The following is a 54,615-nucleotide window of genomic DNA, read 5'->3' on the forward strand; positions in this document are numbered from 1 at the left end:
CCCCCCGCAGGCGGCCCGCGGCCGCATCCCAGTTGATGCCTACGTCCACGACCACTTGGCCGGGGGAGACGTGTTCCTTCCCGATAACGCCTGCCTTGCCCGCCGCGGCCACCAGGATCTCCGCCTGACGGCACTGGCCCGGCAGGTCCGCCGTCCGGGTGTGGCAGATGGTGACGGTGGCGTGGCGGCCCAGCAGCATCATGGACACCGGCTTGCCCACCACCAGGCTCCGGCCCACCACCGTGACCCGTTTGCCCCGGAGCTCGCAGCCGAAGTGGTCCAGAATTTCCAACACGGCCTGGGCGGTGCAGGGGGGATACCCCGCCCCCTGGCCGGAAAAGACCGCCGCCAGGGAACCGCTGGTGATGCAGTCCACGTCCTTTTCGGGCCGCAGCGCTTCACATACCGCCCGCTCATCCAGATGCTTGGGCAGAGGGCGGAACAGCAGGCAGCCGTGGATGGCCGGGTCCTCGTTGATCTGCCGGATGACGGCCAGCAGCTCGTCCTGGCGCACGTCCGCGGGTAGGACGAAGGGACGTACCGAGACGCCGACCGTGCCGCACCGCTTCATGGCGCCCCGCTCATAGGACAGATCGTCCTCCCGCTCACCCACCCGGACGATGGCCAGGGTGGGAAGGACACCCTGCTCCGCCAGGGCGGCGGCCCGGGCCTGGAGCCGGCTGTTCAGGGCGGCGGCGACCTCTTTGCCGGATAAAATTTTTGCCATGGCGCACCTCACTGGAAGCGCGCGGCCACGTCGGCAAAAATGCCGTCAGCCAGCGCGCAGGAGGCGTCCAGCATGGCCCGGGCCTTTTCGTTGACAGCCTCGGCCTTGGCACGGTCGGCCATGGACTTGGTGTTGATGAATACGTTGAGACTGGCCCCCTGGAGGGCCGCCTTGCAGCAGGCAACCCCCACTCCCACGTCGGAGATGGCGATGGCGGTCCCCTTCTGGGCGTATTCCCGGTGCAGGTCGATGGCCTGACACAGCGCCTCCATCAGCGCCAGCGGGGCGGCGCAGGCCGCGTCCAGGGCCTGGGCCATGACGGCGGCCTTGCGGGCCTTCTCCTCTTCCGTAAAGGCGGGCAGGCCGTAGGCCCGGGACAGGGGCTCGAAGGCCCGGGCGTCCTCCTCCACCAGCTCCACCAGCCGGGCGCGCAGGGCCTCGGCCCTGGCGTTGAGGGCCAGAATGTCCTCCTGCACGTCGGCGTATTTCTTCTTGCCCACGGTGAGGGCTCCCACCATATGGCCCAGGGCCACCCCCACCGCGCCCACCAGGGCGGCGGCACCTCCGCCGCCCGGGACCGGCTCCTTGGAGGCCAGCACGTCCAGGAAATCCTCGCAGCTTTGCTTGGTCAGCTCCATATCGCGCCTCCTATTTTTAAAACAGTCCGGAAATTTTGCCGTTCTCGTCCACGTCGATCTTCTCCGCCGCCGGGACTCTGGGCAGGCCGGGCATGGTCATGATGTCGCCGGTGAGGGCCACAAGGAAGCCGGCTCCGGCGGAGACCTTCAGGTTTCGCACGGTGATTCGGAAGCCCTTGGGGGCGCCCAGCAGGTTCTGGTCATCCGAGAAGGAATACTGGGTCTTGGCCATGCAGATGGGCAGGCCGCCGAAGCCCAGCTCGGTGAGCTGCTTCATCTGCTTGCGGGCGTTGGGGGTGAGGTCCACCCCGTCGGCGTGATAGACCTTGGTGGCGATGGCGTGGAGCTTGTCCTCAATGGAGGCGTCGGCGTCATAGGAGAAGCGGAAGCTGCCCTCCTCTTCACACAGCCGGACCACCTCCCGGGCCAGGGCCATGCCTCCCTCGCCGCCCTTGCCCCAGACCTCGCTGAGAGCCACGTTGACGCCCAGAGCCCGGCACCGGTCCTCCACCAGCTTGAGCTCGGCCTCGGTGTCGGTGGGGAAGCGGTTGATGGCCACCACGCAGGGCAGGCCAAAGACGTTGGTAATGTTGCCCACGTGCTGAAGCAGGTTGGGCAGGCCTTTTTCCAGGGCCTCCAGGTTTTCCTGATTCAGGTCGGCCTTGGCCGCGCCGCCGTGGTGCTTGAGGGCGCGGACGGTGGCCACCACCACCACGGCGGAGGGGGTGAGCCCGGCCAGGCGGCACTTGATATCCAGAAACTTTTCCGCCCCCAGGTCGGCGCCGAAGCCGGCCTCGGTGATGGCGTAGTCCCCCAGACGCATGGCCATGCGGGTGGCGATGACGCTGTTGCAGCCGTGGGCGATGTTGGCAAAGGGCCCGCCGTGGATGAAGGCGGGGGTGCCCTCCAGGGTCTGGACCAGATTGGGCTTCATGGCGTCCTTGAGCAGGGCGGCCATGGCGCCCTGGGCCTTCAGGTCGGCGGCGGTCACGGGCTTGTCGTCGTAGGTGTAGGCCACCACCATCCGGCCCAGCCGGGCCTTCAGGTCCATCAGGTCGGAGGCCAGGCAGAGCACGGCCATGATCTCACTGGCCACGGTGATGTCGAAGCCGTCCTCCCGGGGCACGCCGTTCATCCGCCCGCCCAGACCGTCCACCACATTGCGCAGTTGCCGGTCGTTCATGTCCACACAGCGCCTCCAGGTGATCTTTTTTACGTCGATACCCAGGGCGTTGCCCTGCTGAATGTGGTTGTCCAGCAGGGCGGCCAGCAGGTTGTTGGCGGCGCCGATGGCGTGGAAGTCGCCGGTGAAGTGGAGGTTGATGTCCTCCATGGGCACCACCTGGGCGTAGCCGCCGCCGGCGGCGCCGCCCTTGACGCCGAACACGGGGCCCAGAGAGGGCTCCCGCAGGGCCACCAGGGCGTTTTTCCCAATGCGCCGCAGGCCGTCGGCCAGACCCACCGTGGTGGTGGTCTTGCCCTCGCCGGCCGGGGTGGGATTGATGGCGGTCACCAGGACCAGCTTGCCGTCGGGCCGCCGGCTCTCCCGCAGGAGGCGGGAGTCGATCTTGGCCTTGTAGTTGCCGTAGAGCTCCAGGTACGGCTCGTCCACGCCCGCCCGGGCGGCGATGGAGCGGATGTCCTCCATCCGGTACTCCTGCGCGATCTCAATGTCGCTTTTGAACCCCATGCTTTCTCCTCCTAAATATATGCGTCATATGCGTCCGAAGCGCCATGTTTGGATAGGTAAATTATACCTTGCTCCCCGGGGGAAGTCAACGCGGCGAAAAACACAGGAAAAATGGCTCTTCCCTTTTTGCCTCTGGCCGATTAGAATAGAAGAAACTACATCTGCGGCAGCAGGAAAGGAGAGCAAAGGTATGGAACGACCGGTTTTGGTGGTCATGGCGGCGGGCATGGGGAGCCGCTATGGCGGGCTCAAGCAGTTGGACCCGGTGGGGCCCCACGGCCAGCTCATCATCGACTATTCGATCTACGACGCCCGCCGGGCGGGCTTTGACACGGTGGTGTTCGTCATCAAGCGGGAGCACGAGGCGGAGTTCCGCGCCGCAATCGGAGACCGGCTCGGCGGCGCGATGACGGTCAAATACGCCTTTCAGGCGCTGGAGGATCTGCCGGAGGGGGAGCGGGTGCCGGAGGGGCGGGTAAAGCCCTGGGGCACCGCTCAGGCCGTTCTGGCGGCCCGGCACGTGGTGGACGGGCCCTTCGCGGTGGTGAACGCCGACGACTACTACGGTCCCGAGGGGTTCCGGGCCGTTTACGATTATCTCACCGCCCACCCCGACGGGGCGGCGGGCTACGAGTACGCCATGGTGGGCTACCGGCTGGAGAATACCGTCACCGAGCACGGCTCGGTGTCCCGGGGCGTGTGCCGGGAGGACGAGGACGGCTACCTGGAGCGGGTCACCGAGCGCACCCGCATCGAGAAGGATGGGACGGCCATCCGGTACACCGAGGACGGCGGAGCCACCTGGACCGTCCTGCCGGGGGATACGGTGGTTTCCATGAATCTGTGGGGCTTTACCCGGAGCTATCTGGAGGAGGCCTGGGCCCGGTTCCCGGCCTTTCTGGAGCGGACCCGTGCGGAGAATCCCCTGAAGGGGGAGTATTACCTCCCCGCAGTGGTCAGCGCCCTCATTGACGAGGGCAAGGCCCGGGTAAAGGTCCTGCGAAGCCGGGACAAGTGGTACGGAGTCACCTATCAGGAGGACAAACCCACTGTGGTGGCCGCCCTAGCGGACATGACGGCCCGGGGTCTGTATCCTGAGCGGCTGTGGGAGCAGTAGAAAAACAGCGGGCCCCGCTTTTGCGGGGCCCGCTGTCTTTACGCTCGGAGGAAGGGACCGGCCAGCCGCCGAAACAGCCCCTGGGGCATCTCCAGCACCAGCAGGATGCCCAATACGATGGCCACGGCGCTGCGCAGGGTGGTGCTCCCCTGCTGGGAAGCCAGAGCGGACCGGTCGGTGACCAGGTAGTAGGCCGTCCAGTAGATACCCACGCCGGGGACCAGGGGGAAGATGCCGGGGACCAGGAACAGGGTGACCGGGCACCGGCGGACCACCGCCGACAGGCGGGAGAGGAAGACCACCAGCACCGTGGCGCAGAAGACGGCGGGAATGGCGGTCAGGCCCGCCGCCATCAGCAGCCGGTAGCACAGCCAGCCGCAGCCGCCGATGACGCCGCAGCGGAGGTAGAAGGCGGCGGGCACGTGGAAGAGGACGGCGAAGGCGGCGGTACCGGCCCCGGCGGCGGCCACCTCCGGCAGAAGCGGAAGAAGGTTCACAGCAGCGCACCTCCCAGCAGCAGGTGATAGCCCGCCATGACCAGGCCCACGCCTGCGGCGATGCAGAAGGTGACCAGCAGAGCGTCCAGCATCCGGACCGCGCCGGCGATGTAATCCTGGTCGGCGATGTCCCGGATGGCGCTGGTGAAGGCCACGCCGGGAATGAGGGGGATGATGGCCCCGATGGTGATGATGTCCAGCCGTTCCCCCACCCCCGCCAGATAGACCAGCAGGGAGAAGAGGGTGACCAGAGCGCTGCCGCTGATGTTGGCGGCGATCTTGGACAGGCGGCCCCGCACCAGATAGAGCAGGTAGAGGTAGAGCAGCAGACCTGCCCCGCAAGAGACCAGGCAGTCGGCGGGGCCGCCCCCGAAGAGAAGGCAAAAGCAGCCGCTGCCCACGCCGGAGGCCAGAGTCTGGACCCACCGGGGGCGGCCGGGCAGGTCCCGGATGGCCAGCAGGCGCTGATAAGCCTGCCGGGGCGTACAGCGGCCCTGCTCGATCTCCCGGGAGAGCTGGTTGACGGCGGCCACCCGGTCCAGGCGGGCCCCGCTGAGGGGGATGTGCCGGACCCGGGCGAAGGCCCGTTCCGTCTCGTTCCCCGCCGTGAGGAAGATGCCGCTGCTGAGGACGAAGGCGTCGGCGGACGCCACGCCGTAGGCCCGGCAGATACGGTCGATGGTCTCCTCCACCCGGAAGATCTCCGCCCCGCTGGCCAGAAGGATCTCTCCGGCCAGGGCGGCGATGTCGGGCGCCGAGGCCCGCTGCTCCTGTTCCAATCGGTTCACCCCGCAAAACGTTTCCCTTCACTCCAGCATCATACACCAGAACGCCTCCGGCGGCAAGAGGGGAAAAACCGGGGAGGGGAGCGGATTCAGGCGACGGTGGCCACCAGGATGCGGATGCGCCCGCCCCCGGGACAGCCCAGCTCGTCGTACCAGCCCCTCAGGGAGTAGTCCTCGGCGTTGATGGCGGACAGGGTGGTGGCATAGCAGCCGCTGGAGCCCTGAAGCAGCACCTGGACGTTCTCATCCAGCAGGTATTTCTGATTCCCGGCCATGGCGTACCGGTCGGAAAGCTGGGTCAGGGCGACCTTTTGGAGCTGTCGGATGGTTTTGAGGCTGCCGTCGTCGTAGAGGAGCACCGCGCCGCCGGTGGAGACGCTGTAGGCGGTGGAGCCGCTGATGGTTCCGGCCGTCCCGCTGCGCAGGTACTGATAGGTGCCGGAGACGCTCATGCCCTCGGATGTGCTGTTGGCAGAGGTCAGATAGACGTAGTCCAGCGTGTCGCCGGTGGCCTCGTCCAGAATGAGCCGGTCGATGCAGCCGGAGGAATCCAGGGTGTAGTAGCGTACATGTTCGGACGGGAGCTTGACCCCAACCAGACGGGAGGGGTAGATGCGGGCATAGCCGCCGCTGCTGTCGGTGTCCAGGATCTCCACGCCGGCGGCGAAGGGGTAGCCGGCGAAGTGGGCGCCGTCGCTGCTGACCGTGCCCGACAGGCTCTTGGTGGACAGGTACTTTACCACGGTGCCGGAGCGGCTGACCCCGGCGCTCACCAGCCGCCCGGCGGTGAGCTGGCTGCCGCTGTGATAGAAGGTGCGGACCGTGCCGTCGGAGCAGGCCACCTGGGTGACGATCTGCACGGAGGTGGTGTCGGAGAGGGAGGTGGACGAGGAGGAGGCGGTCTTTTCGCTGGAGACCACCACGCCGTAATAGACGCTGTCGCTGGCCTGGGCGGTGATCACGTCCACCACCTCGCCGTTCATGCCCAGCAGGAGGGTGACGGTGTCGCCGTCGGCAAAGCCGCCCTGGCTGGAGAGCTTGTAGGCGGCGGAGGTGCCAATGTCGTAGGAGACGCCCGCCACCGTGACGGAGGAGGGGGCGGCCCGGTTGGGAGAGACGGCGGTGAGGGTGCCAGTGACCCGGCTGCTGTAGAGCCAGACGGTGCGCAGGTTGGCGTTATAGTAGTATACGTCGTACTGCTTCACCGCCGACAGGTCGGAGGCGGAGCCGTTGCGGTAGACGGCGACGTTGTCGGTGCAGAAGGGGAGCTCCAGGGAGCCGGAGGAGGCCACATAGGGGCCCTTGGTGTCGGCGGCGACCAGGGCGGAGTAATCCACTTCGCCGTTGGTGATGGTGTAGCCCAGGGTGGCGCCGTAGACCGAGCCGGAGCTGGTCTGGGTGGTGAGCAGGTTATAGAAGAGGGTCACGCAGTCCTGCCGGGTGAGGACCTGACCCTGCACGGCGGCCAGGTCGTCCAGCAGGCCGATGGCGCTGGATTTGGAGAGCTGCGCGGTGGGAAAGCTCCCGGCCAGGCTGCCCGAATCATAGCCCAGCAGCCGCAGGAGGGCGGTGCAGCCCTCCTCCAGGGTGATGGAGCTGTCCGGGCGAAAGGTGCCGTCCACATAGCCGTTAAACCAGCCCTGCTCCACGCCCAGCCTGATGTACTCGCCGGCCCAGTGGCTGCTCTTCACGTCCTTGAAAAGGGAGGAGCCGTAGCCGCTGCCCACGGTATCCTGGTAGGCGGAGGCCGCCGTCATCATCTTGACAAATTCTGCCCGGGTCACCGGGGAGGAGAGGTTCATGTTCCCGTTTTCATCTCCCACCATAATGCCCAGAACCTTCACGGTCTCCAGAGCGGTATCCGTGCTCTGGGCGGCCAGGGCCCCGGTCCCCAGAGGGAGGACCAGACACAGGGCGGCGCACAGGGCGATCAAGCGATTTTTCATTCTTCGTTCACTCCTATCAGTCGTAGTGCAGCGCGTCGATGGGGTTGAGGGCGGCGGCCTTTTTGGCGGGCAGGTAGCCGAAGAGAATGCCGATGCCCACCGAGATGCCGAAAGCCAGCGCCACCGCGCCCGCACTGGGCGAGACGGTGAGGGTGGCCTCCATCAGGCTGGTGACCACGCGGGTGGCCGCCGCCGATAGGCCGTAGCCGATGAGAATGCCGATGATGCCGCCCAGCGCGCTGGTACAGGCCGCCTCGATCACGAACTGCTGCATGATATACCGTTCCTTGGCGCCGAGGGATTTGCGGATGCCAATCTCCCGGGTGCGCTCGGTGACGGAGACCAGCATGATGTTCATAATGCCGATGCCACCCACCACCAGAGAAATGGCGGCAATGCCCGCCAGGACCAGCACCAGCAGGTTAATCATGCTGGTCATGGTCTCCAGCATCTCGGACATGCTGGTAACGGTGTAAAAGTCATCGCTCTCGAAGAACTCGTACAGGGCATCCTCCAGAGCGGCCTTGCTCTCAGACAGAAAGTCCTCGTCAGGAACGGTGACCACATAGCTGGAGACGCGCCCGGAGATGCGGGAGGCGGTGGAGTAGGGGAGGAAGAGGCAGTCGTCGGCGCCCCCTTCCTCCAGTTCGCCGGCCTGCTGCTCAAGAACGCCCACGATGGTCAGGCTCTGGCCGCCCACCCGCAGGGTCTGGCCCACGGCGTTCCCGCCGAAATAGGCCTGGTCCAGGTAGGCCCCCACCACGCAGACCTTGGTGCGGGTGGCGATGTCGCTGTACTGCAAGCCGCGGCCCTGGGAGACCTCATACCCTTGGATGGAGAAGTAATCCTCACTGACGCCGGTAACCGAGGAGCTGGTGGTGTCGGCGCCGACCTTTACTGAACCGGACAGGCTGGCGGTGGGGGAGCAGAGATCCAGGTACTGGCTGTTTTCGGCCACGATGCCGTAAACGTCCTCCACCTCCATGGTGCGGGTGGAGCCCCGGGACAGGACCATGACGGTGAGGGTGTTGGTGCCCATGCTGGAAAAGCTGTCGGAGACATAGCCCTCCAGGCCGTTGCCCAGGCCCACGATGACGATGACCGCCGCCACGCCGATGATGATGCCCAGCATGGTCAAAAGCGTGCGGGTCTTGCTGGAGACGATGTTCTTGACGGCCAGGGAGAGAGATTCCAGGATATTCAAGCCGATGCGCCTCCTCCCGTTCCGGCGGCCCTGGGGGTGACGACCGCCTCGGGCGCGTTGGAGGGCCCGTCGTAGACCACCCGGCCGTCCTCCAGCCGGATGATGCGCTGAGCCTGGACGGCGATGGAATTGTCATGCGTGATCAGGACCACGGTGTTGCCCGCGGCGTGGAGCTCCTGGAGGAGGGAGAGGACCTCGCGGCCCGTCTTGGAGTCCAGGGCGCCGGTAGGCTCGTCGGCCAGAATGACCGCCGGCTCGCCCACCAGGGCCCGGGCAATGGACACCCGCTGCTGCTGGCCGCCGGAGAGCTGGCTGGGCTTGTGCTGGAGCTTGTCACCCAGCCCCACCATCTCCAGGGCGATTCTGGCCCGCTCCCGGCGCTCTGCACGGGGCACGCCGGCGTATATCAGCGGGACCTCCACGTTTTCCAACAGATTCAGCTTGGGCAGCAGGTTGTACTGCTGGAAGATGAAGCCCAAAAGCGCGTTGCGGATTTCGGCCAGCTTGTTTTTGTTCATCTGGCCCACATCCCGGCCGTCCAGCAGATAGGTCCCCTCAGAGGGGACGTCCAGACAGCCGATGATGTTCATGCAGGTGGACTTGCCGGAGCCGGAGGAGCCCACGATGGCCACAAACTCACCCTTGCGGATCTGAAAGGAGATGTGGTCGGCGGCCACCACGGTGGTGTCTCCCATATGATAATATTTGCAGACGTCCTGAAATTCGATGAGCGCATTCATATCAGAACCCTCCCGGCGCGCCGCCCATGCCGCCGCCACCGCCGCCGGGCATGCCGCCTACGCCGGGGATGCCTCCGCCGGGCATCATGCCCATCTGGAAGGTGTTGCCGGAGGAGGTGGTGGGGATGTAGGCCACTGTGTCGCCCTCCTGCAGGCCGGAAGTGATCTCCAGGTAGTTGTCGTCACGGATGCCGACGGTGACCTGGACCGAGACGTAGCCGCCGCCCTGCTGACTGGCGGAGGCATCCGACTCACCGGAGGCGCCGTTGGCGGCGCTGGGGGAATCGGCGGTGACCAGCACCAGGCTGCCCCGCATGAGAGCGGCGGAGGGAATGGTCAGCACGCCCTCGGCGCTTCCCAGAACGATGGTGGCGTCGGCGCTCATGCCGGGAAGAAGGCCGTCGGTCTCGTCGATGCGGATGGTGACGGGGTAGGTCGTGACGCCGCTGGAGGAGGTGCCCGCCACGCTGACCTTGGTGACCACGCCCTTGTAGGTCTGATCGTCCACGGCGTCGGCCGTGATGGAGACGGTCTGACCCACGGCGATGTCGGCAATGTCCAGCTCATCCACGCTGAGGGTCATGGTCAGATAGGACAGATCGTAGATGGAGCACAGGACCTGGTTGGACTCGGAGGTCTCTCCGGCCTTGTAGTTCTTGTCGATGATGGTGCCGGAGATGGGAGAGGTGATGGTGTAGTCGGCCAACTGGTCGTACTGGGATTCCAGAGAGAGCTGGGCGCTGCGCAGGGATTCAGAGGCGCTTTGGATCTCATCGGCCAGGGTGTCGCTGGACAGGACGAGCAAAAGCTGGTCCTTGTCCACCCAGTCTCCCTCGGAGACGCGGAGGGAGGCCACCTCGCCGGAGATTTTGGCCGTGACCGCAGCCTCGTCCGCGTACGCGAAGGTGCCGCCGGAGCTGCTGCCCACGCCGGCGATCTCGGCGGAGGCGCTCTGGCTGGTGGAGATGCCGCCGGGGTTGGACACGTCGATGGTCACCTCGCGCACGATCCGGTTGCCGCTGAGCACGGTGTCGACGGCGGAGATCTTGCTCACCGTGCCGTTCAGGGTCTCAAAGGTGCTGTCCAGGGTGACGGAGGCGGTCTGGCCCAGGGAGAAGCCGGCGGCGTCGTCGGCGGGGAAGGGGACGGTGAGGCCCATCACGTCGGAGTTGCGGATGGTGGCCACCGTCTGGCCCGCCGACACGTCGTCGCCCACCTCCACGTCCAGAGCGATCACCCGGCCGGAGGCGGTGGCAGTGACGTTCAGATCCTCCTGGTTTTTGAGCTTGTTGTTGTAGCTGCGCTGGGACTGATTCAGGGAGATCTCCGCCTTCTCCAGGGAGCTGGAGGCGTTGGAGGAGTCAATGGTGTAGAGGACGGTGCCCTCCTCCACCTGGTCGCCCTCTTCAAATTCGGCGGTGAGGATGGTGCCCTCCAGCAGGGTGGTGACTGAGTAGGAGTTGGCGGCCTCCAGCGTGCCGCTGCCGGTGATGGAGGCGGTGATGTTACGCCGCTCTACGGCGGCGGTGGTATAGGCGCTGCTGGCCGACGGTGCGGCGGAAGCCTTGGTGCGGCCGAAGGCGAACCGGAGGCCGCCGCCCGCGATGGCGCACACCAAGACCAAGGCCACCAGCTTTTTTCCAGGTCCCTTTTTTCTGCTTGGCTTGACCGCGGCGCCGCCGGAGGGGGTCTGCGTGGGTGCCGGATTCTGTCCCAGGTTGAGTTTCATTGCTTCAGCCGTCCTTTCCATATCAGGCTATTTACGTTGATTGATTGTACGGACGGAATCTAAACACAGGGGGTGGAAAATCAAAACAAATTCGAAACAGATTGCAAACAATCCCAAAAGCCCTCCAGACGCACAGCGCCTGGAGGGCTTTTCCGTTCAGCGGTTCAACCGGTAGCCCGCGCCCCAAACGGTCTCAATGAGCTTGGGGTGAGACGGGTCGTCCTCGATCTTTTCCCGGATACGCCCGACGTGGACGGTGACGGTGGCGCTGTCCCCCACATAGTCGTAGCCCCAGATCGTCTCGAAGAGCTGCTCTTTGGAAAAGACGATGTTGGGGTTCTCCGCCAGGAATTTCAGCAGAGCGAACTCCCGGTTGGGCATCTTCAGCTCCCGTCCGCCCTTGTAGACCTTCCAGCTCCGGGGCAGGATGTGCACATCGCCCACGGTGATGGCGTCCTGCTCCGCCTGTCCGCCCCCGCCGCCGGTGAGACGGGCGTACCGGCTCAGGTGGGATTTCACCCGGGCCACCAGCTCAGCCGGATCGAAGGGCTTGGCGATATAGTCGTCGGCGCCCAGTCCCAGCCCCCGGATCTTATCCACCGAGTCGGTGCGGGCGGTGACCATCAGGATGGGCACATCGATCCGGTCCCGTACCCGCCGGCAGATGTCGTAGCCGTTGCAGCCCGGCAGCATCAGGTCCAGGAGCAGCAGGTCGTATCCGCCCCGAAGAGCCTCCTCAGCCGCCGCCTCGCCGTCGGCGATCACCGTGGTCTCGAAGCCCTCGATCTCCAGGTAGTCCCGTTCCAGCATGGCGATCTCGCTGTCATCCTCGATGATCAGAATTTTGCTCATGGTCAAACCTCCTCTTCACAGGGCAGGGCGATTTCGAACACCAGCCCATGGTCGTTCCGGGCGGCGATGGTCCCACCGTGCGCCTCCACGATATACTTGACGATATACAGCCCCAGGCCGCTGCCCTCGCCGCCCCGGCTGCCCCGTGCCTGATCTCCCCGCCAGAACTGCTCAAAGAGGTGGGAAAGCTGCTCCTCCGGCACCCCGGCGCCGTTGTCGGCAAAGCGCAGACGTTCGGTGTCCCGCTCCCGCCATATGGTCAGGGTGAGCTCCAGTGGAGTGGTCCCCGCGTAGCGCAGCGCGTTGTCCGTCAGATTGGTGAGCACCCGGTAGATCTGCTCGGTGTCGATGCGGACGGGGTGGGGGGTGGGAGCGCCCTGCACCAGAATATGTCCGCCCTTGGCCTCCAGCTCACCCTGGACATCCTCGGCAAACCTGCGCACGAAGCTGCCCAGGTCGGCCCGCTCCGGAAAGAGAGGGAGATTTCCGGTCTCCATTTTGGAAAAGTAAAACAGCCGCTGGAGCAGGATGTCCATATCGCAGGCCTTGCGGTAGGCCACGTCCAGGTACTGCCGCTGCTTCTCCGGCGTGTTGGCTACCCCGTCCCGCAGACCCTTGATGTAGCCCTTCACCGACGTCAGCGGCGTGCGCAAATCATGGGAGATGCCGGCCACCAGATCGGTCCGGGCCTGCTCGTAGGCGGCATTTTTCTCCCGTTCGGCCAGCAGATGGCGCTGCATGTGGTCAAAGGCGGCGCAGACGGAGGCAAATTCATCCTTGCCGTGGTAGTCCACCGGACGGGACAGGTCGCCCCGCTCCACCCGCTGGGCGGCGTCGGCCAGGGCGTTGACGGGGCGCATGAGCTGTTTGACCTGGTGGTTGGTAAAGAGCAGACTGAGCAGAACGATCAGGACGATGGCGGTCAGACCGCTGGTGATCAGGGCCAGCATGACGGCTTCGGACTGGGGGCGCTGGCGGCCAAAGACCTCGGGAATATGGGGGCGGGACATGGCGACGATTGTGTAGGGGCCGTTCTGCGTGCCGATCATCAGGATGCCGTCGTTCTGGATCGTGTGTGTGCCGTTGGGGGGCCAGACCGCGTCGGCGGAAAAGCGCTGGTAGGCGTTCTCCTGGAAGGGGTCCAGGGAGGAGTACAGCTCCCGACCGTTTTGGCCCACCCGTAGATGGTAGCCCAACTCGCGCAGTTGAGCGTCCAGCCGCCCCCAATCCGTGCCGCTGCTGCCGCTCAGAAGGGCCTGTACCTGCTCCGCCCGGTCGTCTATGGCCGAGCGGGACCACTCCTGATAACGGTGCGTGACCCACCCCATGACACCGCCGCTGACCACCAGCAGCGTCACCAGCGCCGCCAGTACGGTGAGCGTATGGTAGACAAAAATTCGCCTCTTCACAGACCATTCCTCCAGCATCTGCGTTCTACCTGATCATAATGCGTACGAAAAAAGCCCAAAGCCTTGCACCTTACGCTGGAGCAATCCGGCGCTCCAGCGGAAAGAGGCATTGTAACCGGTTTATTCCGTAGACATTATCATAGAGGAAAAATCTAAACAGGGAAATAGGCAAATCTAAACTTTTCTTAAACGATGAGCGGTGAGGGAGTTGAGATCGGCTATTGACGGCAGTAAAAAAATGTGGTATCTTAATTAACTGCTAGGGCTGTGAACGGCCCGTATGCGGCGGTGGCTCGGGCAGAGCAGCCGGCCGGCAGGGGTTCGCCCTGCACGCAGAGTTTTATATGCTGGTATGGCTCAGTCGGTAGAGCGACGCACTCGTAATGCGTAGGTCGCCGGTTCGAATCCGGCTACCAGCTCCAAACTCCCCCGAAAACAAACGTTTTCGGGGGAGTTTTACTTTCGGGGTTTGCCCGGGCGCCCCCAAAAGCCGAACCCGAAGATCACGTTGCTGATGAGTGCCGCTGTCGCCCCCTGCCAGGACCGCTTCACGGCTGGCCCCGGCCCGGGTCCAGGAACCGGAGCAATTCCTCCATGCCGTCCCCTCGGAGCGAGCTTACGCGGAAGATGGGGTCCGCGCCGGCCAGCGCCAGCAGTTCCTCCGCCTGGCGGCACTGCTCCTCGGTGGCAATGTCGGCTTTGGTCACCACCCCGGCCGTGGGGATGGGGAAGGCGGCGGCCTGGCCGGGGGAAAACAGGAACCGCTGGGCGGTGGCGTCCTGAAGGAACAGCACCAGGTCGGCCTCCACCGACGTAACCACCAGCCCCTGGAGGAAGGAGCGATGCTCCAGATACTCCCCCGGCGTGTCGATGGTGCAGTTGACCACCTCGATGGCCTGGGTCTTTTTATAGACCTGCTCCAGGCCGTTGAGCCGCTGGCACAGCGTGGTCTTGCCCGAGGCGGTAGGCCCGACCAAAATGATCCGCTTCATGTGCGGGTAATGGAGGTGGCCAGGGTGAAGCCGAGCACATCGGACAGCACGCCCAGCACATCCCGCAGAGCCGATTCCACGCTGGCTACGTCGCCGTTGATCACCAGCGAGCCGTTGAAACGGTCCACAAACACCACATCCACGTTGGCGGCCTTGGTGGCCACGTCGGCCCCGATGATGGCGCCCTCGCTGGGGGTGATGGTCAGAATACCCAGCGCCCCCGAGCTGTTCCCGATGACCCCCAGCTTCTTGTAGAGCTCGGGCTCCGGGTTGGCGATCAGGTGCGCCAGCGTGACCTGCTTGCCGGGCACAAACTCCTGTATGATGCGCTGCTTTTTGGCCTGCGCGTGTTCCTGCATTTCACTCATCCCCTGTTACAGCAGACGGTTGAACAGCTCCGGGCTGGGGTTCGGTATGACCACCGATGCGACCAGCATCCCCTCGGCGTTGGGCGTATGGATGCCGCAGCGGACGGACTCGGTCACGGCGGCCACATCGCCCACCAGGATCACGAAGGACTTTCCGCCGATGCCCGTGCCCAGCCGCACGTCCAGAAGGGACACGTCCGCCGCCTTGACGGCCGCGTCCGCGCCGTAGATGGAGGCGGTCACGCTGTAAAATTCCATCACGCCCACTGCGCCGGACTCCTCGGGCAGACTGGTCATCCCGATGGCGCGGACGACCTGCGGGTGGACCCTGGGGATCACGCACTGATCCACCACATGACTCCCGCCGATGGTGCAGCCCGCGTCCAGAGAGGCCTGGACGGCGGCCACCTCGCCGGAGAACAGCAGATAGTATTTCCCGGGACAGCCGGCCTTAGCAAAAACCAGACCCACCTCAGCCGCTTTGGTGACGGCATCGGCCGCCTCGGTCCCCTTGGCAATGGCGAAAGAGCACTGCGATTTGGAAAAGACGCTGTTTTGGAGGATTCTCCACCATGTGGTCAAATGGCTGATGATTATCGGCAGTGTCTGCTCCACAGCCGTCATGGTGTGGGCGGTGATCAAACGTTATTTCTTTAAGGGCAACCTGTATGGTTCGGATGAGATCATCATGTTGTTTGCCTTCTGGCTGTATTTTATGGGAGCTGTCTATGGCAGCTATGAGGACAGCCACATCAAGGCCGATTTGCTGAATGTGTACATCAGGAATATGCGCTGCAAGGATGGTTTAGCCCTGATATCCCAGGCGCTTACCGTGCTGGTCAATACAATCGTTTTGATCTGGGCCGCCAAGTATTTCTCCGGCGAGATCGCCAAATGGGGCTTGTCCACCTCCCTGAAGATCCCCCTGGTCATTCCGAAAGCTTCGGTATTCTTTGGGTTCCTGTTGATGGAGTTCTACCATGTGTATTATCTGCAGCGCAACCTTAGGACTTATCTGCGGGAGGGCTACTATACCAGGCCTGTGCCAGGCGACTATGTATCTGACCGGCTGAAAGAAAAATATCCTGCTATCACGCTGCCCAATAAGGCGGAGGCCAAGGCAATGCTCGAAGCGGCGGATTCCAGAGCAGAGGAGGGGAACGACTGATGATTTCGATTGCAATCAGCATTATAATCCTGATTGGCTGCCTAGTGGTCGGAATGCCCATCCCCTTTGCCTTTGGTGGGGCATTTCTCTGGATCACCTACACGCTGGGGTTTAATCCCAATACCTTGCTGGCCAGCGGATATACACAGATCAATTCTACCATTCTCCTGGCCATTCCGCTGTTTGTTCTGGCGGGCAAGGTCATGGAGAAAGGCCGCATTGGGGATGCCCTAATCGGCTTGGTGGAGCGGTTTGTGGGCCGATTCAAGAGTGGCTTGGGTGCGGTAGCAGTCATTACCTCCGCGGTGTTCGGTTCCATCTCCGGAAGCGCCTCGGCGACACTGTCGTGCATCGGAGCCCTCATGGAGCCACGCCTGACCCGTGCGGGCTATGAAAAAGGCTACACCGCGGCGCTGCTGGCAGCCGCTTGTCCGCTGGGCCTGCTGATCCCGCCCAGTTCGGCCCAGGTCCTGTATGCCTGGTCCAGTGGTACTTCGGTTCTGGCCTGTTTCACAGCCACCATCGTCCCCGGCCTGATCCTGGTGGCGCTGCTGTGCCTGGTCAACATGGTCATGACCCAAAAATTTGACATCGTACAGCCGCCTAAGGAGCATTTCCGGACCTGGGGCAGGAATACGGCCAGATCCACACTACGTGCCATCCCCGCTTTGATTATGCCGGTTATCATCCTGGGCGGAATCTATGGCGGTATCATGACGGCTACCGAAGCCGCCGCCATCAGCGTGGCCTATGCCATCCCCTGCGGCATGTTCATCTATAAGGGCCTGAAGGGGGACGGCCTGCATCAGGCACTGACGGAATCCGCCTGTGCCACTGGTGTTATTATGGTGATGTTCTTCATGGTCATGATCTTCAGCAAGCTGCTGACGATGCAGAACGTGCCTGCTCAGATTGCAGAGGCTCTGCTGAGCATTACGGACAATAAGTATCTGATTCTTTTGATGGTCAATGTCTTTATGATCATCATCGGCATGTTGATGGACGACACCAGCGGCATCCTGCTGTGCACGCCCATCCTGCTGCCGATCGTACAGGGCATCGGCATCCATCCGGTTCATTTTGCCGCCATCCTGGGCGTCAATCTGGGCATGGGGAATATTACGCCGCCCACTGCGCCCATGCTGTACCTGAGCGGCCGCGTCTGCGGAGCCAAGATCAACAAGATGCTCTCGCCCATCATGATCTTTATCCTCTTCGCTTGGATTCCCACACTGCTAATCACGACTTACATCCCGGCTGTGGCGACCTTCCTGCCCAAGCTCATGATGCCTCAGATCTTTGGTTAATTGGAAGGCCTTTCGCCCGGTTGAAACACAAACGCCCCCTGCCCGCCGCACAAGCTGTGCGGCGGGCAGGGGGCGTTTCCAGACAAGGTGCGCCTGCTCACTCCAGGCAGATCCACGCCTGCCTGTGCTCGGTCACATAGCCGATGGCCGCAGCCTGAGGGAGAATGTCCCGCAGCTCGGCCAGACAGGACTGGGCGTCCGCCTCCGGCAGGGCCATCAGCAGTCCGCCGCTGGTCTGGGGGTCGTACAGAATGTCCTGCATGGCTCGGCTGACGGCGCCGCGCACCTCCACCCCGGCCTGGGCGTAGTCCCGGTTGCGGTAGGCTCCGGCGGGGATAAAGCCCATCTCCGCCAGGGGATAGGCCTCGGGGTGAAAAGGTACCCGGTCGGTCTGGATATGGATGGAGCAGCCGCTGCCCTGGGCCATTTCAAAGCTGTGACCCAGCAGGGCAAAGCCGGTGACGTCGGTACAGCTATGGACCGGATAGCGGACCATGATGTTACGGGCGGCCTTGTTCAGGGTGGCCATCTGCCGGTAGATGCGCTTTAGGACCGGGGGCTCCACCAGGTCGGCCTTGGCGGCTGTGGTGAGGATACCAATGCCCAGCGGCTTGGTGAGGAGCAGAACGTCGCCGGGGCGGGCGCCGCAGTTTTTCAGGACCTTTTGGGGGTGGACGAAGCCGGAGACCGCCAGACCGTAGATGGGCTCCGCGCCGTGAATGGTGTGGCCTCCGGTGATGATGGCCCCCGCCTCGTAGGCTTTGTCGTAGCCCCCCCGCAGGATCTCCTGCACGGTCCCCGGCTCCATCTGCTCGGGAATGCACAGGATGTTCAGCGCCAGCTTGGGCTCCCCGCCCATGGCGTAGACGTCGCTCATGGCGTTGGCTGCCGCGATCTGCCCGTAGAGGAACGGGTCGTCCACGATGGGGGGGAAGAAGTCGGTGGTCTGCACCAGGGCGGTCTCGTCGTCCAGAACGTAGACGCTGGCGTCGTCGCTCTTGTCGTAGCCCACGATCAGGCGAGGGTCCTGATGGGTCCGGAAGCCCTCCAGCATGTGCACCAGCGTCCCGGCCCCCACCTTGGCGCCGCAGCCGGCGCAGGTGGCCAGCTTGGTCAGTTTTACCTCGGTCTCCATGCTCGCATCTCCTTAGCTGTTTTCCGCCCGGTAGCAGGTGCGGTAGCCCTCCGGCAGCGCCTGCACGACCTGCTCCACCTCCTGGGGCCAGACGTCCGCCGGACAGGCCGTCTCACCCTCGTAGCGCACGCAGGTGCCGCAGCTGCTGCTCAGGTCCCGGGGCACCGGCATGAGCTTTGCCGCCATCCGGCAACTCTCGCAGAGCCGCTTGTACCGGATGGCGCCGAAGTGGGAATAGAATGTGGCGATATAGGTCATCTCACTTGGTGATGGAGAGGGTATACTCTCCGTCGTGCTCCACACAGGCCACCTGATAGCCCTGGTGCTCGGCATAGCGGGTCACGTTTTCCCGGGAGGTGGGGTTGTCCACCACGATCTGGTAGGCGGGCTCCTGGGAGGCCATGGCCTTGCGGAGCATGACCACGGGCTCTGGGCAGGAGAGCCCACGGGCGTCCAGCGTATTCATAACGATCCTCTCCTCTACGATTCTTCTTTTCGGAAGGTGTTGAAACAGGCGATGACGGCCACCACGGCGATGCCGATGACCACGGCCAGCTTGCCGTTGGCGGTGGGACCCTCGCCGCTGGAGGCCAGGCCGAAGTTGTGGGCGAAGGCGGCTCCCGCCATGAGCCCCAGCACCGTGACGGCGCTGTCGGTGTTGCCCTCGCCGGAGAGCACGAGCTGCCGCAGGGGGCAGCCCCCCAGCAGGACGCAGCCAAAGCCGGCGAGCAGCATTCCCAGGAAGTTCCACAGCCCGTCGGTGTGGGCCACGGCCTGGCCCGTGAAGCCCAGGTGGAAGTAGGCGTCCGGCGTGGCGGCGTTGAGCACCAGGTTACAGGCCAGGGCGCTGACCAGAATGGCCAGGAAACCCAGCAGCAGCTTGGATTCCCGGAACAGGACCAAATCCCGGATGCCGCCCACCATGCACAGCCGGGTCCGCTGGGCCAGCGCGCCCACGACGAGCCCGGCGGCCAGGCTGATGAGGACCGCCGCGTGCTTGGCGCCGGGGCCGCCGCCCGGCTCGGTGAAGCGGAGCAGAGAGGGGGCGGCCACCAGGAGCAGGAGCAGCACCACCTGGAGGACGGGGAACAGCCGGCCCTCCAGAGCGGGAAGCCGGTAGGTGCGGCGGAGGGAATATCCCCGGTTCAGGAAAAATACCCCGGCCAGAATGCCGCAGACGAAGCCGCCCAGGCCGAACAGGGCGTTCAGGTCGCCGCCGGCCAGCCGCAGGATCATGCGGAAGGGGCAGCCCAGGAACATCAGGCAGCCGATCATGACGAAGAAGCCCAGCACGAAGCGGGTCAGCGGGGCGCTGCCGCCCCGGGCGGAGAGCTCCTTCCGGGTCAGGGCCAGCAGAAAGCTGCCCAGCACCAGTCCGATGATCTCGGGGCGGATGTACTGCACCGGGGCGGCGGAGTGGAGGCCAAGGGCTCCGGCGGTGTCCCGCAGGAAGCAGGCAATGCAGAAGCCCATGTTGACCGGATTGCCGAAGAACACCAGCAGGGATGCGAGGATACCGATGACGACGCCGGCCAGAACGATGCCGGAGGTTTCCTTTTTCAGGTCCATCCTCTGATTCTCCTTCCATAGTTTGGGTCATGTCCAGTATAGCATTCACGCGGCCCGGCATCCAATCGCAATGATTGATTATTTATCTGTATTTATTTGAAAATCCAATAAAAAGATGCTACGATAGAGAAGAAACACCCAGAAGGGAGGACCTCGCATGGGAAGCATCTATCTGGACAACGCCAGCACCACCTTTCCCAAGCCCAGGGCCGTGGCGGACGCCATGTATGGCTTTCTGACGCAGACGGGCAGCAACATCAACCGGGGCTGTTACCAGCGGGCCTACCGCGTGGAGGAGACCGTTTACGAGACCCGGCAGATGCTGTGCGAGCTGTTCGGCGGGGAGGACTGCAAGAACGTGGTCTTTACCAAAAACGTCACCGAGAGTCTGAACGTCCTGCTGAAGGGCTTCCTCCGGCCCGGCGACCATGTGTTGGTGTCCGCTGTGGAGCACAACGCCGTCATGCGGCCTCTGGTGCAGTTGGAGCGCAGAGGCGTCTCCTTTTCCCGGGTCCCCTGCGCAGAGGACGGGAGCCTGCGGGTCGAGGCCCTCGCCGGCAGCCTGACCCCCCGCACCCGGGCCGTGGTCATGACCCATGCCAGCAACGTGTGTGGGACGCTGCTGCCGCTGGGGGAGGTGGGGGAGTTCTGCGCGGCCCACGGCCTGCGCTTTTTCGTGGATTCCGCCCAGACCGCCGGCGTCTGGCCCATCCACATGGGGGACATGCACATCGACGCCCTGGCCTTCACCGGCCACAAGGGCCTGCTGGGCCCCCAGGGCGTCGGGGGCTTCGTGCTCCGGGAAGACCTGATCGGACAGGTGGAGCCCCTGCTCTCCGGCGGGACGGGCAGCCTCAGCCATACGGAGGAGACGCCGGACTTTCTGCCGGACCGCTTTGAGGCGGGGACGCTGAACCTGCCGGGTATCCTGGGCCTGCACGCCGGCCTGGCCTGGCTGAAGGACACCGGCATCGACGCGGTCCGGGCCCATGAGCAGAAGCTGACGGCGCGCTTTCTGGAGGGGCTTCGGGCCATACCCGGTATCCGGGTGGCGGGGAGGGGGGACCTCCGCGGCCGAACGGGGGTGGTGTCCCTGCAGACCCCGGGGCGGGAGTTGTCCCAGGTGGCCTGGGAGCTGGATGAGACCTATGGGATCATGACCCGGGTGGGCCTGCACTGCGCCCCTGCCGCCCATAGGACCCTGGGGACCTATCCTACCGGTACCATCCGCTTCTCCTTCGGCTGGTGGAACACGGAGGAAGAGGTGGACACGGCCCTCGGGGCCCTGGAGGAGATCCTGAAGGGGCGGCGCGGCCATGGAGCTTAAGCAGTTGGAATCCTTTACCAACGTGGTGGAGTACCGCAGCTTCACCAAGGCGGCGGAAAAGCTCTATATCTCCCAACCCACCATCAGCACGCATATCCGGCAACTGGAAGAGGAGCTCCACTCCCGCCTCATCATCCGGACCACCAAGAGCATCGAGATCACGCCCCGGGGGTGGGAGCTGTACGAGTGCGCCTGCCACATTCTGAGCCTGCGGGACAATCTGCTCCAGCGCTGGGCGGGCGAGAGCCGGAAAATCATCCGTCTAGGCGCCTCCACCATTCCCTCCGCCTACATCCTGCCGGAACTGCTCCCCGCATATGGGAAGGCCCACCCCGACACCTATTTTTCCATCCATCAAAGCGACAGCCAGGGCATCGTGGACGGACTGCTGCAGGGCAATTTTGACGTGGGACTGGTGGGGATGCGCTGCGCGGACGAGGCTCTGGCCTGCATCCCCTTCTATCAGGACCGGATGGTGCTGATCACACCGGTGAACGAGCATTTCCTGGCGCTGAAGGCCCAGGGGGCTTTTCCTGTGGAGGCGCTGCTGGGGGAGGCGATGATCCTGCGGGAGAACGGGAGCGGCAGCAAGAAGAGCGCGGACCGCTTTCTAGAGAGCATGGGCATCCGGGAATCCGAGCTGCAGGTCATCGCCCGCATCAACGATCAGGAGGCCATCAAGAATCTGGTGGCGCAGGGTTTGGGGATCTCCATCCTCTCCGAGCGGGCAGCCCGGAATTTCTGTGAGGAGAAGCGGCTGCTGGGGTTCGAGCTGCCGGAGAGCGCGGCGCGGCGGAGCCTCTACCTGATCTATCAGAAAAACTACATTCTAAAGCCGTATATCCAAAAATTTGCAGAATTTGTAAAGCGGTTTTACCCGTCGGCGGAGCCGGAAGATGCCGAACCCGTCAAGGCCCGGTGAAGCAGGGCTGAACTCGGCCTTGCGCGAGCCCGGCCGGATATGCGGGCCGCTGGAGAGGCAAACGATCCTGCACTCCCATTCCGGATTGGGATGGCGAGAGAATAAGAAGGTCCGCTCCCGGTCGGGAGCGGACCTTCCGTATTAGCTGCGGAGCTGGCCGTCGATCCCGATGACGGACACCTTCAGCGGGATCTTGCGGCCGGACGCGGCCACGGCGGCCTCCGCGGCGCGCTGGATGCCGCCGCAGCAGGGGACCTCCATCCGGACGACGGTCACGCTGCGGATCTCGTTGGCGGCGAGAATGGCGGAGAGCTTTTCCGTGTAATCCCCCTCGTCCAGCTTGGGACAGCCCACCAGGACCACCCGGCCGCGGATGAAGTCCCGGTGGAAGGCGCCATAGGCAAAGGCCGTACAGTCGGCGGCGATGAGCAGGTCCGCCCCGTCGAAGTAGGGGGCCCGGACGGGCACCAGCTTGAGCTGCACAGGGAACTGCCGCAGCTCTGAGGGGATCTCGCCGGACGCTGCGGGGCGCTCTTCCCTCCGGATGACGCGGCTGGCCGAGCCGGGGCAGCCGCAGGGGAGCGGGGCGCTGGCGGTTTGCCGGGCGGCCTTGGCGGCCAGCACGGCGGCGTGGTCGTAAGCGGGGGCCTCCCGCTCCTCAAAGGTGATGGCGCCGGTGGGGCAGGCGGGGAGACAATCCCCCAGACCGTCGCAGTAGTCCTCCCGCAGCAGTTTGGCCTTGCCGTTTACCATGCCGATGGCCCCTTCGTGGCAGGCCGCCGCGCACAGCCCGCAGCCGTTGCATTTGTTCTCGTCGATTTTGATGATCTTTCTTACCATATCTGTGACACTCCTATCAGTTGTTCCCGAGTGGGAAAGACGGCACTTGCATTTCGAATAGGAGCATACTATACTGAGAGAGAACTGTATGTTGCAACGGCAACGGGAGGGGCTTTTTTGGAGAATTATTTGCAGGTGCTGTGCCAATCGCCGCTGTTCGCAGGCGCTGCGGAGGCGGACGCCCGCGCGATGCTGCAATGCCTGGGGGCGGTGGTCCGGCGGTACGGCCGGGGGGAATTTGTTCTGCGCAGCGGCGGCCCGGCGGACCAGATGGGCGTGGTGCTCTCCGGCGGACTTCAGGTCTGCCGGGAGGATGCCCTGGGTTACCGCACGATCCTGGCCGCCCTGGGTCCGGGAGAACTCTTTGGGGAGGCCTATGCCTGCGCGCGGACAGAAACGCTGCCGGTATCGGTGCTGGCCAGCGCGGACAGCGCGGTGGTGCTGCTGGACGGTAAAAGGCTTCTGACCACCTGTCCCACGGCCTGCCGATTCCACGGGGAGCTGATTCGCAACCTGATCTCGGTACTGGCCCGGAAGAACGTCTTTTTGACCCGGCGGATGGAGCACCTGTCCAAGCGCACGCTGCGGGAAAAGCTGCTGTCCTACTTGGAAGAGCAGGCGGCGGGGGCCGGCGGGGCCACGTTTGAGATTCCACTGGACCGCCAGGGACTGGCCGACTACCTCTGCGCCGACCGCAGCGCCCTGTCCCGGGAACTGGGTACCCTGAAGCGGGAGGGTGTGGTGGCGTTTGAGCGCAGCCGCTTCCGGCTGCTGTACCCAGCGGAGGCCCAAAATGAGAAGTGAGGTGAATCCCATGCGCTCCATCCCCATCCTTCTGGACGGAGACCCCGGCCATGACGACGCCATCGCCTGGATGCTGGCTAAAGCCAGTCCACGGCTGGAGATCCGGGCCGTGACCTCGGTCAGCGGGAACCAGACCATTGAAAAGACCACCTATAACGCCCTGCGGGTCATGGCTCTGCTGGGGATCGACGCTCCCATGGCCAAGGGCCGGCCGGGGCCGCTGGTCTCGGAGCCCATGGTGGCTCCCAGCGTCCATGGGGAGACGGGGCTGGACGGCCCGGCCCTGCCGGAGCCGCTGCGCCGGCCGGAACCCATCAGCGCCGTGGAGCAGATGGCCCGGGTCCTGCGGGCGAGCGGCGAGCCGGTAACCCTGGTATCCACCGGGCCGCTGACCAATGTGGCCGCGCTGCTGCTGTCCCACCCGGAGCTGAAGTCCAGGATCGGCCGCATCTCTATGATGGGCGGGGGCATCCGGCATGGGAATTGGACCCCGGCGGCGGAGTTCAACATCCTGGTGGACCCGGAAGCGGCGGAGCTGGTATTCCGCTCCGGCGTGCCCATCACCATGGCTGGGCTGGACGTGACGGAGCAGGCCCTGGTCTACCCGGAGGAGTTCCAGCGCATTCGGGCGGCGGGCAATCCAGTGGCCCGCGTGGTGGCCGACTGGCTGGATTTTTTCTACCGGTTCCATCGGGAGAAGGGCTACCGGGGGGCGCCTGTCCACGACGGCGTGGCCGTGGCCGCCCTGATTGCGCCGGAGCTGTTCCGCGGGGAGGAGCTGTATATCGAGGTGGAGACCGGCGGAGATTACTGCCGGGGAGCCACCATAGCAGACTATTATCACCAGACTGGAAAGCGGCCCAATGCCACAGTTCTGCTGGATGTGGACCGGGCCGGGTTTGTGGACCTGCTGGTACGGGCTGTGGAGCGTTATGGGGAGGGAATGTGATGGAGCGGCGGCCTGTTTTCATCGACTGTGATCCGGGGATCGACGACGCCGTAGCGCTGATGATGGCCTTTCAGGCGGCGGAGCTGGATGTCCGGGGCATTTCCGCTGTGGCGGGAAACGTGGGGCTGGAGCGGACTCTGGGGAACGCGCTGAAAATCGTGGAGCTGTCGGGCGCGGCGGCGCCGGTGTATGCCGGCGCGGACCGCCCCATGTTCGGCGCGCCCATCACCGCCGAGCATTTTCATGGGGAGGACGGTCTGCTGGGTGCGGAGCTGCCCGCGCCGGTGCGGATGCCGGAAGCGGGACCGGCCTGGGAGGCCCTCCGGCGGGAGGCGGAGGCTTGGGGCGGAGCGCTGGAGGTGGTCGCTACCGGGCCGCTGACCAATCTGGGGATCGCCCTGTCCCTGTACCCGGAGCTGGCCGGGCTGGTACGGTGCGTCACGATGATGGGCGGCGCGGCGGCCTTTGGGAATACCACGCCGGCGGCGGAGTTCAACGTCCTGGCCGACCCGGAGGCGGCGGAGCTGGTGTTCCGTTCCGGCATTCCGGTGGTGATGTGCGGCCTGGATGTGACCCACAGTACCTATATCACGGCACGGGAGGTGGAGGAGCTGGCTGCACTGGGGAGCGTCCAGGCCAGGTTGGCGGCCTATTTTATGGGTAGCGGGATCGAAGAGAACGCACGGCAGTTCCGCACCGGTGGGGCGCCGCTGCATGACCCCTGCGCCATGATGTACGCCATCGACCGCAGTCTGTTCGAGTCCAAACCGTGTTGGATCGGGGTGGAGCGCCACGGGAAGGTAACCCGGGGAAAGACCGTGACCGACGCCTACAGCGACGCCAAGCGGACGGCCAATGCCCGGCTGGTGACGGGCTCAGACCGGGAGGGCTTTATCCGCCGCATGATGGAGCTGTTTGCCGGCTATGGGCCAGAGATGCCGGACGAAAAATTTTAGCGAAACAGGAAAAAGGACTTGCAAGTCCGGCCAGAATGTGTTAATATAATCAAGCCGTCTGGAACAGACGGCGATTTCCGGGTGTGGCGAAGTTTGGTATCGCGCTTGAATGGGGTTCAAGAGGCCGCTGGTTCGAATCCAGTCACTCGGACCAAAGGTGAGTTCTTATAGGACTCACCTTTTTGTTTTCTTAAAAAAATTTGCTGGCTAAGCCTACAAGAATATGGTATTCTTATCTTGAGGTGGTATCTGATGGAAATAATAATATCTGTTCTTGGTGCAATATCTGCTGTTATAGTAGCTGTTATCGGAGCAATTCTCTCGAATAAAAACAGCAATATGCTTCAGTTAAGAAAACTGAAAGAAGAACACTATATTTCATATATCGAATCTTTACATAATCTTGCAGCGAACAATAGTAGCAGAGATGCCATTTCAAAATATACTTATCATCGTGACAAACTGCTTATTGTAGGAAGTGAAGAGGTAGTAAAAAGTATATTGCAGTATGAAAATGAGGCAGTCGGGAAAGAAACTGATTTTCACGATGAGTTCCTCACTAATATAGTAAAAGCAATTAGGCAAGACCTCAAAATTAAAGACAAAAACTTTCCGCAGATTTACCTAAAAAAGTAACATAGATAAAAACCTCTTGCTGACAACTTACAAACCATTGATATGACTGGGTTTTTCCAGATCCTATAATTACACTCCGACCAAACAATGATAATCCGAACTACATTATCCAAGTGGGTAATGTGTTCGGATTTATCATTTCTATTGAAAATGTGCTATGACAAGCAAGGGCGGGAATATGAGTTTCCGCCCTTGCTTGCTTTTTGGAATAATGCTATAATTTACTCAAAAACAGAGGATGGTACGCATTAGGTGTACAAATTAGAATTTACTTTGTGTGTCATAAGCGGAGATGGCGCATTTAGTAAAGTGACTTTGAAGGAGAGGTGCAATGAGCAAACAGTTAAAATATTGGAAAGTATCCAAATACCTCGACTTTATTACTTTTCTCACGCTGTTGCTTTGGGTGGTGCTTCGGCAAGCATCTTTTATTGTATTTCCAGTAAGTGTACTGTTATTGGGAGTACCGCTCCTTTTCTTCTTAATCACAATCGGTTATAACCTAAAATTACCTGCGCCTGATAGATTACACTCCTATCGCTTTGCATATAAGATGTACTGGCATCCTTTTTGCAATTTATCCATGATTTTCGCATTCCTTTTTATTGACCTGCCAAAAGATAGTTTTATCTCTCGAATGCTCGGCATTTTGGGCCTTATACTAATCCTTCTTGTCTGCGGCTGGTCTTTTATCGCTTGGCTTTTCAAACGCTGATTTGGCGGCCCGTTTTTTCGTATTATGGGCATAAGACACCCCCTCCTTTTAGGTAAGACAGCACAAGGCGGGAGCATCGTTATAGATGTTCCCGCCTTTATCATACCTGTTTCTGTTGTTCGGCCTCCCGCTCTACTTTCCACTCTGCGTCGTTGTTTTTTGTCGTGATTCTTGTTATAATTCATTCAATAATACATCATTCTGTCTATAGATTTACTTCAAGAAATTCCTCACAAATGTTACATTAGCAGTATGATATCGCAGTATGGAGGTTAATATGAAACGAAACGTAGTCATTGCAATCATATTTTTGCTTGTATCATTCACAGTTTCTGCTTGCGCACCTGTAGCCCCTATCGACAGTGATACAAGCACGCCTGAATTTTTTAATGACATTGGAAAAACACTTAGTGAATTGAAAAATGAGTATCCTGAAGGCGAATTTATTGTAAGTTTAGATGGATTCCCAGATAGTGCTACTGCATGTTTTGGGGAACAGGGGGCGGAATATGTTTACTTCTTTTTTGGAGGACAGAGCGGTGATTTTGAAAAGGCCATGAACGAATGTGAAGACCAGCTAAAATGCGCTGGTTTTATAACAATAGCAAACATACTTTTTACAGACATGGAAGATGACATGTCCTTTCAAGATTTCTTCTCCCTGATCGGTGTCGACGATTATGAGTACTTCGGAGAAGACACGCCAACTGCAGAAGGTTGGTTAAGATTCATGTATAGTGGTATGGAAGTAATGGTGAATACAAACGAAGCTGTTGCTGGCGGCGGATGGGATATCACAGGAGCAGAAAGAGTGAAGAGTAATGCTCCGGTGTCTATTGTAGACCCAGAAATATTAAATACCAATCAAGACTTAGCTGAGGCGGTTATGTTCGATTGAACTGTGTCATGAGAACACATTACTCAGTTGGTGTGTGCATTTATTTCTTGAGGGATTGTCGTAAAGATAACGATTACTGAATAAGTAAAACAGGTGGGAACATCATTTCAGATGTTCCCACCTTTGTCATGCCTGTTTCTGTTGTTCGGCCTCCCGCTCTACTTTCCACTCTGCGTCGTTTTGATAGCAAAGCCGTTTCGGCATGGTCCAAAACAGAAAAGGGCGTTGTTTTCTGTCGAAAACAACGCCCTTTTTGGTACAGGACGGAACCAATTGAATGCCGGGACAGGCGGTCATCCCGCCGGGGTCGCGTGGAGCAGCTCTTCCGCCTCGGCCTCGGCCAGCTTGGTGGAGAGATTGATACGCACGTCGGCCAGATGCTCCTGCATGGACTCTCTGGCCCCTTCGGCATCCTTTTGGATGATTTTGTTGAAGACCGCTTCGTGGGCCAGAATGGAGTTGTAGGAGAAGCCGCTGCTGTTGGTGGTAAACTGGCGGGAGATATCCAACAGCTCGTAAAGGTTCTCATAGACGCTGGAAAGCACCGAATTGTGCGCCGCACGTACCAGACAGCGGTGGAACTGATGGGAGAGCTGCCGCAGGTGCTGAATGCTGGCATCGTCCATATGAGGGAGCTTTTTTGCCTCACGCATGTCCACAATGGTCTGCCGCAGGGCGTCGATATCCTCGTCGGTGCGCCGCTGGGCGGCATAATAAGCGGCAAAGGTCTCCAGACTGATTCGGAGCTCCAGCAGATCCATCAGAGTGTCCGCCGTGGCCGTGACCGCAAAGTCCATCTTGCCGATCAGATCCTCGACGGTGATGTTGCGCACATAGGTGCCGTCTCCTCGGCTGCTGTCCAGAATCCCCATGTATTCCAGGATCTTCAGCGCCTCCCGGATCGGAACCCGGCTGACGTTGAACCGCTCGGCCAGATCCCGTTCCGAAGGGATCTTTTCTCCGCACTTTAGTTCGCCTCGGGCAATCATGCCCTTGATACTGTCAATGACGTGCTCATAATAACGACCGCCACCTCCATTGGCTTTCGCGGGCGTTCCCATACCGGATCACATCCTCAACATATTTTTTCAAACAAAATCAATCTTTAAAAGTATACCATACTTTTTCTTGAAAAGAAAGGGAGAAGGCCGTAAAAACCGACGGAAAACTTACGGATATGTTTTGGCATGGGACCGGGGAAGGGCGGAAGGCCGGCTGATAGGATACCGTAAAGGCGCAGCATGGATGAAATTGCCCTCGCATAGAGAAATGCTTCTTGGGAGGCAGACCATCAGGAAACTTCATTGGGGCGATGTGAATGGTGAGATCCTCCTTATTCGATGTTTCAACGGATACGGGCGATGCCCTGCTCCTTGGCCTCGTCGGCCACGGCCTTGGCCACGACCTCGGCCACCGACTTGTCCAGAACGGAGGGAATGATATATTCAGGAGAGAGCTGATCGGCAGGGATCAGGTCGGCCAGCGCGTGGGCGGCCCGGATCTTCATGCCCTCGGTGATGTCGGTGGCGCGGACCATCAGGGCTCCCTTGAATACGCCGGGGAAGACCAGCACGTTGTTGATCTGGTTGGGAAAGTCGCTGCGGCCGGTGCCCACCACCGCCGCGCCGCCCCGCTTGGCCTCGTCGGGCATGATCTCAGGCACGGGGTTGGCCATGGGGAAGACGATGCCCTGGTTCATGGTGCCCACCATCTCGGCGGTGACCAGGCCGGGCCGGGACACGCCCACAAAGGCGTCGGCCCCCTTCAGCGCGTCGGCCAGGGTGCCGTGCTCATGGTTTCGGTTGGAGATATGGGAGATCTCCTCCTGGCCGGGATTGAGTCCTGCGTCGCCCTCACAGATGATGCCGTGGATGTCGCACATCACCACGTTGCCGAAGCCCATCTGGATGAGCAGCTTGCCGATGGCGATGCCGGCAGCGCCGGCGCCGTTGATGACGATCTTCACCTGCCCCATCTGCTTCTTGGTGACCTTGATGGCGTTGAGCATGGCGGCGGCCACCACGATGGCGGTGCCGTGCTGGTCGTCGTGGAACACGGGGATGTCGCAGATCTCCTTCAGGCGGCGCTCTACCTCGAAGCACCGGGGCGCGGCGATGTCCTCCAGATTGATGCCGCCGAAGCTCTTGGAGAGGAGCGCAATGGTCTCCACCAGCTTGTCCACGTCCTTGGTGTCCACACACAGGGGAATGGCGTCCACGTCGCCGAACTCCTTGAAGAGGGCGCACTTGCCCTCCATGACGGGCATGCCGGCCGCGGGGCCGATATCGCCCAGACCCAGCACGGCGGAGCCGTCGGTGATGACGGCCACCAGATTGCTCCGGCGGGTCAGGTCGAAAGACTTGTCATAGTCGGCCTGGATCTCCCGGCAGGGCTGGGCCACGCCGGGGGTATACAGGAGGGACAGGTCCTCCCGGGTCTCCACATGCTTCCGGGCGATGACCTCGATCTTGCCGTGCAGGGCATAGTGGAGGTCCAGAGACTTCTGACTGATTTCATCCATGAGTCGATGCTTCCTTTCTCAATGTGGGTGGAGTTTGGCGGCGGGGCCTTACACCATCTCTTCGGGGTGGAATACCTCGTCGAACCGCTCCGCCGTCAGGAAGCCCAGCTTCACACAGGCCTCCTTCAGGGAGATGTTCTCCCTGTGGGCCAGCTTGGCGGTCTTGGCGGCGTTGTCATAGCCGATGTAGGGGTTCAGGGCGGTGACCAGCATCAGGGAGTTGTAGAGGTTGTGACGGCACTTCTCCCGGTCGGCGGTGATGCCCTGGGCACAGTTCTGGTTAAAGGAGGTCATGCAGTCGGTGAGCAGGCGGACGGACTGGAGGAAGTTGTAGATGCACACCGGCATGAACACGTTGAGCTCGAAGTTGCCCTGGCTGGCAGACAGGCCCACGGCCACATCGTTGGCCATGACCTGAACGGCCACCATGGTCACCGCCTCGCACTGGGTGGGGTTGACCTTGCCAGGCATGATGGACGAGCCGGGCTCGTTTTCCGGGATGCGGATCTCGCCCAGGCCGCAGCGGGGGCCGGAGGCCAGCCAACGCACATCGTTGGCGATCTTCATCAGGTCGGCGGCCAGCGCCTTCAGAGCGCCGTGGGCAAAGACCAGCTCGTCCTTGCTGGTGAGGGCGTGGAACTTATTGGGGGCGGTAACGAAGTGCTTGCCGGTCAGCTCGCTGACCGCCTTGGCCACGTCCTCGGCAAAGCCCGCGGGGGCGTTGAGGCCGGTGCCCACGGCGGTGCCGCCCAGGGCCAGCTCGTGCAGGCCGGGAAGGGCCAGCTCCAGCATGGCCCGGTCCTTCTCCAGCATATTCCGCCAGCCGCTGATCTCCTGGCCCAGGGTGATGGGCACCGCGTCCTGAAGATGGGTGCGGCCCGACTTCACCACGTCGGCGTTTTCCGCCTCCAGTCGGCGGAAGGTGGCCGCCAGGGCATCCAGCGCGGGGAAGAGCTTGTCCTCCAGTTCCACCGCAGCCGCGATGTGCATGGCGGTGGGGAAGGTGTCGTTGGAGCTCTGGGACATGTTCACATGGTCATTGGGGTGGAGCAGCTTCCCGCCCGCAATCTCGTTGCCGCGGTTGGCCACCACCTCGTTGACGTTCATGTTGCTCTGGGTACCGGAGCCCGTCTGCCACACCACCAGGGGGAAGTGGTCGTCCAGCTTGTGGGCGATCACGTCGTCGCAGGCGGCGCAGATCGCCTGAAATTTGGCGTCGTCCAGCTTGCCAAGGCCGTGGTTGGCCATGGCGGCGGCCTTCTTCAAAATGCCGAAGGCGTGGACGATCTCCACAGGCATCTTTTCGGTGCCGATCTTGAAGTTCTGGTAACTCCGCTGGGTCTGGGCCGCCCAGTAGCGGTCCGCCGGGACCTGCATCTCACCCATGCTGTCGCGCTCGATGCGGTATTCCATTGTGTGATCTCTCCTTACATTACGCCGGATAAAGGGCGTCAATTTTTTCGAAGGCCGCTTGCTTCAGGCTGGCGTAGATGCTGCCGCCGTGGGTGTCCATGCCTACCACCAGGGGGCCGAACTCCTTGGCCTGGAGGTCCCAGATGGCCTCCGGCATGCCCAGCTCGAACCAAGTCACGTCGTTGATCTTCTCCACGCCCTGGGCCAGCTTGGCAGCGCAGCCGGGCGCCGCCTGCAGGTAGACATATCCATACGCGTTGCAGGCCCGGACGGTGTCCTCGGCCATGCCGCCCTTGCCAATGACGGCCCGGATGCCCATTTTGCCCACCACATCGGCGTAGGGCTCCATGCGGATGGAGGTGGTGGGGCCGATGACGTTCAGACGCCAGGAGCCGTCCTCGTTCTTCAGAGCTACGGGTCCGGCGTGGAACACGGCGGCGCCGGTGAAGTCCTTGGGCAGAGGCCGGCCCTCCTCCAGAAGGCCGCGGATTTTCAGGTGGGCCATGTCACGGGCGGTAAAAATGTGGCCGGTCAGATAGACCACGTCGCCGATGACCAGCTTGCGCATATCCTCCTCCTGCAGAGGGGTGGACAGATGATAGGTAGCCATGATGCAATCTCCTTTCGCTCCCAATTATAACAGCTTTTCCACGTGTCCGTCATCATGAATTCGGATGCCGGCCCGGCGGGCGACCCAGCAGTGGAAGTTGATACAGACCGGGGCGATGGCGGTGTGGGTGTGGGCGCGCTCCATCTTCAGGGCCAGGCAGACGGTGTCGCCGCCGGTGCCGGCGGCGCCCAGACCCAGGGAGTTGATGGCGTCCTTGAGCTCGGTCTCCAGGGTGGCCAGCTCGGGATCGGGATTCACATCGTCCCAGCGGCGGGTGGGGATGGCCTTGCGGCTCAGCTGGGCGGCCACGTCCATCGGACCGCCGATGCCGATGCCGATGCCGTAGGGGGGGCAGGGCTTGCCGCCGGCGTTGATGGCGGTCTCCAGAATGAAGCGCTTCAGGCCGGACAGGTTCTTGCCCAGCTTGGCGGTGGTCATGATCTGCATGGCGTTGCCCAGCTCCGCCCCGCAGCCCTTGAAGCTGATGATGAAATCCACATACTTCTGGCCGGGGACATATTCATACTCGATGTTGGGCACGCCCTTGCCGGTGTTGTTGCCGGAGTTGACGCGGGTCAACGGGTCCACCATGCTCGGGCGCAGATAGCCTTTCTTGGTGGCCTCGGCCACGGCCTCGGCAATGGCATCCTTGACGCAGTGAGGCATATTTTCGTCCCCGTAGGTCAGCCAGGCGGTGGGGTAACCGGGAGACTGGCATACCGCCTTGTCGGCCTGCTTGGCAATGGACAGATTCTCCACCATGGAAGAGAGCATGCTTTTGGCCGTCTCGTTGGTCTCCCGGGCCAGCGCGTCTTCCAGCAGGCCCTTGGCGTCCGCCGAGATCTCCGTGACGGCACGGATAACGGCGTCGTGGACGGATGCGCGGATCAGTTCCTCATTGGGATTCATATAAACTACACTCCTTTTCTCCGATGCTTCGATCGGATACGGTCATTCTGTGAGGATAGTGATGGTATACCCACGCGGACCGATCAGCCGGCGGGCCGTCAGACGACGGCGGCACAGGGGAGAGAGAAAAGGTCGTTGATATCGTTCAGTTCCTCCAGAGCGGCGATGCGGCGGGTGAGTTCCTCTGCCTCGACCCTCGGAAGGATGCCTTTGGTCACGGCAAAAAACTTAGTGTGGGCGTCGTCCCAGGTAAAGGGGTTGTTGAAGTCCCCAAAGGGGTATTCCATCTGCTGGATCAGCCGGGTGCCGTCGTCCAGCTCCACTTCCAGCCGGTGCGGCCACTGGTTGTGGTCGGCTTGATACAGGCCCTCCAGGGCGGGGTCCACCACCACGGTGACCTTGTCCATCAGGGCGCGGGCGGCGGGGGCGTTGGTCTTGTCGGCGGAGAACACCTCGTCGGTCAGGCTGCCGTAGAGGAAGGCAGCGGCGATGCAGTACTGGACGCTGAATTTGAAACCGTAGGGTGTGGCGGGGGCGGGCGCATCCACGTTGTCCTTGGCCACCTGATAGGTGTAGTCGGTGATCCGGACGATGCGCGCCGGGTCCAGGGCGTATTTCTTTTTCAGCAGCTCTACACAATAATCGGCAGAGTGAGTGTGACGGCAGCAGGCGTAGGGCTTGAAGGAATTGGTCTGGATCTGATAGGGCTGGCTTCCGAGGCCGCGGGTCAGGGCCTCGGGGTGATGGTCGGCGGTCATGGCGCCCAGGAACCCCCTCTCGCCGCCCAGGATGTCACGCGCGGCCGTAAAGCCCAGGGCGGCCAGCTCCGCCGAACGGATGCCGCACAGGGTGGCGTTGGCGGTATGGAGCGTCTTGCTCATGGCGCCGTCCTGGATGAACTGCCAGAGGCCCGCGGACTGGGTGCCGGCGGAGCCCATGGCGCTCAGGAACTGCTCGGGGGTCAGACCCAACAGCTTACCGGCGGCCACCGCGGAGGAGAAGCTCCCCACCACTCCTGTGGTATGCCAGTAGTGATAGGCGCCGGGGTTGATCGCCTCGCCGATGCGGGCGCCGGCCTCGTAGCCGGCAGCGATGGCGGCCAGGATTTCGCGGCCTGAGCTGTGGTGCTTCTGACCGACGGCGAGGGCGGTGGGGATGGTGACGACGCCCAGGTGGGTGATGGAGGAATTATGGACGTCATCCATGTCGATGACATGGGAATAAGCGGCGTTCAGCGCGGCGGCGTTCTCGCAGGAGAAACGGCTCAGGCGGCCGTCCCAGACGGTGGCCTCCGGGCGCTGGGGCTGCTGGGAAATGTAACGCCTCCAGATTTTGCCCTGGGGCAGGACCGAGCCGGCAAAAGCCACGCCGATCAGGTCCTCCACACACATTTTGGCGCTGTCCACGGCCTGCTCAGGGAGGTCCTGATAGCGCAGGCCGTGAAGGAAATCAGAAAGCTGTTGTGTAAGCATATTGACCTCTTTCTAACATGTTCAGGATATGATACCGCCGGGAACGGAGGCGGGGAAACGGCGCGTGGCATTCCAATTTGGGCCAAAAAGCAAAGAATGGGGTGCGGCAATAGGAGGGGGCCCTGCTGCTCGTCGCCACCGCGCTGCAGATGGGAAAGCCACTTTATTGGTATACCATTAGAATTATAGCATACCGAAAAATGAAATGGAAGATAGAACACAAATTTTGTGGTTTCCTCAAAAAATGCATTGAAAAAATTGGGTAAAATGTAGAAATAAACAGAAACACCTTTACAACCATAGCTTTGAGGTGGTATAGTTGCAACGATGGTATACCAAAAAGCGGGCCAAGAGAAAAATTTGGAAAAGGACAAGGAAGGACATCCTGAATGACAAGCTTGAATATGAAACCACCGTCACCGCCAAAGCCTGTAAACTGCATGGCAGCAAGTTTGAGGATAGCATTCCCTGGGCATTAAAATACGAGGCTTCGGTAGAGTAGAAAGTAAATTTAGTATACAAGCTGCCTTGCGGACTATATGCTGAACAGCGGAAATTACAGAGGTGGTAACTGTGGAAATGGTACATGATTTCGATGAATATGTCGAACGCAGAGGAACCGACGCCAAGAAGTACAACCAGTACGGACCGGATGTAATCCCTATGTGGATTGCGGACACGGATTTCAAGTGTCCCCAGCCTGTCGTTGACGCTGTGGTGGCCCGTATGCAGGAGGGCGTCTACGGCTATACCTTCAACAGCGAGCGGCTGAAGAAGGCCGGTGCCAGATGGCAGAAGGTTCGTTTTGGGTGGGATGTAGATCCGTCCTGGGTTGAGTACTCTCCCGGTGTAATCGGCGGTGTGATTTGTGCTGTCAGGGCACTGAGCCAGCCCGGTGACAACATCGTGATCCAGACTCCCTGCTATCCGCCCTTCAAGGATCTGTCCGATCACAATGGCCGGCATCTGCTGCGCAACGCTCTGGTGAATGTGAACGGCCGGTTTGAGGTCAACTGGGAAGAACTGGAGCGGATGCTCAGCGATGATCGGACCAAGCTATTTATTCTCTGTAACCCCCAGAACCCCACCGGGCGAGTGTTCACCAGAGAAGAACTGACCCGTATGGGCAAGCTGTGCATCAAGCATCATGTGACGGTCATTGCGGATGAGATTCATCAGGATGTCGTCTACAGCGGCCATAAGCATATCCCCTTCGCCAGCATCTGTCCTGAATTCGCGGAGATCACCGTGTCCTTTATGAACCCCAGCAAGACCTTTAACGTGCCCGGCTTCCGGACGGCTGCGTTTATTGCCTCCAACCCTGTTCTGAAGAGCGCCGTTCACGAGATGCTGGTGAACAATAAGGCCATCGGCGAGAACATCTGCGGTACCATTGCTTTCTATACTGCCTATGAGCAGTGCGATTACTACGCGGATCAGCTCGTGGCCTATCTGGAAAAGAACCGGGATCTGGTGGAGCAGACCCTGAAGGATGTTCCCGGAATTGAAGTCACCCACGCCGAAGGCACCTATCTCCTGTGGCTGGATTGCCGCGGTCTGGGATTTGAAAGTCAGAAAGCCTTGGATAAGTGGCTGGTTGAAATTGCCAAGCTAGGCTTTAACAGCGGTATGTCCTTCGGCCCCGAGGGCGAGGGCTATGCGCGTATGAACATCGCCGCTCCTCGTTCCACGGTCGAGGAAGCGCTCCATCGACTTACAAATGCCGTTAAGGCTTTGTAAAAAAATAAAAAGGGAGAAAGACTATGAAGAAAAGAATTCTAGCACTGACTTGCACTGCTGTTCTGGCTATCTCTGTCCTTTCCGGATGCGGCGCCAAGCCCCCTGCAAGCACTCCTGCTCCTGCTCCGAGCGGCGCTCTCGCTGAGAGCACTGCTCCCGTTGAGTTTCCCACCAAGGACATCACTATGGTCGTTCCCTACGACGCCGGCGGCGGCGTTGACCTGACCACCCGCCTGATGACCGATGCCATCGGCAAGAGCTTCAATGGTCACTCCGTAATCGTGCAGAACGTCAGCGGCGGCGGCGGCGCTGTTGGTCAGACCACCGTTAAGAACTCTGCTCCCGATGGCTACACTCTGCTGGCCTACACCAGCTCCGTCGTAAACAACCCCCAGCTGAAGGAAGTGGACTTCGTCTTGGAGGATTTCAAGCCTCTTGCCTGCGTCTGCTTCGATCCCGAAGTGATTCTGGTTCCCGCCAACTCCCCCTACAACACCTTTGAAGAGCTGATCGCCGCCGCCAAGGAGAAGACCATCAACGTTTCTACCTCCGGGGCTATGACCGCCCATCACCTCGATGGTGTTAAGATCCAGATGGCTACCGGCGCCGACTTTGCCTACATCCACTGCGACAGCGCTCCCACCCAGAAGCAGGAGCTGATCGGCGGCCATACCGACGCCGCTATCTTCCCCCTAGGCGAGATCATTGACGCCATTAACGACGGTACCGTCAAGGCTCTGGCCATTGCTCTGTCCGAGCGTTCTGACAAGGTCCCCGATGTACCCACTTATACCGAGTGCGGCGTTCCCCTGGTTGACGGCGCCTTCCGTGGCTTCGCCTGCCCCGCCGGCGTTCCCAACGCTGAGTTCGAAACGCTGAAGAACGTCTTTGAAGAGGTCGCTCAGTCTCAGGCCTTCATCGACTCCATGGAGCAGGCTGGAATCCCCTATCTGTACATGGGTGCTGAAGAGTTCCAGCAGTACGCTCGGGATGCCAGCGCGGCCCTAGCCGACGTTGTCGCTTTCATGAATCAGTGATTGATTGGCAAGGCCCCCAACAGGAAGCTTTTCAGCTTCCGGTTGGGGGCGGCGACGCCCGATTCCGCACGAGTTTATCCCTGGAGGATTGCATATGAAAAAGAAGGATATTCTTCTTGAACTATCCCTGCCTGTAGTAATGGCCGCGCTTGGAATCTTTGTGCTGATAAAGGCCGAGTCCATTAAGCCGAAATCTGCCGCTACATTTCCCCGAATCTGTGCCGTTCTTATGCTGATCGGTGTGGCTGTTACAATTCTTCAAATCCTGGTCACCAAGAAAAAGACGACTCACTTTGAAGGTCTGCGCGTAGAGAAGGCGCTGCTTCTGCTGCTGATGATTCTGTTGTACACCATCCTGCTGCCCAGAATCGGTTACATCATTCCCACGCTGCTGCTGTGCGCCTGCATCATGCTGCTGCTGAACTATCGGAAACTGCCGGTGATCGGCCTGTGCGCCTGCATCGCGGTCGCGGTTATTTTCGTGCTCTTCAAGATCATTCTGAAGGTTCCCCTTCCGATGCTCTTCCTTGATTTTTAACGGGGGGATTTTAGTATGCTGAATAACATTGTTGCGGGTCTGGGCGCCCTGTGCTCTGCCCCCGCTTTGATCGGTATCCTGTTAGGTACCATTATTGGCCTGATGGTCGGCTCTCTGCCCGGTCTGAATGACTCCATCACCATGGCGGTCCTGATGCCCATGACTTTTGGTATGGATACGGAGCTGGCTATGGGCCTGCTGATCGGTATCTACTGTGCCTCCGCCTGCGGCGGCTCTATCCCTGCTATCCTTCTAAAGATCCCCGGAACGGCTTCCGCTTCCGTTACCGCCTTTGATGGCTACCCCATGGCGCAGCAGGGCCGTGCGGGCAAGGCTCTGGGTATTGCCACCATGTCCAGTTGGGTTGGCGGCATGGTGTCGGCCATTGTGCTTCTGACCCTGTGCCCCTTCCTGGCACAGCAGTCCCTGCGCTTCGGCCCTCCCGAATACTTCATGCTGACGGTTCTGGGCTTTGCCTCCGTCGTGGGTATGGCCGGTGAGAACGTTGGCAAGAGCATCATTGCCATTGCCTTTGGCCTGCTGATCGGCTGTATCGGCATGGACCCCCAGACCGGCTCCGCCCGCTTTACCTTTGGCAACATGTACCTGCAGGACGGCATCTCTCTGGTGCCCATGCTGATCGGTCTGTTTGGTATCACCTCCATTATGGAGTTGTTTGAGAGCTTCCACGGCAACGAGATTATCGCCGCCCTAAAGGAACAAAAGAATAAGATAACCAAGGTGGAGTTGCCCAACTGGAAGGAATGCAGGGAACTGCTTCCCACCTGGGCACAGTCCACCGTCATCGGCAACATTATTGGCATCATCCCCGGCGCCGGCATGATTATGGCCATCTTTATGGCCTATAACCAAGCGGTCACCAGTAATCCCGACAAGAAATTCGGTACCGGTGTGCCTCAGGGTATCGCCGCTCCCGAATGCGCCAACAACTCCGTTGTAGGCTCCTCCATGGTGCCGCTGCTGTCCCTGGGTATTCCCGGCAACTCTTCCTCAGCACTGTTCCTCAGCGCGCTGACCATTCAGGGTCTGCGTACCGGCCCCGCACTGTTCAACAACACTCCTGATGTAGCCTACATGATCGTGCTGGGCTTCCTGCTGTCCAACATTATCATGCTGCCTCTGGCTATTGGCTACACCAGTCTATTCGCCACCGCTGTTCTGCGTATGAAGCGGGAGATCCTCAGCGGTATTGTGATCGTTCTGTGTGTCACCGGCGCCTTTGCTGTTAAGAACAACATCTTCAATATTTATGTGATTATCGCCTTTGGCCTGATTGGCTACTTCTTTAACAAGTTCCACATTCCGCAGTCTCCCCTCATCCTTGCCTCCATTCTCGGCAAGATGATGGAAAGCAACTGGGTTCAGAGCATGGTGTTCTCTCACAACAATTTGGCTGTTTTCGTGACCAGACCCTTGAGCTGTGCGCTGCTGGTCATCTCCCTGGCGTTCATCGTTATTCCCATGATCAAATCCGCCAAGGACAAGAAAAAAGGCGTTGCAAAAGCTTAACAGGTCTGCAACAATCAGAATATCATACCGATCGCATCGTAAGACATTCGGAGTGTTCAGAATCCATTGAACACTCCGTTTTCTTTTTCTGTCGATGAAAACCCGCCCATTCCGCGGGAGGTTCCGCCCCGGAAACGGGCGAGGGAGGTATTATGGAAGCTGAAAAAATTCGAGAACTGAGTCTGGCCTGCCAGACAGAGGTTCTGGCGCTGCGGAAATATTTTCACTGCGCACCCGAGCTTTCCGCCAGAGAACAGTCCACAATGGCCGCCATCGCGGCTCAATTGCAAAAGAGCGACATCCCTTTTACGGTGATCCCCGATGGAGGTATTTTGGCACATCTGGACTGGGCTGACGCCAACGCACCGGACGCCCCCCATGTTTTGTTACGGGCGGACTGCGACGCGCTGCCCATACAGGAGTCTGAAACCAATGGAACATTTTCGAGGGCCTATCAAAGCGCCGTGCCCGGTGTGTCCCATATGTGCGGCCACGATGCCCACATGGCCATGCTGCTCGGTGCGGCCGGCGTTTTGAAGCAACTGCGCCAGGGTGACGCCACCCTTCGAGGCAGAGTTTATCTGCTGTTTGAGCGCGGCGAAGAGGGCGGCTGCAACTACTATTATATTTTGAAGTACATCCAAAGTAAGAAGATCCGAATCGACAGTTGCGTCGGTCTCCATGTGGCTCCCGACCTGCCTACCGGTTCTATCTGGCTGGAGGAAGGTCCCGGACATGCAGGAAACGTAAACTTTGAAATTGCCCTTACCGGGACGGGCGGCCACGGCTCCCGGCCGGATCTGGCCAATAACCCTCTGGACTGCTTCGTGGCCATTGCAAACGATCTGAATACCTTCCGAATGAAGTGCATTCCTCCGCAGGATATTCTTACTGTAAATATTGGAAGTGTCCACTGCGGCGCAAAGAGAAACATCGTTCCGCAGCGGCTGGAATTCAAGGGCACCTGCCGGTTTTACAATTCGAAATCCGGAAGCCGATTTAAGAAAAAACTGCGCCAGATCATTACAGCCAACGCCGACCTGTACGGCTGTCAGGCGGAGTTTGGGGTTTTCACCGGTCCCAGCATGGCACAGCTCAACCACCGGGAGGCTGCGGCTTTGGCGCGGAGCGCTTTTCGGGAAGTGTTTCCCGAGATCACGCAGATCGCGGAAAAGGAGCCGGAAATGAGCTCGGAGAGTTTCGGCGTGCTCTGCAGCTACTACCCCGGCATGATGGGGCTGCTGGGTACCGGCTGCCCGGAGAAGGGGACGACCCAGGGGCTCCACAATCCACAGTTTGACCTGGATACGGACGCGCTGCCCTACGGCGTGGCCGCCTATGCGGCCTATGCAATGAAATACCTAGAAGAAAATCCGCAATTTTCTTTCCAACCCTTCCCCGGAGACATAGACGAAATGATGGCTTATACCGACCGTCCCGTACCCCCGAGACTGGACCCGGAAATGTGAAAGGAGGAACCTTGTGGATTATGTAACTCTTGCATCCCATGCCATCCGTCAGTATGCGCCGGATCAGATTTTTACCGCGTCCCAGAGGGCCAAAGCGGATGCTGCCGCTCTGGGCGAGGACGCTGTCATCAACGCCACCTTGGGTGAGTGCTTGGATGACGACGGGAAGCTTATGGTACTTCCTACTGTAGAGCGGATGATCCGCCAGATGCCGGTCGAGGACATATGCAGCTATGCCCCCATTGCAGGCATCAAGGGATTTAACGAGGCCGTGCAGATCTCTCTGTTCGGTAAGTGTCTGGACCGGTTTTATGTGGAATCTGTGGCCACCCCCGGTGGATGCGGCGCTTTGCGCCACGCGATCTGGAACTTCCTGAACTTTGGAGACGCCTTGCTGACCACCAACTGGATCTGGGGACCCTACAAAAACATCTGCGAAGAGCATGGCCGCAGAATGGTTACCTTTGATATGTTCAACCGGGAAAACACCTTTAATCTGGAAGGTATGGATCGGGCTATCGGAGAGATTCTGGCCGTGCAGGAGCAGCTTTTGATGATTCTGAACACCCCAGCCAACAATCCCACGGGCTACTCCATGACAAAGCAGGAAATGGAACAGACTGTTGCCATTCTGAAAAAGCATGCCGCAGCCAATCCGGATAAAAACCTGACCTTCTGCCTGGATGTGTCCTACATCGACTTTGCCGGCAGCTTTGAAGAAAGCCGGGAGATCTTTGACGCCATTTTTGACATGCCTGCCAACACCATGACACTGTTGATTTTCAGCATGTCCAAAAGCTACACCATGTGCGGCATGCGCTGCGGCGCACTGGTATGCCTGGGCTCGACTGCGGAATCCGCTGCTGTTTTCAAGCAGGCGATGTCCTATTCCTCCCGTTCCACTTGGTCCAATGCGATTCACATGGCACAAAAGATCCTGGTGGACATCAACCTGAACCCGGAGATTCGTGAGCGGGTCAGTCAGGAGCGGGCCGTGTTCCGAAACACCATTACCAACCGGGGACGGACCTTCTGCGCTGCGGCGAAGGAGGCCAGCCTGGAAATCTGCCCCTATCAGTACGGCTATTTTGTGGCCATTCCCTGCAAAAACCCTGTGGAGACCGCCCGAATCCTGATGGATCAGCATATCTATGTGGTGCCCCAGGCCCAGGGGCTGCGGTTCTCCCCCTGCACGGTTACCACAGAAAAATGCCGGAAAGCTCCCGCTTTTATCAAGGCTGCCATGGAACAGACACAATGAGAAGGAGAGCAAGATGAAAATCACTGATGTAAAAGTTATCCCGGTCAATAAGTTTCTGTTTGTCAAGGTCTTTACCGATGAAGGGATCACGGGTCTGGGCGAGTCTGGCGACTGGGGCTTTCTTCTGTCCTCGGGAGAGGTGATTGAGTCCTTTCGGGAATATCTGATTGGAAAGAACCCCATGGATATCGAGCACCACTGGGAGTATATGTACCGCTGCTTCCATTTCCGGGGTGCTGCAGTAATGGGAGCGCTGAGTGCCATTGATATCGCACTCTACGATATAAAAGGTAAGGCACTGGGAGTCCCTGTCTACCAGTTGCTGGGCGGAAAGTGCCGGGACAAGATCCGGGTCTACTCCCATGTCTCTGGAAAGAGCTTCGGGGAGCTACTGGACAACTGTCTGGCAGAAAAGGAAAAGGGATTTACCGCTGTCGGCCACCTGTCTCCCTTCCTGGACGAGCCCCGCTCCGAGCCGTACTTTGAAACCTATGCCTCTATGATCAGCGGCGGTGCGGAGCGGATCGGAAAGATCCGGGAAGCGCTGGGCAACGATGTGGACCTGTGCATCGAAAACCACCGGCGCATGAACCCCGCACAGGCCATTGCCCTGGCTCAGCAGCTGGAGCCCTTCCTGCCCATGTTCTATGAGGATCCGCTTATCCCTGACAACTTTGACGCGATGGCGCTGGTAGCCTCCAAGATCCGGATCCCTCTGGCCACCGGCGAGCGAATCCATACGCCTCAGGAATATGAGATGCTGGTGCGGCGCTGCGGTGTGGACTATCTGCGGGTCAGCATCGGACTCTGCGGCGGCTTTACCGGTGCAAAGAAAATTTCTGCCATTGCAGAGGCTAACCAGCTGGGGATCATTCCCCATAACCCGCTGAGTCCCGTGGCCACTGCCGCCTGCATTCAACTGGACGCCGCGACCCCCTGTTTCACCATTCAGGAGTACCCGGACCCCAACGATCAGGCGGCACACGCCCGGTTTGTCTATGATAAGACCAACGCATCCGTATTCCGCGCCTGCGATATCGTGAAGGAAATGCCGGTATGCGAGCAGGGCTTCCTGCTGGTCTCGGATAAGCCCGGTTTGGGTATTGAGTTGATCGACGACGCTGAGACCCGGTTCCCCTTCGAACGCAGAAAGGTGGTCACCCGGCTGTCCAGCGATGGAGCCGTTATGGATACCTGAGGTTGGGGAGGTATTCGTTTGGATAATACAAAGGTGCATGAGCTTTTCTCTAAATTTCCTAAGGTTTCCCTGGGATTTTACCCCACACCGCTGCACAAGCTGGAGACGCTTTCCCAGGAGACCGGCGTAAACCTGTACGTCAAGCGGGAGGATTTCAGCGGCGTCAGCCTGTTTGGCGGCAACAAGATCCGGAAGCTGGAGTATATTCTGGGCGCGGCGAAAGCGGCCGGGGCAGAATACGCATTCACCTACGGCGCAACTCAATCCAATCACGCCATGGAGACCGCCGGCGCCTGCTGCCGCTGCGGCGTGAAGCCGGTGCTCTTCCTTTACGCGCTGATCGATCCCAGTGAAGAGGACCTGCGGGGCAACATGCTGCTGGACCGGCTTTACGGCGCCGAGATCCATATTACCAGCCGCCGGGAGGGCGAGTCCGTAGAGGAACTGAAAAAACGAAACGCTGCCACAGGAGAAGCCTATCGGCAGTAGCTCATCCAACAGGGGCATATCTGCTGGGATATTCCTGTGGGCGGTGCGACGGAGCTTGGCTCAGTGGGCTTTGTGGAAGGATTCATAGAACTGGAGAGCCAGATGGCAGCCCTGGGGCTGCACGCCGATTACCTGTTCCACGCCACCGGTTCCGGCGGCACGCTGGCCGGACTTCAGGCTGCCCGCGCGCTTTTGGGTTCTGATACGGAGATTATCTCCATAAACGTCAATAAAAAAGGTCCCGATTATCCGGATGACATTGTTCGCCTGGCCAATGGCACCTTATCTCTGCTCGGTGCGCCGGATGGGCTTCGGGTACAGCGGGAGGACCTGCACATCGACCCTGGCTACTATCTGCCGGGATATGAGCAGCCCAACGAAGCATCCAACGAGGCGATCCGTATCCTGGCCAGAAAAGAGGGGCTGGTGGTGGACCCTGTTTACACCGGAAAGGGACTTGCCGGAATGCTGGACTATCTGCACACCGGAAAAATTCCAAAGGGCAGCACGGCAGTATTCCTCCACACCGGAGGCGCTGCGGCTTTGTTCGCGGAAAAGGAGCTTCTGGGGGATCTGCTGAAGGCATAAAAGTTCGCACATAATCTGAAACGGAGCAACGACCGCTGCGGTGCCCGGGTTCGGCGGTCTGAATCAAAGGGAGGAGCGTTATGTATCAATACCGGATTGGCCGGACTCTGACGTCGCTGGAGGGCCGGTCCTGGTGTTCGATCCCGGAATGACGGCACTGCGCAGGAATTGACCGAGTGGGTCCAGTATGATATCCAATTGGACGATATGGTCTGCGCGCTGCTGGAGGATGAGAACGGGTATTTTTGCGAAAATGAGCTACGAATGTTTCGGATGGTGGAAAAGCAGAGCGGCCGTCTGAGGGATGAGGCCGCCCGGACGCTGCGGGAATACGTTCTGCAGGTACGGGAGCTGTTCCAGGCTGAGATCGACATCCGACAGAACCGAATTATGAAGACCCTCGCCATCGTTACCACCATTTTTCTGCCATTGTCCCTGGTGGCGGGGTGGAACGGTATGAACTTTGTGGATATGCTGAAACTGAGATGGCGGTACGGCTATCCGGCTGTAACGAGACACACAAAACGTAATTAAAGAACCTTGAAAGACGTAATTTTACCCGCGATTAAAGGCTTTTCGATAGTTTGTGTGGGCAAGAAAACTGCTGAAAGGCTAACAATATCAAGGCTTTCCTGTTCTTATTTGCTGTTCTGAAACGGATTTCCTGGATGACGCTTGTAGCATTGGGACGCAAGGCCATAAAGGCACCGGCTGTGCCCCATCTCCGCCGCCCTTGACAGCCTTGTACCCCAATGCATTGAGGTAATCAAGAGGTGTTATGCACCTCTCTGAATCAGAGATTCAATTTCTCAATATGCTACCCATACAAACTACCGAAGCCTCATTTATCCATGACATTTTGCGTGTCTTTTTCGTTATTTTGAGGATGGAATATGTAAGCCACTCAGGGCGAAAATAGCAAAAAGAGCCCGCCAGATGCTGGGACTGTGACCAGCGCCGGACGACGGCACGCAAAAAGGGATGCCGCTTGATCAAGCGGCATCCCTTTTTTGTTTTGGCGTGGGACGGATGGTCAGAAGCTGCTGAGGGGCACGGACCCGTCGTCCTGCCCCTTTTGGATGGCCCGGACCACTGCGTCGTAACCGTAGCGGTCATTGACCTGAATGTGGAAGCGCTCGCCCACCCGCCTGCCCAGCAGGGCCTTGCCCAGAGGGGACTCCTTGCTGATCAGGCCGTGGAGTGCGTCCTGCCGCATGGTGGTGACGACCTGATAGGTCTCCTCGTCGCCCTCGTCCTCCAGATAGACCGTCACCCGGTCGTAGAGCCCCACCGTGTCGGCATCCGCCCGGTCGGAGATGACCACCGCGGTGCGGATCATGTTCTCCAGAAAGCGGATCCGGCTTTCGTTGCGGTTCTTCTCCTGCTTGGCGGCCTTGTACTCAAAGTTCTCGCTCAGATCGCCGAAGCCGCGGGCCTCCTTGACGGCCTCCAGCAGCTTGGGCCGGAGCTGGATGCGGCGGTAGTCCAGCTCCTCCCGCATGAGGCGGATATCCTTTTGCGTCAGTTCATTGTGCATGGCAGATGACCTCTTTTTGATTTGGGTTTCGGCAGTGGCCGCACGAATAAACCGCTTGGCGGTTTATTCCGTAGACATTACTATAGCATTTTGCAGGGGGAGAGGCAACGGATTTTACAAAAAGAGGTGGATTTTCCGGGGAGATGGGATATACTACCCTCAGAATGGGAGAAGGGAGCTTCTGGAAGATGGAACGTCTGATCTGCCTGGCCGCAGGGTATGTCTGCGGCTGTCTGCTCACCGCCGAGGTGGTGGCCCGATGGAAGACCGGTCGGGGCGCCCGGACGCTGGGGAGCGGGAATCCAGGCATGGCTAACATTGCCGGTGCGCTGGGAAAGGGGGCGGGGGCCCTGGTGCTGGCGGGCGACCTACTCAAGACCGCCCTGGCCTGCGCCCTGTGCCGTCTGCTGCTGGCTCCTGATCTGGGCCGCCTGGCCGTCCTATACGCCGGACTGGGCGCGGCCCTGGGCCATAATTTCCCCTTCTGGAGCGGCTTCCACGGCGGCAAAGGGGTGACAGTGACCTGCGCCGCCCTGGTACTGGCCTTCCCGCTGTGGGGGACCGTGAGCTGCATTCTGGGGCTGGCAGTGGTGCTCAGTACCGGGTATCTGCCTGTGGGGGCCCTGGTCATCCCGGCGGCGGCGGTGCTGCCTGCCTTCTGGCTGGGCGGTGCCGAGGCCGGAATGCTGGTGCTGACGCTGACGCTGATGATGCTCTCCCGGCACATCCACGGCCTGACCCGGGTGGCCCGGGGACAGGAGCCCCGGAAGTTCCGCCGCACGGAAGCGGAATGAGAAGAGCGCCCCGCCGGCTCCGGCGGGGCGCATTGCGTGCAGGCTCAGTTGCTGCCGGTGGGGAAGAAGGGGGCCAGCGCCGCGGCAAAGCCACTGACCGGCATGGTCTGGAGCACGATCCGGCCCGGCCCGGTGACGATGGTATGGAACAGCCCCTCTCCGCCGAACAGGACGTTTTTCACGCCCCTGACGGCCTGGATATCAATGGAGCAGGTGGCGTCGCACATGGCCAGATTGCCGGTATCCACCACCATCTGCTCGCCGGGAGCCAGGTTGTATTCCACGGCGTAGCCGTCCACCTCCAGGAAGGCCGTGCCCCGACCCGAGAGCTTTTGCAGGATGAAGCCCTCGCCGCCGAAGAAGCCCGCGCCCGCCTTCTTTTGAAAAAAGACGGACAGCTCTACCCCGGCCTCGGAGGCCAGGAAGCCGGACTTCTGGACCACGATGGGGCGGGCGGGGTCGATCTCCACCGCCCGGATGGAGCCGGGAAAGCTGGAGGCGAAGGCAATCCGGCAGGGGCCGCCCTGGGCAGTGTAGGTGTTCTGGAACATGGACTCGCCGGAGAACATCCGGCCAAAGGCCCTGCCGAGGCCGCCGCCGGCGTTGGTCCTCATCTCCAGGTTGGGGCTCATCCAGCACATGGAGCCCTTCTCTGTGATCATGGTCTCGCCGGGGGCCAGCTCGCAGACCACCACGGGCATGGGCTCACCGATGATTTCGTATTTCATGGTAAATCCTCCTGACTTCGAAGTATCGGGACCACTCTATCGTAGTACGGCCGGGGGAAAAGCACAAGAAAAAGATTCGACTTCTGAGAAAAAATGTGGTACACTGACTGCCGGATATACGACGAGCAGAGAGAGGAGACCACGCGATGCGTATGCGGAAAAAGCCCAATCTGATTCCCCGGATGGAGCGCTGTGCGGACTATCTGGTGACCGATCCCCAGCAGTGGCGGGGCCGCTGGCGGGAGAAGGGGACGCCCGGCTGTGAACTGCGCCTGGAGCTGGGCTGCGGCAAGGGCCGCTTCACCTGCGAGACGGCGGCGGCGGAGCCGGATGTCCTTTTCGTGGCGGTGGAGCGGGTGCCGGACGCCATGGTCATCGCCATGGAGCGGGCCAAGGCCGCCGGATTGAACAATGTCTTTTTCATCGACGCCGACGTGGCCCGGCTGACGGAGTTTTTTGCCCCCGGCGAGGTGGAGCGCATCTACCTCAATTTCTGCGACCCCTGGCCCACCAACCGCCATGCCAAGCGGCGGCTGACCCACGAAAATTTCCTGCGGCTCTACCGCCAGGTGCTCTCCGACGGGGGGCAGATCCACTTCAAGACGGACAACAGCGGGCTGTTCGAATGGTCGCTGTTCCAGTTCCCACGGGCGGGCTATGCCCTGGGCGAGGTCACCCGGGACCTGCACGAAAACGGTATCTGTGGGGTGATGACCGACTATGAGGAGAAGTTCCACAACTTGGGAACCCCCATCAACCGCTGCGTGGGTACAAAGGGAGAGCTGCCCCCGGAAGAGTCCGCCGCAGAGCCGGAGGAGTGAGCGCGGACTGCCGCCGCTTGTGCCGGAAGGAGAAGTCCTATCCTGCCCTGCGGCCCGGCGGCCCGCAGGTACTTATGAAACAAGCCCCCGGGAGCACATAATTGCTCCCGGGGGCTTGCCGCGTCAATCCGTCCGCTTATCACCCCAGAAGAAGAGAGCCACGGTGCCTGGGCCGGTATGGGCGCCGATCACCGTGCCTACGCTGTTGATGACCACCCGCCCGTCCAGACTGGGGAAGCGGGCCTCCACCAGGTCGGCTACCGCCCGAGCGTCCTCCGGACAGGCCGAGTGGCACAGGAAGCACTTGCCGCAGTAGGCTGCGCCGCCTTGGGCGTGCTCAGCCATCTTCTGGACCATGCGCTGGATGACCCGGCTCTTGCTGCGGACCTTTTCCCGGGGGAGCAGGCGGCCCAGATGGTCCATGTTCAGCAGAGGGCAGATGCCCAGCAGAGTCCCCACCGCCGCCGCTGTGGGAGAGATGCGGCCGCCCCGCTTATAGCTGGTCAGGTCGGTGGAGAAGAACCAGTGATGTACCTCCAGCTTGTGGGCCTCCAGCCAGTCGGCCAGCTGATCCAGGCCGGCCCCGGCCTTCCGGCGCTCCCAGGCGGCGTCCAGCAGCAGCCCGTAGCCCGAGGAGGCCCCCAGGCTGTCCACCACGCGGATGCGCCGCTCCGGGAAGCGGGCCTCCAGTTCATCCCGGGCAATGCAGGCGGACTGCCAGGCCCCGGACAGCCCACTGGATAGCGACAGATGCAGGATGTCCTGCCCGGCCTCCAGAAAAGGTGTGAAAAAGGCCTTGAACTCCTCCACATTCACCTGGGAGGTGGTGGGGGTGGCCCCTGCGGCGATGCGGGCGTAAAAGGTGGGAAAGGGAAGGCTCTGCCCCAGGTCGTCGGGGTACTCCTTCCCGTCCATCTGCACATGGAAGGGGACGTAGGGAATGCATTTCTCCTGAAAGTAGTCCGCGCTCAGGTCTGCAGTGGAGCAGCAGGTCAGTTGATAGGAATCCATAAGACAATCCTCCTGATGTGTTAAAGGTAAACGATCACACGGTACATGAGGAAGAAGTGGGCGATGCTGCCCAGCAGGATAAAGACGTGGAAGATCTCGTGACAGCCGAAGCGGGGGTTGTTCCGTCCGGGCCACTTGACGGCGTAGAGCACGCCGCCGACGGTGTAGAGGCCGCCGCCCAGAAACAGCCAGAAAAAGCCGGCGGAGGGCAGATACTTCAGCAGGGCGGGCAGCATGAACACCGCCATCCAGCCCATGAAGATGTAAATGCCGGAGGTGACCCACCGGGGGGCGTTGATCCACAGCAGCGCCATGACGGTGCCGGCTGCGGCCAGCGCCCAGACAATGGCGGTCATGGTCCGGCCCCAGGCGGGGGGCAGGGCGATGAGGCAGATGGGGGTATAGCTGCCCGCAATGAGAAAGTAGATGGAGATGTGGTCGTACTTCCGCAGGGCAATACGGCCTTTCACGTCGGTATTCAGGCAGTGGTAAAGGGTGCTGGCGGTGTAGAGGCCGATCATACTGGCGGCATAGACGGCAAAGGGGACCAGCCGCCAGGCCGCACCGGTCTGCACTGTCCGCAGCAGCAGGAGGACAGCTCCCAGAATGCCCAGGCCCACGCCGGCGCCGTGGGTGACGGCCGACCAGGGGCGCAGCCCGTCATAGGGGTCCCTTCCCTTCTCCTCGCGCAGCCGCCGGGCCTTGGGGCGGGGGAGGTCAAAGCGGCAGCGCTGATATTCCATGCGTTCGTCCATAAGAATCACCTGCATCCAAGCTTGATGGACTTAGTATACCACCATCTCTTGCCAAATATCAATATAAAAAACAATGAAATATAATTTTTAATATTAGATTTAAGACGGCGCAGAGGGAAGAACACGTATGGGACGTGCCGGAGAATTCATAGGAATGGAGGGAGGAGACCAAATAAAAGGAGGATGGTCATGGAGGGATATGGATACAGCGCGGACGAGTACTGTGTGCCGGAGCCCTATCCGCCAGTACAGGCGGTAGGCAAGAACCGGCGGTATGCCGAAGCTATGCTGGATAATGTGGGGGGTAGCAACTCAGAGATGTCGGCAGTGGCTGTGTATGTATACGACCACTTGGTGACGGCGGAGCTGCCCGAGGTGGCGGATGCCTTTCGCGGAATTGGCGCGGTGGAGATGCGCCATCTGGAGATTTTCGGTACGCTGGCCCGTCAGATGGGGGAGGACCCCCGGCTATGGGGCAGCGGACAGGGGGGACGCAAGAGCTGGTGGTCGCCGGGGTACAGCCAGTATGTCCAGCGGCTGGGTCCATTGATCCGCGGGGCGGTGAAGGTGGAGAAGGCGGCCATCCGAAAGTACAAGGCCCAGCTCCGCTGGATCGCCGACCCCAACATCCAGGAGAATCTGCGGCGCATCATCGCGGATGAAGAGCACCACCTGAAGATCCTGGCCCGGCTTTACGACACCCATGTGGGGCGGATGGAGCCGTATCCCGGGAGCGTCTGAAAACAGTTTCATCCACCGGGGCAATTTGCTATAATGTTCCATGAAAAACAAATATGCGGCAGCATGCGGGGATCACGCCCTTTTTCCATTCAAAAAGCGCCCCGCTCACAGAGCGGGGCGCTTTTGATCGAAGGGATTTATGCCAGCTTGGCCTTGGCCATCTCGGTCAGGGCGGTGAAAGCGGCCTTGTCGTTGACGGCCAGCTCAGCCAGCATTTTACGGTTGATCTCCACACCGGCCTTCTTCAGTCCGTTCATAAAGGTAGAGTAGTTCATGCCGTTCATCTTGCAGGCGGCGGAGATACGGGTGATCCACAGGGAACGGAAGTCACGCTTCTTCAGGCGGCGGCCGGTGTAGGCGTACTTCAGGGACTTCATGACCTGCTCGTTGGCCATCTTGAAGTGCTTGCTCTTGGCGCCCCAATAGCCCTTCGCCAGCTTCAGGATCTTATTTCTTCTCTTGCGCGTCATCATCGCGCCTTTGACTCTAGCCATTGTCGATTAGCCTCCTATGTTATGGTAAATGATTCTTATTTATAGGGGATCATGCGCTTGATGGCGGACTCGTTGGTCTTATCCGCGTAAGCGCCGGCGCGGAGACCGCGCTTGCGCTTGGTATCCTTGCCGTGACCGTTGAGGAGGTGGGACTTGAAGGCGTGGGCGCGCTTCACCTTGCCGCTCTTGGTCAGGTTGAATCTCTTTTTCGCCCCGCTGTGGGTTTTGAGCTTGATCTTAGCCATATCGGTTTGACTCCCTTTCAGTTACTTTTTGACGTCCTTGGAGACCTTCGGAGACAGGAACATGTTCATGTGGCGGCCTTCCTGCTTGGGCTCCTTGTCCATGGTGGCCATCTCGGCGCAGTCCTCCGCAAACTTGAGCAGGAGCTTTCTGCCGATGTCGGTGTGGGCCATCTCGCGGCCGCGGAAACGGACGGTGACCTTGACCCGGTCGCCCTCGGACAGGAATTTTTGAGCGTTCCGGAGCTTGACGTTGAAATCGTTCACGTCGATGCCCGGGGACATGCGCACCTCTTTGATCTCTACGACGCGCTGATTTTTTCTGGCTTCCTTCTCCCGCTTCTGCTGCTCGAACTTGTACTTGCCGTAGTCCATCAGCTTGCAGACCGGGGGATTGGCCGTGGGCGAGATTTTCACCAGGTCCAGGTCCGCTTCAGCGGCCCGTTCCAGGGCCTCGCGGGTGGACAGGATGCCCAACTGCTCGCCGGTGGCGGAAATCAGACGGACCTCGCGGTCCCGAATCTCGTCGTTGATCTGATGACTCATGTTGCTGATACGAAAGCACCTCCCATTCGTGGTTCGCGATATAAAATGAAAAACGCGGACACCCGGAAGGGTACCCGCTGCAAAAACACGCCAAAACCACGCCGTTAGCCGGCGGATCTCAGTATGCCCATGTTGACCCCTTCGCCATACGCTGGGGGTGAGGACGGTGGTACCCGTTCCTTCTTTATTTTACTGAGATAGTATATCAGCCTTGAGCACGGTTGTCAAGGGAAAATCCCCCGCTTTTTCAGGCGGTTTTCCCCCAATTTGGCTTGACAAGGGGCGCGGAACCGGGTATAATTCATTTAGACAAAAATCTAAATAATGAGGCATGGAATGGAGGCCGTACCATGAAGAAGGGAAAGCTGGCAGCGCCCATCGTGATCTCCGTGCTGGTGGGCCTTTGGCTGCTGGGCTATGCGGTGCTGATTTTTCTGGTGCCGGCCATCCCGCTGTGGATCAAGCTGCTGGGCGCCGTAATCCCCCTGGCGCTGCTGGGAGTCACCATATACGTGCTGTGTGAGCGCATCAAAGAAATAAGGAGCGGTGAAGAAGATGATCTTGACAACTACTGAACAGATCTCCGGCCGGGAGCTGGAGACCCTGGGCCTGGTCCGGGGAAGCACCATCCAGTCCAAAAACATCGGCAAGGACATCACGCAGGGCTTCAAGACCCTGGTGGGCGGAGAGCTGAAGGCCTATACCGAGATGATGAACGAGGCCCGGGCCCTGGCCACCAAGCGGATGGTGGAGGAGGCGGAGGCCATGGGGGCCGACGCGGTGGTCTGTATGCGCTACGCCTCCGCCGCCGTGATGCAGGGGGCGGCCGAGGTCATCGCCTACGGCACCGCCGTCAAATTCCGGTAAAACCGGGGAAGAGAGTGTCGCAAACGTGGCTCGCCACTTTTGCGACAGGCTCAGCGGACCGCCTCAGGCGGTCCGCTTTTTTGCATATGCATTCTCAGAGATCCTGAATATTCATCCGGTCCACGCCCCTCTGTTCCACGTATTTGCGCCGGGTGCTGCGGTAAACGGCGCAGAAGACCAGAGTGGGGAGATTGAGGACGGCCAGCGCCAGCAGGGGGATCAGAATGACCGGCAGCGCTGTGAGGTCGGCCGTGTTGAACAGCAGCACGGCGGAGACGCACAGGGAGCTGAGGAACGAGAGGATGGGCAGCGCCCGACCGGGCCAGGGGCTCTCCAGCTTGGCCAGGAAATACTCCAGCACGGCCAGCAGGCCGGTGGGGAGAATGAGGCAGAGCAGAAGCATGACCGGGATTAGAACCGTGGCAAATCGCATTTATGGGTCCTCCTTTTGTCGTTTGTATTCCTGGATCAGGAGCTTGGCGGCCTCGAAGTCCACCTTGTCGTTGACGGCCAGCCGCTTGATGAGAGCCACATAGGGATCGGCGGCCTGATCCTCCCCCAGTTTGATCTTCTGGATCAGCCGGTCCAGCCGCAGGCGGACGGTAGGATAGCTCACCCTGTACCGGCCTGCCACCTCCTTGAGGGACCCGGAGCACAGCAGGAAATTCCGGATGAAGGACACGTCTTCCTCGTCCAGCTCGGCCATCCACTCCGGTAGGACGGAGATTGACATTTTATACCCCCTATTTAATTTTGATTTTAACAAAATTAATATAGCATTAAATAAAATAAAAGTCAAGGGGCGGTTTTGACGGGCGATTCCCCACAGCTTGCAAATGGAAGGCTGGATCTTCATTTGACCACTTGCCGATTGGCCCCAAAGCGTGTATAATATCTGACTAACCACATTTTGCGGGAAAGGGCCCCCGTTCCAGGGACGGAGGGCGTCCCGAGACGGGAGGAAAGCTGTATGACCGACAACAACAAATTGCTCAAGCTCTTGGAGGAGGACTGCACCTACACCCAGGAGCAGTTGGCATCCATGGCCGATATGCCTCTGGAGGACGTAAAGGCGGCAATCAAGCGGTACGAAGAGGAAAAGATCGTCCTGGGTTACAAGGCCATTGTAGACTGGGACCGCACCCAGGAGGAGTCGGTCACGGCCCTCATCGAGGTGAAGGTGACCCCCCAGCGCAACGAGGGCTTCGACCGGGTGGCCGAGCGCATCTACCAGTATGACGAGGTGGAGAGCGTCTATCTGATGTCCGGCGCGTTTGACCTGACGGTCATCATCTCCGGCCGCACCCTGAAGGAGGTGGCCCAGTTTGTGGGCCAGCGTCTGGCCCCCCTGGAGGGCGTCACCGCCACCGCCACCCACTTTATC

At 60.6% G+C, this 54,615-nt stretch carries 59 protein-coding genes, 2 tRNA genes and 1 pseudogene (2 of these 62 cut by a window edge); 28 read left to right on the forward strand and 34 right to left on the reverse strand.

Features of this window, described 5'->3' with window-relative positions; translation table 11 throughout:
* The 3 genes in view from BN2154_RS04360 to BN2154_RS04370 are tightly spaced (at most 16 nt apart) and all read right to left on the reverse strand, a layout consistent with a single transcriptional unit that may run on beyond the window.
* On the reverse strand, positions 1–727 hold the 5' portion of the coding sequence (locus BN2154_RS04360) for a bifunctional 5,10-methylenetetrahydrofolate dehydrogenase/5,10-methenyltetrahydrofolate cyclohydrolase (RefSeq protein WP_050617668.1). 131 nt of this gene lie to the left of the window's left edge; 727 of the gene's 858 nt are visible here — the first part of the coding sequence; it begins with the start codon at positions 725–727; the stop codon falls past the left edge of the window.
* An 8-nt stretch (positions 728–735) separates the two neighbouring features.
* Entirely contained in the window at positions 736–1,365 is a 630-nt protein-coding gene (locus tag BN2154_RS04365) for a cyclodeaminase/cyclohydrolase family protein (RefSeq protein ID WP_050617669.1), read from the reverse strand.
* A gap of 16 nt (positions 1,366–1,381) precedes the next feature.
* Positions 1,382–3,055 carry a formate--tetrahydrofolate ligase gene (locus BN2154_RS04370; protein ID WP_050617670.1) on the reverse strand — a complete coding sequence of 558 codons (1,674 nt, stop codon included), beginning with the start codon at positions 3,053–3,055 and terminating at the stop codon, positions 1,382–1,384.
* A gap of 190 nt (positions 3,056–3,245) precedes the next feature.
* Between BN2154_RS04370 and BN2154_RS04375 the strand changes: the two genes are divergently transcribed.
* Positions 3,246–4,172, forward strand: a complete 927-nt coding sequence (locus BN2154_RS04375) for a nucleotidyltransferase family protein (RefSeq protein ID WP_050617671.1) — start codon at positions 3,246–3,248, stop codon at positions 4,170–4,172.
* 38 nt (positions 4,173–4,210) lie between these two features.
* Here BN2154_RS04375 and BN2154_RS04380 read toward each other — a convergent pair whose 3' ends face one another.
* From BN2154_RS04380 to BN2154_RS04415, 8 genes are all read right to left on the reverse strand, one after another.
* A complete protein-coding gene (locus BN2154_RS04380; protein ID WP_050617672.1) occupies positions 4,211–4,669 on the reverse strand; it encodes a threonine/serine exporter family protein in 459 nt (152 codons plus the stop codon).
* On the reverse strand, positions 4,666–5,457 hold the full coding sequence (locus tag BN2154_RS04385; RefSeq protein ID WP_242853690.1) for a threonine/serine exporter family protein: 792 nt from the start codon (positions 5,455–5,457) through the stop codon (positions 4,666–4,668). Before BN2154_RS04385 ends, BN2154_RS04380 begins: the two co-directional genes overlap by 4 nt.
* An 86-nt stretch (positions 5,458–5,543) precedes the next feature.
* The gene (locus tag BN2154_RS04390; RefSeq protein ID WP_050617674.1) at positions 5,544–7,400 is read right to left on the reverse strand and encodes an S-layer homology domain-containing protein; all 1,857 of its coding nucleotides are present in this window, start codon (positions 7,398–7,400) and stop codon (positions 5,544–5,546) included.
* A gap of 16 nt (positions 7,401–7,416) precedes the next feature.
* Entirely contained in the window at positions 7,417–8,604 is a 1,188-nt protein-coding gene (locus tag BN2154_RS04395; protein WP_050617675.1) for an ABC transporter permease, read from the reverse strand.
* The gene (locus BN2154_RS04400; RefSeq protein ID WP_050617676.1) at positions 8,601–9,344 is read right to left on the reverse strand and encodes an ABC transporter ATP-binding protein; all 744 of its coding nucleotides are present in this window, start codon (positions 9,342–9,344) and stop codon (positions 8,601–8,603) included. Before BN2154_RS04400 ends, BN2154_RS04395 begins: the two co-directional genes overlap by 4 nt.
* 1 nt (position 9,345) lies before the next feature.
* Positions 9,346–11,073 (reverse strand): RND family efflux transporter, encoded by a 1,728-nt coding sequence (locus BN2154_RS04405; RefSeq protein WP_050617677.1) that lies wholly within the window; start codon positions 11,071–11,073, stop codon positions 9,346–9,348.
* 156 nt (positions 11,074–11,229) lie between these two features.
* A complete protein-coding gene (locus BN2154_RS04410; protein ID WP_050617678.1) occupies positions 11,230–11,925 on the reverse strand; it encodes a response regulator transcription factor in 696 nt (231 codons plus the stop codon).
* Positions 11,926–11,927: 2 nt separating this feature from the next.
* Entirely contained in the window at positions 11,928–13,334 is a 1,407-nt protein-coding gene (locus tag BN2154_RS04415; protein ID WP_195892309.1) for a HAMP domain-containing sensor histidine kinase, read from the reverse strand.
* Between the two features lie 346 nt (positions 13,335–13,680).
* On the opposite strand from BN2154_RS04415, the gene BN2154_RS04420 reads away from it, so the two are divergent.
* Positions 13,681–13,756, forward strand: a tRNA-Thr gene (locus tag BN2154_RS04420).
* A 126-nt stretch (positions 13,757–13,882) separates the two neighbouring features.
* On the opposite strand, the gene BN2154_RS04425 is transcribed toward BN2154_RS04420, so the two are convergent.
* From BN2154_RS04425 to BN2154_RS04435, 3 genes are read right to left on the reverse strand one after another with little or no spacing between them, the layout of a single operon-like run.
* A complete protein-coding gene (locus BN2154_RS04425) occupies positions 13,883–14,326 on the reverse strand; it encodes a EutP/PduV family microcompartment system protein (RefSeq protein ID WP_050617680.1) in 444 nt (147 codons plus the stop codon).
* Positions 14,323–14,685, reverse strand: a complete 363-nt coding sequence (locus BN2154_RS04430; protein WP_050617681.1) for a BMC domain-containing protein — start codon at positions 14,683–14,685, stop codon at positions 14,323–14,325. Before BN2154_RS04430 ends, BN2154_RS04425 begins: the two co-directional genes overlap by 4 nt.
* A 15-nt stretch (positions 14,686–14,700) precedes the next feature.
* Positions 14,701–15,276 carry a BMC domain-containing protein gene (locus tag BN2154_RS04435; protein ID WP_242853691.1) on the reverse strand — a complete coding sequence of 192 codons (576 nt, stop codon included), beginning with the start codon at positions 15,274–15,276 and terminating at the stop codon, positions 14,701–14,703.
* Between BN2154_RS04435 and BN2154_RS04440 the strand changes: the two genes are divergently transcribed.
* Positions 15,269–15,862 (forward strand): TRAP transporter small permease, encoded by a 594-nt coding sequence (locus tag BN2154_RS04440; protein ID WP_242853692.1) that lies wholly within the window; start codon positions 15,269–15,271, stop codon positions 15,860–15,862. The two genes, BN2154_RS04435 and BN2154_RS04440, sit on opposite strands and share 8 nt — an antisense overlap.
* The gene (locus BN2154_RS04445; protein ID WP_207641540.1) at positions 15,862–17,169 is read left to right on the forward strand and encodes a TRAP transporter large permease; all 1,308 of its coding nucleotides are present in this window, start codon (positions 15,862–15,864) and stop codon (positions 17,167–17,169) included. Before BN2154_RS04440 ends, BN2154_RS04445 begins: the two co-directional genes overlap by 1 nt.
* A 97-nt stretch (positions 17,170–17,266) precedes the next feature.
* Here BN2154_RS04445 and selD read toward each other — a convergent pair whose 3' ends face one another.
* From selD to yedE, 4 genes are read right to left on the reverse strand one after another with little or no spacing between them, the layout of a single operon-like run.
* Positions 17,267–18,304, reverse strand: a complete 1,038-nt coding sequence (selD, locus tag BN2154_RS04450; RefSeq protein ID WP_050617683.1) for a selenide, water dikinase SelD — start codon at positions 18,302–18,304, stop codon at positions 17,267–17,269.
* Between the two features lie 12 nt (positions 18,305–18,316).
* Positions 18,317–18,562 (reverse strand): putative Se/S carrier protein, encoded by a 246-nt coding sequence (locus BN2154_RS04455; protein ID WP_050617684.1) that lies wholly within the window; start codon positions 18,560–18,562, stop codon positions 18,317–18,319.
* Between the two features lies 1 nt (position 18,563).
* Positions 18,564–18,770: a sulfurtransferase TusA family protein gene (locus BN2154_RS04460; protein ID WP_050617685.1), complete on the reverse strand. Its 207-nt coding sequence runs from the start codon at positions 18,768–18,770 to the stop codon at positions 18,564–18,566.
* A gap of 14 nt (positions 18,771–18,784) precedes the next feature.
* Entirely contained in the window at positions 18,785–19,873 is a 1,089-nt protein-coding gene (yedE, locus tag BN2154_RS04465) for a YedE family putative selenium transporter (RefSeq protein WP_050617686.1), read from the reverse strand.
* A 157-nt stretch (positions 19,874–20,030) separates the two neighbouring features.
* On the opposite strand from yedE, the gene BN2154_RS04470 reads away from it, so the two are divergent.
* Positions 20,031–21,200 (forward strand): aminotransferase class V-fold PLP-dependent enzyme, encoded by a 1,170-nt coding sequence (locus tag BN2154_RS04470; protein ID WP_050617687.1) that lies wholly within the window; start codon positions 20,031–20,033, stop codon positions 21,198–21,200.
* Positions 21,190–22,122 (forward strand): selenium metabolism-associated LysR family transcriptional regulator, encoded by a 933-nt coding sequence (locus BN2154_RS04475; protein WP_050617688.1) that lies wholly within the window; start codon positions 21,190–21,192, stop codon positions 22,120–22,122. The genes BN2154_RS04470 and BN2154_RS04475 overlap by 11 nt, the downstream gene beginning before the upstream one ends.
* 141 nt (positions 22,123–22,263) lie before the next feature.
* On the opposite strand, the gene BN2154_RS04480 is transcribed toward BN2154_RS04475, so the two are convergent.
* Positions 22,264–22,962: an ATP-binding protein gene (locus BN2154_RS04480; protein ID WP_050617689.1), complete on the reverse strand. Its 699-nt coding sequence runs from the start codon at positions 22,960–22,962 to the stop codon at positions 22,264–22,266.
* 117 nt (positions 22,963–23,079) lie between these two features.
* Here BN2154_RS04480 and BN2154_RS04485 point away from each other — a divergent pair, with 117 nt between their 5' ends.
* The 7 genes from BN2154_RS04485 (at position 23,080) to BN2154_RS04515 (ending at position 27,920) form a co-directional block, all read left to right on the forward strand.
* Positions 23,080–23,766 (forward strand): Crp/Fnr family transcriptional regulator, encoded by a 687-nt coding sequence (locus tag BN2154_RS04485; RefSeq protein WP_050617690.1) that lies wholly within the window; start codon positions 23,080–23,082, stop codon positions 23,764–23,766.
* Complete coding sequence (locus BN2154_RS04490; protein WP_207641541.1) at positions 23,756–24,715, forward strand: nucleoside hydrolase; 960 nt, start codon at positions 23,756–23,758, stop codon at positions 24,713–24,715. Before BN2154_RS04485 ends, BN2154_RS04490 begins: the two co-directional genes overlap by 11 nt.
* Positions 24,715–25,671: a nucleoside hydrolase gene (locus BN2154_RS04495; RefSeq protein WP_050617691.1), complete on the forward strand. Its 957-nt coding sequence runs from the start codon at positions 24,715–24,717 to the stop codon at positions 25,669–25,671. Before BN2154_RS04490 ends, BN2154_RS04495 begins: the two co-directional genes overlap by 1 nt.
* 77 nt (positions 25,672–25,748) lie before the next feature.
* Positions 25,749–25,825, forward strand: a tRNA-Pro gene (locus BN2154_RS04500).
* Positions 25,826–25,923: 98 nt separating this feature from the next.
* Entirely contained in the window at positions 25,924–26,307 is a 384-nt protein-coding gene (locus BN2154_RS04505; RefSeq protein ID WP_050617692.1) for a hypothetical protein, read from the forward strand.
* Between the two features lie 331 nt (positions 26,308–26,638).
* Positions 26,639–27,022 carry a hypothetical protein gene (locus BN2154_RS04510; RefSeq protein ID WP_050617693.1) on the forward strand — a complete coding sequence of 128 codons (384 nt, stop codon included), beginning with the start codon at positions 26,639–26,641 and terminating at the stop codon, positions 27,020–27,022.
* Between the two features lie 277 nt (positions 27,023–27,299).
* Positions 27,300–27,920: a hypothetical protein gene (locus tag BN2154_RS04515; protein WP_050617694.1), complete on the forward strand. Its 621-nt coding sequence runs from the start codon at positions 27,300–27,302 to the stop codon at positions 27,918–27,920.
* Positions 27,921–28,213: 293 nt separating this feature from the next.
* On the opposite strand, the gene BN2154_RS04520 is transcribed toward BN2154_RS04515, so the two are convergent.
* The 6 genes from BN2154_RS04520 to BN2154_RS04545 all read right to left on the reverse strand — a co-directional run bounded on the left by BN2154_RS04520 (position 28,214) and on the right by BN2154_RS04545 (position 34,845).
* Positions 28,214–28,981: a FadR/GntR family transcriptional regulator gene (locus tag BN2154_RS04520; protein ID WP_050617695.1), complete on the reverse strand. Its 768-nt coding sequence runs from the start codon at positions 28,979–28,981 to the stop codon at positions 28,214–28,216.
* Positions 28,982–29,265: 284 nt separating this feature from the next.
* The gene (locus BN2154_RS04525; protein WP_050617696.1) at positions 29,266–30,441 is read right to left on the reverse strand and encodes an NAD(P)-dependent malic enzyme; all 1,176 of its coding nucleotides are present in this window, start codon (positions 30,439–30,441) and stop codon (positions 29,266–29,268) included.
* A gap of 48 nt (positions 30,442–30,489) precedes the next feature.
* Positions 30,490–31,854, reverse strand: a complete 1,365-nt coding sequence (gene fumC, locus BN2154_RS04530; protein WP_050617697.1) for a class II fumarate hydratase — start codon at positions 31,852–31,854, stop codon at positions 30,490–30,492.
* 19 nt (positions 31,855–31,873) lie between these two features.
* On the reverse strand, positions 31,874–32,464 hold the full coding sequence (locus BN2154_RS04535) for a FumA C-terminus/TtdB family hydratase beta subunit (RefSeq protein ID WP_050617698.1): 591 nt from the start codon (positions 32,462–32,464) through the stop codon (positions 31,874–31,876).
* A 24-nt stretch (positions 32,465–32,488) separates the two neighbouring features.
* Positions 32,489–33,373 (reverse strand): fumarate hydratase, encoded by an 885-nt coding sequence (locus BN2154_RS04540; protein WP_050617699.1) that lies wholly within the window; start codon positions 33,371–33,373, stop codon positions 32,489–32,491.
* 98 nt (positions 33,374–33,471) lie between these two features.
* A complete protein-coding gene (locus BN2154_RS04545) occupies positions 33,472–34,845 on the reverse strand; it encodes an MmgE/PrpD family protein (RefSeq protein ID WP_050617700.1) in 1,374 nt (457 codons plus the stop codon).
* Positions 34,846–35,424: 579 nt separating this feature from the next.
* On the opposite strand from BN2154_RS04545, the gene BN2154_RS04555 reads away from it, so the two are divergent.
* The 9 genes and pseudogenes from BN2154_RS04555 to BN2154_RS04595 all read left to right on the forward strand — a co-directional run bounded on the left by BN2154_RS04555 (position 35,425) and on the right by BN2154_RS04595 (position 45,229).
* Positions 35,425–36,585 (forward strand): MalY/PatB family protein, encoded by a 1,161-nt coding sequence (locus BN2154_RS04555; protein WP_050617702.1) that lies wholly within the window; start codon positions 35,425–35,427, stop codon positions 36,583–36,585.
* Between the two features lie 185 nt (positions 36,586–36,770).
* Positions 36,771–37,622, forward strand: coding sequence for a tripartite tricarboxylate transporter substrate binding protein (locus BN2154_RS04560; protein ID WP_050617703.1), 852 nt, complete (start codon positions 36,771–36,773; stop codon positions 37,620–37,622).
* Positions 37,623–37,716: 94 nt separating this feature from the next.
* Positions 37,717–38,160, forward strand: a complete 444-nt coding sequence (locus tag BN2154_RS04565) for a tripartite tricarboxylate transporter TctB family protein (RefSeq protein ID WP_050617704.1) — start codon at positions 37,717–37,719, stop codon at positions 38,158–38,160.
* Positions 38,161–38,175: 15 nt separating this feature from the next.
* Complete coding sequence (locus tag BN2154_RS04570) at positions 38,176–39,690, forward strand: tripartite tricarboxylate transporter permease (protein ID WP_242853693.1); 1,515 nt, start codon at positions 38,176–38,178, stop codon at positions 39,688–39,690.
* Between the two features lie 152 nt (positions 39,691–39,842).
* A complete protein-coding gene (locus BN2154_RS04575; protein ID WP_050617705.1) occupies positions 39,843–41,159 on the forward strand; it encodes a M20 metallopeptidase family protein in 1,317 nt (438 codons plus the stop codon).
* Positions 41,160–41,172: 13 nt separating this feature from the next.
* Positions 41,173–42,420 (forward strand): pyridoxal phosphate-dependent aminotransferase, encoded by a 1,248-nt coding sequence (locus BN2154_RS04580; RefSeq protein WP_050617706.1) that lies wholly within the window; start codon positions 41,173–41,175, stop codon positions 42,418–42,420.
* 13 nt (positions 42,421–42,433) lie between these two features.
* Positions 42,434–43,618 carry a mandelate racemase/muconate lactonizing enzyme family protein gene (locus BN2154_RS04585; protein WP_050617707.1) on the forward strand — a complete coding sequence of 395 codons (1,185 nt, stop codon included), beginning with the start codon at positions 42,434–42,436 and terminating at the stop codon, positions 43,616–43,618.
* Positions 43,619–43,651: 33 nt separating this feature from the next.
* Positions 43,652–44,695 (forward strand): annotated as a pseudogene (locus BN2154_RS04590) (1-aminocyclopropane-1-carboxylate deaminase/D-cysteine desulfhydrase).
* A 168-nt stretch (positions 44,696–44,863) separates the two neighbouring features.
* The gene (locus tag BN2154_RS04595; protein ID WP_050617708.1) at positions 44,864–45,229 is read left to right on the forward strand and encodes a CorA family divalent cation transporter; all 366 of its coding nucleotides are present in this window, start codon (positions 44,864–44,866) and stop codon (positions 45,227–45,229) included.
* Between the two features lie 499 nt (positions 45,230–45,728).
* On the opposite strand, the gene BN2154_RS04600 is transcribed toward BN2154_RS04595, so the two are convergent.
* A complete protein-coding gene (locus BN2154_RS04600; protein WP_050617709.1) occupies positions 45,729–46,232 on the reverse strand; it encodes a GreA/GreB family elongation factor in 504 nt (167 codons plus the stop codon).
* A gap of 188 nt (positions 46,233–46,420) precedes the next feature.
* Here BN2154_RS04600 and BN2154_RS04605 point away from each other — a divergent pair, with 188 nt between their 5' ends.
* Positions 46,421–47,026: a glycerol-3-phosphate acyltransferase gene (locus BN2154_RS04605; protein WP_050617710.1), complete on the forward strand. Its 606-nt coding sequence runs from the start codon at positions 46,421–46,423 to the stop codon at positions 47,024–47,026.
* A gap of 44 nt (positions 47,027–47,070) precedes the next feature.
* Here BN2154_RS04605 and BN2154_RS04610 read toward each other — a convergent pair whose 3' ends face one another.
* Positions 47,071–47,754 carry a TIGR00266 family protein gene (locus tag BN2154_RS04610; RefSeq protein ID WP_050617711.1) on the reverse strand — a complete coding sequence of 228 codons (684 nt, stop codon included), beginning with the start codon at positions 47,752–47,754 and terminating at the stop codon, positions 47,071–47,073.
* Between the two features lie 146 nt (positions 47,755–47,900).
* Between BN2154_RS04610 and trmB the strand changes: the two genes are divergently transcribed.
* Complete coding sequence (gene trmB, locus BN2154_RS04615; RefSeq protein WP_094762362.1) at positions 47,901–48,575, forward strand: tRNA (guanosine(46)-N7)-methyltransferase TrmB; 675 nt, start codon at positions 47,901–47,903, stop codon at positions 48,573–48,575.
* 123 nt (positions 48,576–48,698) lie between these two features.
* Here the strand turns inward: trmB and BN2154_RS04620 are convergent, their stop codons facing one another.
* Both BN2154_RS04620 and trhA read right to left on the reverse strand, forming a co-directional pair.
* On the reverse strand, positions 48,699–49,586 hold the full coding sequence (locus BN2154_RS04620) for a DegV family protein (RefSeq protein ID WP_050617712.1): 888 nt from the start codon (positions 49,584–49,586) through the stop codon (positions 48,699–48,701).
* A 20-nt stretch (positions 49,587–49,606) separates the two neighbouring features.
* Positions 49,607–50,356 (reverse strand): PAQR family membrane homeostasis protein TrhA, encoded by a 750-nt coding sequence (gene trhA, locus BN2154_RS04625; RefSeq protein WP_050617713.1) that lies wholly within the window; start codon positions 50,354–50,356, stop codon positions 49,607–49,609.
* Between the two features lie 174 nt (positions 50,357–50,530).
* On the opposite strand from trhA, the gene BN2154_RS04630 reads away from it, so the two are divergent.
* Positions 50,531–51,082 (forward strand): ferritin-like domain-containing protein, encoded by a 552-nt coding sequence (locus BN2154_RS04630; RefSeq protein WP_094762363.1) that lies wholly within the window; start codon positions 50,531–50,533, stop codon positions 51,080–51,082.
* A 137-nt stretch (positions 51,083–51,219) separates the two neighbouring features.
* Here BN2154_RS04630 and rplT read toward each other — a convergent pair whose 3' ends face one another.
* Genes rplT through infC form a run of 3 tightly spaced genes read right to left on the reverse strand, consistent with a single transcriptional unit; the run spans position 51,220 to position 52,364 of the window.
* Positions 51,220–51,576, reverse strand: a complete 357-nt coding sequence (gene rplT / locus BN2154_RS04635; RefSeq protein WP_050617715.1) for a 50S ribosomal protein L20 — start codon at positions 51,574–51,576, stop codon at positions 51,220–51,222.
* Positions 51,577–51,611: 35 nt separating this feature from the next.
* Positions 51,612–51,821 carry a 50S ribosomal protein L35 gene (gene rpmI / locus BN2154_RS04640; protein WP_050617716.1) on the reverse strand — a complete coding sequence of 70 codons (210 nt, stop codon included), beginning with the start codon at positions 51,819–51,821 and terminating at the stop codon, positions 51,612–51,614.
* Positions 51,822–51,842: 21 nt separating this feature from the next.
* Entirely contained in the window at positions 51,843–52,364 is a 522-nt protein-coding gene (gene infC / locus BN2154_RS04645; RefSeq protein WP_050617717.1) for a translation initiation factor IF-3, read from the reverse strand.
* Between the two features lie 350 nt (positions 52,365–52,714).
* Here infC and BN2154_RS04650 point away from each other — a divergent pair, with 350 nt between their 5' ends.
* Together BN2154_RS04650 and BN2154_RS04655 are read left to right on the forward strand one after the other, a co-directional pair.
* Entirely contained in the window at positions 52,715–52,939 is a 225-nt protein-coding gene (locus BN2154_RS04650; RefSeq protein WP_050617718.1) for a hypothetical protein, read from the forward strand.
* Positions 52,920–53,231 (forward strand): YbjQ family protein, encoded by a 312-nt coding sequence (locus tag BN2154_RS04655; RefSeq protein ID WP_050617719.1) that lies wholly within the window; start codon positions 52,920–52,922, stop codon positions 53,229–53,231. Before BN2154_RS04650 ends, BN2154_RS04655 begins: the two co-directional genes overlap by 20 nt.
* A 94-nt stretch (positions 53,232–53,325) precedes the next feature.
* On the opposite strand, the gene BN2154_RS04660 is transcribed toward BN2154_RS04655, so the two are convergent.
* Entirely contained in the window at positions 53,326–53,664 is a 339-nt protein-coding gene (locus BN2154_RS04660) for a hypothetical protein (protein ID WP_050617720.1), read from the reverse strand.
* Positions 53,665–53,964, reverse strand: a complete 300-nt coding sequence (locus tag BN2154_RS04665) for a DUF2089 family protein (RefSeq protein ID WP_050617721.1) — start codon at positions 53,962–53,964, stop codon at positions 53,665–53,667.
* 237 nt (positions 53,965–54,201) lie between these two features.
* Between BN2154_RS04665 and BN2154_RS04670 the strand changes: the two genes are divergently transcribed.
* Positions 54,202–54,615 carry the 5' portion of an Lrp/AsnC family transcriptional regulator gene (locus BN2154_RS04670; RefSeq protein ID WP_050617722.1) on the forward strand. The gene runs 75 nt beyond the window's last position, so the window shows 414 of its 489 coding nt (coding positions 1–414); the start codon lies at positions 54,202–54,204; its stop codon lies off the right edge, out of view.

Source organism: Intestinimonas massiliensis (ex Afouda et al. 2020) (assembly GCF_001244995.1).
Classification (GTDB): Bacteria; Bacillota; Clostridia; order Oscillospirales; family Oscillospiraceae; genus Intestinimonas; species Intestinimonas massiliensis.

Excerpts from the sequence above, each read along its gene's own strand:
- BN2154_RS04365 (WP_050617669.1), bottom strand. The coding sequence starts at position 1,365 with ATGGAGCTGACCAAGCAAAGCTGCGAGGATTTCCTGGACGTGCTGGCC.
- BN2154_RS04370 (WP_050617670.1), bottom strand. The coding sequence starts at position 3,055 with ATGGGGTTCAAAAGCGACATTGAGATCGCGCAGGAGTACCGGATGGAG.
- BN2154_RS04375 (WP_050617671.1), top strand. The coding sequence starts at position 3,246 with ATGGAACGACCGGTTTTGGTGGTCATGGCGGCGGGCATGGGGAGCCGC.
- BN2154_RS04390 (WP_050617674.1), bottom strand. The coding sequence starts at position 7,400 with ATGAAAAATCGCTTGATCGCCCTGTGCGCCGCCCTGTGTCTGGTCCTC.
- BN2154_RS04400 (WP_050617676.1), bottom strand. The coding sequence starts at position 9,344 with ATGAATGCGCTCATCGAATTTCAGGACGTCTGCAAATATTATCATATG.
- BN2154_RS04405 (WP_050617677.1), bottom strand. The coding sequence starts at position 11,073 with ATGAAACTCAACCTGGGACAGAATCCGGCACCCACGCAGACCCCCTCC.
- BN2154_RS04410 (WP_050617678.1), bottom strand. The coding sequence starts at position 11,925 with ATGAGCAAAATTCTGATCATCGAGGATGACAGCGAGATCGCCATGCTG.
- BN2154_RS04425 (WP_050617680.1), bottom strand. The coding sequence starts at position 14,326 with ATGAAGCGGATCATTTTGGTCGGGCCTACCGCCTCGGGCAAGACCACG.
- BN2154_RS04430 (WP_050617681.1), bottom strand. The coding sequence starts at position 14,685 with ATGCAGGAACACGCGCAGGCCAAAAAGCAGCGCATCATACAGGAGTTT.
- BN2154_RS04445 (WP_207641540.1), top strand. The coding sequence starts at position 15,862 with ATGATTTCGATTGCAATCAGCATTATAATCCTGATTGGCTGCCTAGTG.
- selD (WP_050617683.1), bottom strand. The coding sequence starts at position 18,304 with ATGGAGACCGAGGTAAAACTGACCAAGCTGGCCACCTGCGCCGGCTGC.
- BN2154_RS04455 (WP_050617684.1), bottom strand. The coding sequence starts at position 18,562 with ATGACCTATATCGCCACATTCTATTCCCACTTCGGCGCCATCCGGTAC.
- BN2154_RS04460 (WP_050617685.1), bottom strand. The coding sequence starts at position 18,770 with ATGAATACGCTGGACGCCCGTGGGCTCTCCTGCCCAGAGCCCGTGGTC.
- yedE (WP_050617686.1), bottom strand. The coding sequence starts at position 19,873 with ATGGACCTGAAAAAGGAAACCTCCGGCATCGTTCTGGCCGGCGTCGTC.
- BN2154_RS04470 (WP_050617687.1), top strand. The coding sequence starts at position 20,031 with ATGGGAAGCATCTATCTGGACAACGCCAGCACCACCTTTCCCAAGCCC.
- BN2154_RS04475 (WP_050617688.1), top strand. The coding sequence starts at position 21,190 with ATGGAGCTTAAGCAGTTGGAATCCTTTACCAACGTGGTGGAGTACCGC.
- BN2154_RS04480 (WP_050617689.1), bottom strand. The coding sequence starts at position 22,962 with ATGGTAAGAAAGATCATCAAAATCGACGAGAACAAATGCAACGGCTGC.
- BN2154_RS04490 (WP_207641541.1), top strand. The coding sequence starts at position 23,756 with ATGAGAAGTGAGGTGAATCCCATGCGCTCCATCCCCATCCTTCTGGAC.
- BN2154_RS04495 (WP_050617691.1), top strand. The coding sequence starts at position 24,715 with ATGGAGCGGCGGCCTGTTTTCATCGACTGTGATCCGGGGATCGACGAC.
- BN2154_RS04505 (WP_050617692.1), top strand. The coding sequence starts at position 25,924 with ATGGAAATAATAATATCTGTTCTTGGTGCAATATCTGCTGTTATAGTA.
- BN2154_RS04510 (WP_050617693.1), top strand. The coding sequence starts at position 26,639 with ATGAGCAAACAGTTAAAATATTGGAAAGTATCCAAATACCTCGACTTT.
- BN2154_RS04515 (WP_050617694.1), top strand. The coding sequence starts at position 27,300 with ATGAAACGAAACGTAGTCATTGCAATCATATTTTTGCTTGTATCATTC.
- BN2154_RS04520 (WP_050617695.1), bottom strand. The coding sequence starts at position 28,981 with ATGGGAACGCCCGCGAAAGCCAATGGAGGTGGCGGTCGTTATTATGAG.
- BN2154_RS04525 (WP_050617696.1), bottom strand. The coding sequence starts at position 30,441 with ATGGATGAAATCAGTCAGAAGTCTCTGGACCTCCACTATGCCCTGCAC.
- fumC (WP_050617697.1), bottom strand. The coding sequence starts at position 31,854 with ATGGAATACCGCATCGAGCGCGACAGCATGGGTGAGATGCAGGTCCCG.
- BN2154_RS04535 (WP_050617698.1), bottom strand. The coding sequence starts at position 32,464 with ATGGCTACCTATCATCTGTCCACCCCTCTGCAGGAGGAGGATATGCGC.
- BN2154_RS04540 (WP_050617699.1), bottom strand. The coding sequence starts at position 33,373 with ATGAATCCCAATGAGGAACTGATCCGCGCATCCGTCCACGACGCCGTT.
- BN2154_RS04545 (WP_050617700.1), bottom strand. The coding sequence starts at position 34,845 with ATGCTTACACAACAGCTTTCTGATTTCCTTCACGGCCTGCGCTATCAG.
- BN2154_RS04555 (WP_050617702.1), top strand. The coding sequence starts at position 35,425 with ATGGTACATGATTTCGATGAATATGTCGAACGCAGAGGAACCGACGCC.
- BN2154_RS04560 (WP_050617703.1), top strand. The coding sequence starts at position 36,771 with ATGGTCGTTCCCTACGACGCCGGCGGCGGCGTTGACCTGACCACCCGC.
- BN2154_RS04565 (WP_050617704.1), top strand. The coding sequence starts at position 37,717 with ATGAAAAAGAAGGATATTCTTCTTGAACTATCCCTGCCTGTAGTAATG.
- BN2154_RS04570 (WP_242853693.1), top strand. The coding sequence starts at position 38,176 with ATGCTGAATAACATTGTTGCGGGTCTGGGCGCCCTGTGCTCTGCCCCC.
- BN2154_RS04575 (WP_050617705.1), top strand. The coding sequence starts at position 39,843 with ATGGAAGCTGAAAAAATTCGAGAACTGAGTCTGGCCTGCCAGACAGAG.
- BN2154_RS04585 (WP_050617707.1), top strand. The coding sequence starts at position 42,434 with ATGAAAATCACTGATGTAAAAGTTATCCCGGTCAATAAGTTTCTGTTT.
- BN2154_RS04600 (WP_050617709.1), bottom strand. The coding sequence starts at position 46,232 with ATGCACAATGAACTGACGCAAAAGGATATCCGCCTCATGCGGGAGGAG.
- BN2154_RS04605 (WP_050617710.1), top strand. The coding sequence starts at position 46,421 with ATGGAACGTCTGATCTGCCTGGCCGCAGGGTATGTCTGCGGCTGTCTG.
- BN2154_RS04610 (WP_050617711.1), bottom strand. The coding sequence starts at position 47,754 with ATGAAATACGAAATCATCGGTGAGCCCATGCCCGTGGTGGTCTGCGAG.
- trmB (WP_094762362.1), top strand. The coding sequence starts at position 47,901 with ATGCGTATGCGGAAAAAGCCCAATCTGATTCCCCGGATGGAGCGCTGT.
- BN2154_RS04620 (WP_050617712.1), bottom strand. The coding sequence starts at position 49,586 with ATGGATTCCTATCAACTGACCTGCTGCTCCACTGCAGACCTGAGCGCG.
- trhA (WP_050617713.1), bottom strand. The coding sequence starts at position 50,356 with ATGCAGGTGATTCTTATGGACGAACGCATGGAATATCAGCGCTGCCGC.
- BN2154_RS04630 (WP_094762363.1), top strand. The coding sequence starts at position 50,531 with ATGGAGGGATATGGATACAGCGCGGACGAGTACTGTGTGCCGGAGCCC.
- rplT (WP_050617715.1), bottom strand. The coding sequence starts at position 51,576 with ATGGCTAGAGTCAAAGGCGCGATGATGACGCGCAAGAGAAGAAATAAG.
- rpmI (WP_050617716.1), bottom strand. The coding sequence starts at position 51,821 with ATGGCTAAGATCAAGCTCAAAACCCACAGCGGGGCGAAAAAGAGATTC.
- infC (WP_050617717.1), bottom strand. The coding sequence starts at position 52,364 with ATGAGTCATCAGATCAACGACGAGATTCGGGACCGCGAGGTCCGTCTG.
- BN2154_RS04650 (WP_050617718.1), top strand. The coding sequence starts at position 52,715 with ATGAAGAAGGGAAAGCTGGCAGCGCCCATCGTGATCTCCGTGCTGGTG.
- BN2154_RS04655 (WP_050617719.1), top strand. The coding sequence starts at position 52,920 with ATGATCTTGACAACTACTGAACAGATCTCCGGCCGGGAGCTGGAGACC.
- BN2154_RS04660 (WP_050617720.1), bottom strand. The coding sequence starts at position 53,664 with ATGCGATTTGCCACGGTTCTAATCCCGGTCATGCTTCTGCTCTGCCTC.
- BN2154_RS04665 (WP_050617721.1), bottom strand. The coding sequence starts at position 53,964 with ATGTCAATCTCCGTCCTACCGGAGTGGATGGCCGAGCTGGACGAGGAA.